The organism is Streptomyces sp. NPDC048255 (assembly GCF_040652415.1).
Lineage (GTDB): Bacteria > Actinomycetota > Actinomycetes > Streptomycetales > Streptomycetaceae > Streptomyces.
The window spans coordinates 113,521-164,899 of record NZ_JBEZMA010000005.1; the positions used below are offsets into that span (position 1 = coordinate 113,521).

Genomic DNA, 51,379 nt, shown 5'->3' on the forward strand with positions numbered 1-51,379 from the left:
ACATCCGCAACTGGCCGGACATGGACCCGATCAACCTTCAGGGCTCCCAGTACGTAGGCGTCGCTTCCATGGCCGCCGAAGGACGCCCCGGCTTCGTCCGCGTCCGCACCCCCTACCTCGACCCCGCCGACGCGGCGGCCGTCGCCCAGGCAACCGCCCACCTCACCCAGGACCCGACGGAACTCCTCGCCAACCTGACCCGGCCCAACCTGCGCAAGGACGACCCCGGACAGGACGACATCCCCGCAGCGGCCTGACTCCCCAACCCCACGCCCGCATCCAACTCTCCAGGAAGGGAGGTGAATTACTTTGACGGAAGACCGGACTACGCAGCGCACCATCACCATAGTGATGATCTTGATCGCGGCCCTGGCGTTCGTGTTCTCGTTCGGGAACGTCTGGGCCCTGGCCCTGCGCCTCGGAGTCCCGGCCTCGATCGCTCCGCTGATCGCGCCCATGGTGGACCTGTCGGTGGTCGGGCTCCTGGTCGCGCTGCGCTCCCTGTCCCTGCGCGGAGTCCCCGCCTGTGACCTGCGCTCGGCGACTCGGCTCATGCACCTGTCCGGCCTGCTGACCCTCGCCCTCAACACCGCGCACCCGCTCCTGGCCGGACACTACGGACGGGCCGCCCTCGACAGCGTGGCCCCGCTCCTCCTGCTCGGCTGGGGCTCGGTGGGCCCCGCCCTGCTCCGGCACTTCCACACCACCAACGCCGCTCCCGTGCCGCTCCCGGTATCCGAACCGGTCGCGGCGTCCGAACCGGCACCGGCACCTGACCCGGACCAAGAACCGGCCCCGGCCGTGATGGCACCTGTCGCCGAATCCGCGGTTAACCTCGCCGATGCGCCGCCGATCGCCACTGCTGCACCGGCCCCGGTGGTGAGCACATCCCCGGCTCGGGCCCTTGTGGTACCGGAACCGCTGATGGGCGCGGCCCGCACCATCGCCGCTTCCCACCTGGCCGCGCATGGTGAACCCATCACTGCGATGCAGCTCAAGGCCCGCCTCGGCATCGCCCTGCCGCTGGCCACCGCCGCGCACGCCGCGCTGACGGCCTGACCCTCCCGCCGGCCTTCCGGCAACCCTCCACCCCCGCTGCCCCCTGGGCCCGGTCAGTCATGCCCTCGGGCAGCACTTCGCCTTCTGCGTGTGCTGCCCGGGGCCCCCACCCTCGTACGGAAGGAATCCCGCCGATGACCCGCGAACTCGACCTGCGGCACGTGATCAGCCCCGCCGTACGGGACCTGATCGAACTGGCCAACCTCCAAGACTTCGACCGTGTCCGCGAGCAGGTCACCCGCCTCGGCGGCTGCTCCGCGCCGGTCAACCTCGTCGGCTGGACCGAGACCCGCGACACCAAGACCAACACGGTCGTCCGGGCCTATGCGACCGCCGACGAACCCACCGGACGGCTCCTGACCGCATGCGGAAACCGCCGTGCCTCGCGCTGTGCGTCATGCTCCCGCGTCTACGCCGCCGACACCTACCACCTCGTGCGCGCCGGGCTCTCCGGCGGTAAGAACGTCGCCGAAACCGTCCGTACGCACCCCCGCCTCTTCGTCACCCTCACCCCGCCTTCCTTCGGCCCGGTCCACAACCGGCCCACGGGCGGTGGCAAGCCGCGCCCCTGCCGCTGCGGCGAACAGCATGACGAGGACGCCCCCGAACTCGGCACGCCCCTGAACCCCCGCACGTACGACTACGCGGGCGCGGTCCTGTGGAATGCCCACGCAGGGGCCCTGTGGGCCCGCTTCACGCTCTATCTCCGGCGTGAGCTGGCTCAGTACCTGGGCATGACCCAGAAGGCGCTGAACGCCGCTGTGCGGGTTTCCTTCGCCAAGGTCGCCGAGTACCAGAAGCGGGGCCTGGTCCACTTCCACGCCGTCATCCGCCTCGACGGCCCCGACGGCCACACCAGTACTCCGCCGGCCTTCGCCACCGCCGAAGCGCTGACCCACGCGGTCAACGAGGCCGCGACACGCGTCGTCCTCACCCTCAACTCCGACGCCGTGGGCGACCGCGAATTCGGGTGGGGCGAACAGATCGACGTACGCGAGATCACCGCCCTGGCGGACGGCGAACTCACTGACCAGCGAGTGGCGTCCTACATCGCCAAGTACGCCACCAAAAGCGCCGAAGGCTCCGGCACCGTGGACCGCTCCTTGGTCTGCGCGCCGTGTTCCGGCCGTGGACAGGTCGGCGGACGCGTAAGGGACCTGTGCTCCCACTGCGAGGGAACCGGCCGCGCCGAACCCTTCAAAGACCTCCGCGTCCAAACGCACATCCGGACGATGATCCGTACCGCCTGGACCCTCGGCGGCATGCCCGAATTCGCGCACCTCAAGCTCACCAAGTGGGCCCACATGCTCGGCTTCCGCGGCCACTTCTCCACCAAATCCCGCGCCTACTCCACCACCCTCGGCGCGCTCCGCGACGTACGCCGCTCTTGGCGCATCGCCCAAGCAGAAGCCGCCCGTGAACGCGCCGGGCACCCGGCCCCGGCCGGTGATTCGACCCTCGTCACTGATTCGTCCTGGGCCTTCCTCGCCACCGGCTACCGCCCCGGCGAAGAACTCCTCGCCAACCAGACACGCCACGAAGTAGAGCTCGCCCGCGCAGCCAAGGAGCGTGCCAAGACCGAAGGGGAGGTGTGGGCATGAGCCGCACTGACCGTCGCCCCACGGAAGCCGAATGCTGGGATGGCTTCTGGGAAATCATCGGCAAGGCTGCTGCCCGCCGCTACCTGCGCGAGCTGGAAGACTCGAACGGTGACCACGCGGACGTGATCGACTTCCCGGCCGCTGCCTGACGCAACTGTGCCGCCCTCGACCAATCAGCCGGGGGCGGCACAGTGCAGGGTCACGCGGATCTAGGCCCCTCGTCTTCCGGCTCGGGCCGCTCCCACATGGGGATGACCTTGTACCGGCTCCTGTCGTGGAACTCGCCGCGCTCGGCTGTCACACGCCAAATGACCTTCTTGAGCGCGGCCCGCTTGGTGTCGTCATCCATGTACTCCCACTCCTGCATGAGGCCCTGGAAGACCTCCCGCTTGGGCACGGTCGGCGGCTTGCGGTTCCTGGCCCTCGTCACCTTGGCCTCGGCATCACGGATCTCCTGCGCGATCTCGTCACGCTGCTCGCTGAACTCCGCCTGGTCGATCTCGTCGGCGGCCCGCATGCGCACGAGGTTTTTCTTCTGGAGCTTCAAGCGGGCGATCTGAGCTTCCCAATCCGCGGTGGTATCCGGCTGCTCCTTCTTCGCCGCAACAGCCGCCTCTGCCATTGCGCGCGCGGTGCCGTCGCCGTTCGCCCGCTCCTGGAGCCATTCGACGATCACGCTGTCAACGACTTCGCGGCTGGCGTTGGAGTGGTTGCACTCGCCGGTGTCGATCCCACGGCATCGCCACGTCAGGTACTTCCCGCCACCCGCACCGCGTGAGCTGCCAGCGCGCATCGGGCAACCACTCCCGTCACCACAGTCGATACAGACAACCAGACCGCTGGCCGGGTACTTCGCCTTGGTCTTGTGTGAGGCGATACGCGTTCCGGCCTGGCGTCGCTCCAGGTAAGCGTTCCAGACGTCCTCGTTCTTGATCACTTGCCTATGGGCGCCGGGGAGCCATAGAAAACGATCGATCTTCAGGATGCCGATGGGCTCGACTGAAGACTCCGGCAACTCGTCTGCCCAGCTCTGCGCCGTGGGAGTGACCCGCAAGTACCCCGCACCGAACCCCGTGTCCATGACCCCCATGAGGTCCTGCGCAGACATGATCCCGCCGGAGTAGGAGCGGATACCTTCCAGCTTGATCTCATGCGCGGTCTTGGTCAGCGGCTTCCCATCCGCGTACTCCTCAAAGCCGTACGCGAGTGCCTCGCCGTAGGCGGGTCTGGGTATCTGGATGCCGGACTTGCACTTCTCGCAGGTTTGGCGCTGTTTCCGCTCCCGGCGGACCCCGTTCGGGGATCGGGGCTCCGGCATCGGACATGTGTCGCAGTACCAGTAGCCGAACCTCGGCGCCCCGTGATGTGGCAAGCCACGCCGTAGCCGGTTGGCGTGGGTGCTCATCCAGTTCTCGCCGATCTGCTCCCGTTGCAGCTCCGCGACCCCAAGCATGTTCGTCCGGGCGAAACGGCCGGCGGCGGTCTTCGTGTCGAAGTGCTCCGTCGCGGACTTCGCTACGCCGCCCATGCCCTCCAGCATTCGGATGTTGGTCAGGGACAGTTCGATGTTCCGGCCGAAGCGGTCCCACCGATAGACCAGCACGCCGTCAGCCTCGTCGTTGGAGACACGGGCGATGATGGAGCCGATCTTGCGCTTGGCGAAGTCCCCGCCAGACAGATCAAGGTCATAGACCACGTCCACGATGACGGCGCCGATATCGGCGGCATGCTTGCGGCCCGTGTGCTCTTGAAGGTCGGGGCTGATCATGTCTTCTCGGGCGGTAGACACCCGGATGTACAAGATCAGTCGAAGAACCTTGCTGGTCACAGCTCTGAGCATGGCCACAGTGTCGCTCTCCCGTACGTGTGTTCTTTAGGGAGTCTACGTAGGGACGGGCACGGGCAAGACCACCCTGCTCAGTGCCCTGTTGGGGCTGGTGGGCCCCGGTGAGCGGATCGTGCTGGCCGAGGATTCGGCCGAGCTGCGCCCCGACCATCCGCATGTGGTGCGGCTGGAGACCCGGCCGGCCAACCAGGAGGGGGCGGGGCTGGTCACCCTGGCGGATCTCGTCCGGCAGGCGCTGCGGATGCGGCCCGACCGGCTGGTGGTCGGCGAGGTCCGCGGCGCCGAGGTCGCAGACCTGCTGGCCGCTCTGAACACGGGCCACGAAGGAGGCTGTGGGACGGTCCATGCCAATGCCGCAGCCCACGTCCCGGCCCGGCTGGAGGCCCTCGGGACGGCCGCGGGGCTCGACCGGGCCGCCCTGCACAGCCAGTTGGCGGCCGCGCTGACCCTGGTGATCCACCTGGTCCGGGACCGGGAGGGGCGGCGCCGGCTGGCCGAGGTGCACGTGCTGGAGCGGGACGCCGCCGGGCTGGTGGTGACCGTACCGGCGCTGCGCTGGGCCGCGCGGGGCTTCGTACGGGAGCGGGGCTGGGAGCGGCTGCGGCCGCTGTTGCGAGGTGCTCGGTGAGCGGCGGGGCGGCCCTGCCCCTGCCCCTGCCCGTGTTCGCCGGGGTGCTGTGTGCCGGGGCGGCGGCCTGGACGGTGGCCGGGGGAGACCGGGTGTCACGGCGGGCCCGGGTGGTGCTGGCCGGGGGTGCGCCGGCGCTTCCCGGCGGGCCGGTGCGCTGGGAGCGGCTGGTGATCGCCGTACGGGTGCGGGCCGCGCGGTGGCGGGAGTGGGCTCCGCTCGGGGCCGGGCTGGTGCTCGCGCTGCTGGGCGGGTCGGTGATCCCGCTGGCCGCCGGTGCGGCGGCGGTGCCACTGGTCAGGAGGTGGCTGCGCGTACGGGAGCGGGAGCGGGCCCGGGTGGCGCGGGCCGCGGAGGTGGTGGCCCTGTGCGGGGCTGCGGTGGGCGAGCTGCGGGCCGGGGCGCAGCCCGGGCAGGCACTGACCGCGGCGATGCGCCGGACGGTCTCAGGACCGGGCGGGCCGGGAGCGGCCGAGGCGGGTGTCCTGGCCGCCGCGGCGTTCGGCGGGGACGTGTCGGGGGCGCTGCGCCAGGCGGCGCGGGAGCGCGGAGCGGAGGGGCTGGCCGGGATGGCCGCCTGCTGGCGGGTGTCGGTGGACGGCGGTGCGGGCCTGGCCGCCGGTCTGGACCGGCTGGAGGGGGCCCTGCGGGCCGAGCGGGACCGGGAGGAGTCGCTGCGGGCCCAGCTGGCGGGAGCCAGGTCCACGGCGGTGGTGCTCGCCCTGTTGCCCTTCGTGGGCCTGCTGATCGGTACCGGGCTGGGGGCGGATCCGCTGCGGGTGCTGCTGCACACCCCGATGGGGTGGGGGTGCCTGCTGGCGGGGGTGCTGCTCGAGGCGCTGGGCCTGCTGTGGTGCAGGCGGATCATCCGGGTGGGGGAGCGGTGATGGGCGGCTTCGTGGTCCACAGGCTGGGGACGGCGCTGTGCCTCGCGGTGGCGGTGCTGGCGGTGGCGTCGGTGGTCGCGGCCCGGGTCCGGAGTCGGGCCGCCTGGCGCCGGGTGCAGGCAGTGCTGCACGCGACGGAGCCACTCGGCGGCGGGCCCGGGTTCGGCTCCCGGATACGGGGCGCGGTGTCCGCGTGGGCAGGGCCGGCCGGGGCACTGCTGGCGGGCTGGGTGCTGATCGGCGGGGTGAGCGGGGCCGCGGTCGGGTGCGCGGCGGCGCTCGGGGTGTGGCGCTGGCAGGCCAGGGCGCGCCCGCCTGCCGGGGTCGACCTGGCGGAGGCGGAGCGTCAGCTGCCGTTCGCCGCGGATCTGCTGGCCGCGTGTCTGGCGGCCGGTGCGGGGCCGGTGGAGGCCGCGGAGGTGGTCGGCGAGTCACTGGGCGGCCCGGTGGGCGAGCGACTGGCGCTGGCCGGGGCGGAGCTCCGGCTGGGAGGCGAACCGGGAGCCGCGTGGGGGAGGTTGGCGGAGATACCGGGTGCCGGGGGGCTCGCCGGATGCCTGGAGCGGGCGGCCCGGACCGGTGCGCCGGCGGCGGAGCCGGTCTCCCGGCTCGCTTCGGCCCTGCGGGCCGACCGGGCCCGGCAGGCGGGCGCCCGGGCGCAGCGGGCGGCGGTGCTCGTCACCGCACCGGTGGGGCTCTGTTTCCTCCCCGCTTTTCTCGCGATCGGGGTGGCTCCGGTGGTGATCGGTATGGCTTCCGGTCTCCTCTCGAACCCCTGACGCCACATTCGCCCCGCGCATTCACTACGTACATCGACAACGGAAATCAACGGAGGCTGTCATGAGGATCATCTGGTTTCGTGTCCGGACCGCGCTGCGAGGCTGTCGTGGCGATGAGGGAATGTCCACTTCGGAATACGCCATGGGCACGATCGCCGCGTGTGCGTTCGCGGCCGTTCTGTACAAGGTGGTCACGAGTGAGGTCGTCGCCACGGCCCTTCAGTCGACCATCGGGAAGGCGCTCGATGTGCCGTTCTGAGGGAAAGTCACGGGCCTTCGGAGACCGGGGATATGTGACCGCGGAGGCGGCCCTGGTGATTCCGGCTCTGGTGCTGTTCGCCGCGCTCCTGGTGTGGGCGCTGATGGCGGCGGCCGCGCAGATCCGGTGTGTGGACGCGGCCCGGGCCGGTGCCCGGGCGGCGGCCCGGTCGGAGCCGGCGGAGGTGGCGGTGGCGGCGGCCCGGGCGGCCGCCCCGTCCGGGGCACGGGTGGAGCTGGAGCGGGAGGGCGACCTGTGGCGGGTGCGGGTGGCCGCGCCCGCGCCGGGGCCGGGCGGGTTGCCCGTACGGCTCGGCGCGCAGGCGGTGGCCCTGGCGGAGGACAGCGTGGGGCCGCCGTCATGAGCCGGGACCGGGGTTCGGCCACGGTGTGGGCGACGCTGGTGGCCACCGTGCTCGGCGCGGTGTTCGGCGGTGTGCTCCTGCTGGGGCAGGCGGTCGTGGCCCGGCACCGGGCGGCGGCGGCAGCGGATCTGGCGGCCCTGGCGGCCGCGGCGAGCTGGGCCCACGGGCCGGAGGCGGCCTGTGCCACGGCTGGGCGGGTAGCCCGGGCCCAGGGCGCCGTGCTCTCCGGATGCCGGGTGGAGGGCGAGGCCGTCGAGGTGACGGCCCGGGCCGCTGCGGGGACCTTCACCCCCTCGATCCGGGCCCGCGCGGGCCCGCCCCTGCCCCCGCCGCAGGCGCCGGGCTCAACCACGGACGCGCTCGGGCCTCAGGATCCGGGGGTGGGAACGGGCGGGGTCTCGGAGAGGAGGCGGGTCAGGAGGCGGACCGCCCCGCGCTTGTGGAGGGGCTCGTTGCCGTTGCCGCATTTGGGCGACTGGATGCAGGAGGGGCAGCCGGCCTCGCACTCGCAGGCGGCGATCGCGTCGCGGGTCGCCGTCAGCCAGGCGCGGGCCGTGTGGAAGGCCCGCTCGGCGAAACCGGCGCCGCCGGGGTGGCCGTCGTAGACGAAGACCGTGGGCAGGAGGGTGTCGGGATGCAGCGGCACGGAGACGCCGCCGATGTCCCAGCGGTCGCAGGTGGCGAACAGCGGGAGCAGGCCGATGGAGGCGTGCTCGGCGGCGTGCAGGGCTCCGCCGAGGATCTCCGGATTGATCCGGGCCTCGTCGAGCTGGTCCTCGGTGACCGTCCACCACACGGCCCGGGTGCGCAGGGTGCGGGGCGGCAGGTCCAGCTTGGCCTCGCCCAGCACCTCGCCGGTGATCAGCTTGCGGCGCAGATAGGAGACGACCTGGTTGGTGACCTCGACGGAGCCGTAGCAGAGCCGGGCCGAGCCCCACGGGATCTCGGTCTCGGTCTCCAGGACGGAGATGGAGGTGGTGTCCCGTGCGGTGGTGGAGAAGGGCGGATCCGCCTGCTCGACCAGCGCCACCGCGTCCTCCAGGTCCAGCTGTTTCACCAGATAGGTGCGGCCCTGGTGGAGGTGGACCGCCCCGTCGTGGACGGCGGTGTGGGCCGCCGATTCCTCCACCGTGCCCAGCAGCCGGCCGGTCGCGGCCTCGACGATCTGCACCGGGCGGCCGCCGCCGCCCCGGATGTCGGTCAGGTCCGAGGCCCGCTCCCGCCTGGTCCAGTGCCAGCCCGTGGCCCGGCGGCGCAGCAGCCTGGCCGCCTCCAGCTGAGGGATCAGCTCGTCGGCGGAGGGGCCGAAAAGAGCCAGATCCGTTTCGGTCAGCGGCAGCTCCGCCGCTGCCGCGCACAGGTGGGGGGCGAGGACGTACGGGTTGTCCGGGTCCAGGACGGTGGCCTCGACGGGCTGCTCGAACAGCGCTTCGGGGTGGTGGACAAGGTAGGTGTCCAGCGGGTCGTCCCGGGCGATCAGCACGGCCAGGGCGCCCTGCCGCGAGCGCCCCGCGCGGCCCGCCTGCTGCCACAGGGAGGCCCGGGTGCCCGGGTACCCGGCGATCAGTACGGCGTCCAGGCCCGAGACGTCCACGCCCAGCTCCAGGGCGGTCGTAGCGGCCAGTCCCAGCAGCTCGCCGGAGTGCAGGGCCCGCTCCAGGGCCCGGCGCTCCTCGGGCAGGTAGCCGCCCCGGTAGGCGGCGACCCGCCGGACCAGCGAGCGGTCCACCGCCGCGAGCCGTTCCTGGGCGATCACGGAGATCAGCTCGGCGCCGCGCCGGGAGCGGACGAAGGCCACCGTACGGACCCCCTGCACGACCAGGTCCGTCAGCAGGTCGGCGGTCTCCGCGGTGGCCGTACGGCGTACGGGAGCGCCCTTCTCGCCCCGCAGCTCGGTGAGCAGAGGGGGCTCCCACAGGGCGAAGACCACCTCGCCCCGCGGCGAGGCGTCGTCGGTGATCTCCGTCACCGGCACCCCGGTCAGCCGGGAGGCGGCCGCCGCCGGGGCGCTCGCGGTGGCGGAGGCCAGCAGGAAGACGGGTTCGGAGCCGTAGTGGGCGCACAGCCGCCGCAGCCGGCGAAGCACCTGGGCCACGTGGGAGCCGAATACTCCGCGGTAGGTGTGGCATTCGTCGATCACGACGTAGCGCAGGGCCCGCAGGAAGGAGGACCAGCGCGGGTGGGCCGGGAGGATCCCGCGGTGCAGCATGTCGGGGTTGGTCAGGACGTAGTTGGCGTACTGGCGCACCCATTCGCGTTCTTCTACCGGCGTGCCGCCGTCGTAGACCGCCGGGCGGACGGCGTTGCCGAGCGGGGCCGCCAGCTCCCGTACGGCGCGCCGCTGGTCGGCGGCCAGGGCCTTGGTGGGGGCCAGGTACAGGGCGGTGGCGCCGCGCCCGTTCGGCGCCTCTGCGCCGTCAGCGAGGGCGGAGAGCAGCGGTGCGAGGTAGGCCAGCGACTTGCCCGAGGCGGTGCCGGTGGCGACGACCACGGACTCGCCGTCCAGGGCGTGCTCGGCGGCCGCGGCCTGGTGTTCCCACGGATGGTCGATCCCGGCGGCCTGAATCGCGGCTACGACATCCGTTCGGATGCGGTCGGGCCAGACTGCATGACGACCCTCCCGAGGGGGCAAGTGCTCCGTATGGGTGATGCGCGCAGCCCGGGAAGACCCCCGTGACAACCGGTCCAGGACCGTGCCGGGGGTGGGTCTGGCGTCCGCGGGTGCCGTGGGCCGACCGGGACGGTGAGTATTGGCCATTGGAACCGAGTGTGTCACTGGCGTGCGGGACAATGGTCCCAAGGCGTCGTGCGCGCCTGCCGGTAAGTGATTGAATGCCATCGCGGCAGCCAATCCCTCGCCTACCTTCGGGTGGGGAGGCCCCTGGGGGGCGCCGCTCGATAGCAAGGTGCTGGAGGATCCGTGGACCTGTCCCTGTCGACTCGCACTGTCGGCGACCGTATGGTCGTAGAGGTCGGTGGCGAGATTGATGTGTATACCGCGCCCAAGCTGCGCGAGCAGTTGGTCGAGTTGGTGAACGACGGCAGCTACCACCTGGTTGTCGACATGGAGCGAGTGGACTTCCTCGACTCCACCGGACTCGGTGTGCTCGTGGGAGGCCTCAAGCGCGTCCGCGCGCACGAGGGTTCGCTGCGACTGGTCTGCAACCAGGAGCGCATCCTGAAGATCTTCCGCATCACCGGTCTGACCAAGGTGTTCCCGATCCACACCAGCGTGGAAGACGCCGTCAACGCCACCGACTGACGGCTCCAGGCGGCAAGGAGCCGGCAAGCAGAGCGGGGGTACCGGGCCACGGGTGGCCCGGGCCCCTGTCAAGGCACGCCCGTAGTCCGAGGGGGACGCGCATGGCCACCGTTGAACTGCGCTTCAGCGCCCAGCCCGAACACGTCCGGACGGCCCGCCTGGTCGCGGCCGCCGTGGCGCGGCGGGCGGGCGTGGAGGAAGCGGTCCTCGACGAGGTTCGCCTCGCCGTGGGCGAGGCCTGTTCGCGTGCCGTCGGACTCCATCGCAGCAACGGGCTGACCGCGCCCGTCCGGGTCGTGCTGACCGAGGAGGAGAAGGTGTTCTCCATCGAGGTCGGCGACGAGGTTCCCGGACCGGCCGGCGGCCCGGTCGACACCGTGTCCGGCATCGAGGCCGTCCTGGACCCCGACATCGAGGGCGAGGACGAGATGGGCCTCGCCGTCATCAGCGGGCTCGTCGACGACGTCGAGGTGACCGCCGGGGAATCGGGCGGAACCATCCGGATGAGCTGGCCGGTCTCCGGGGCCTCGGATCTTCCGTAGATCCACGGCCCCGGCATTCCGCCGTATCTTCCGATCTTAATCAAGGCCCTGCTGAGCAGGGCCTTTTTCATTTCCTAGATCATTTGATCAGGCGTCAATGCCTTTGCCCCATTACTTCTTTCGGGGGTAATGGAGTGACGCGATCTATTGCTGAGGAGCAAGAGCAGGCCAATTCCGTTTCCTGTGCACTGTTTTGATCAGGATGCGCTCCCTACAATCCGTCCACATCTTGAGCTCATCACGTCAAGGAGGACGAATGACGGGGCTCTTCACCCCTCTCGCGCCGGATCGCACCACGGATCTGGCAGCCGCAGTACTCACCGATGACAATCGGCTCATCGTGATCGTCATTGCGGCAGTGGCACTTGCCGCACTCGTCGTCGCGCAGATCCTGGTCCGCCAGGTCCTCGCCGCCGACGAGGGAACCGACAGCATGAAGAAGATCGCCGCAGCCGTCCAGGAAGGCGCCAACGCCTACCTCGGCCGGCAGCTGCGGACCCTCGGCGTCTTCGCCGTCGTGGTCTTCTTCCTGCTCTTCCTGCTCCCCGCCGACGACTGGACGCAGCGGGCGGGACGTTCCGCCTTCTTCCTCGTGGGCGCCCTCTTCTCAGCTGCCACCGGCTACATCGGCATGCGCCTCGCGGTCCGCGCCAACGTGCGCGTCGCCGCCGCCGCGCGCGAGGCGACCCCCGCCGAGGGGGAGCCCGCCAAGGACCTGACCGAGGTCTCCCACAAGGCGATGAAGATCGCCTTCCGTACGGGCGGCGTGGTCGGCATGTTCACCGTCGGCCTCGGCCTCCTCGGCGCCTCCTGCGTCGTGCTGGTCTACGCCGCCGACGCCCCCAAGGTCCTGGAGGGCTTCGGCCTCGGCGCCGCGCTGATCGCGATGTTCATGCGTGTCGGAGGCGGCATCTTCACCAAGGCCGCCGACGTCGGCGCCGACCTGGTCGGCAAGGTCGAGCAAGGCATTCCGGAGGACGACCCGCGCAATGCCGCGACCATCGCCGACAACGTGGGCGACAACGTCGGCGACTGCGCCGGAATGGCGGCCGACCTCTTCGAGTCCTACGCCGTCACCCTGGTGGCCGCGCTCATCCTCGGCAAGGCCGCCTTCGGCGACCTCGGCCTGGCCTTCCCGCTGATCGTCCCCGCCATCGGGGTCGTCACCGCCATGATCGGCATCTTCGCGGTCTCCCCGCGCCGCAGCGACCGCAGCGGAATGACCGCCATCAACCGCGGTTTCTTCATCTCCGCCGTGATCTCCCTGGTGCTGGTCGGGATCGCCGTCTACGCCTACCTGCCGGGCACCTACAAGGAGCTCGTCGGCGTCGAGGACGCCGCGATCGCCAACCACCCCGGCGACCCGCGCGTGCTGGCCGTCGTCGCCGTCGCCATCGGCATCGTGCTCGCGGCCCTGATCCAGCAGCTGACCGGCTACTTCACCGAGACCAACCGCCGCCCCGTCCGCGACATCGGCAAGTCCTCCCTGACCGGAGCCGCCACCGTCGTCCTGGCCGGCATCTCCGTCGGCCTGGAGTCCGCCGTCTACACGGCGCTGCTCATCGGCCTCGGCGTCTACGGGGCGTTCCTGCTCGGCGGCACGTCGATCATGCTCGCCCTGTTCGCGGTGGCCCTGGCCGGCACCGGTCTGCTCACCACCGTCGGCGTCATCGTCGCCATGGACACCTTCGGGCCCGTCTCCGACAACGCCCAGGGCATCGCCGAGATGTCCGGCGACGTCGAGGGCGCCGGGGCCCAGGTCCTGACCGACCTGGACGCCGTCGGCAACACCACCAAGGCCATCACGAAGGGCATCGCCATCGCCACGGCCGTGCTCGCCGCGGCCGCGCTCTTCGGCTCGTACAACGACGCCATCGCGACCGCGGTCAGGGAAGTCGGCGCCAAGGCCGGGGAGATGAACCTCAGCCTGGACATCGCGCAGCCCAACAACCTGGTCGGGCTGATCCTGGGCGCGGCCGTCGTGTTCCTGTTCTCCGGCCTCGCCATCAACGCGGTCTCCCGCTCCGCGGGCGCCGTGGTCTACGAGGTGCGCCGCCAGTTCCGCGAGCACCCCGGGATCATGGACTACAGCGAGAAGCCCGAGTACGGGCGCGTCGTCGACATCTGCACCAAGGACGCGCTGCGCGAGCTCGCCACGCCAGGCCTGCTCGCCGTCCTCACCCCGATCGCGGTGGGCTTCTCCCTCGGCGTCGGCGCCCTCGGCTCCTTCCTGGCCGGCGCCATCGGCACGGGCACCCTGATGGCGGTCTTCCTCGCCAACTCCGGTGGTGCGTGGGACAACGCGAAGAAGCTCGTCGAGGACGGCCACCACGGCGGCAAGGGCAGCGAGGCCCACGCCGCGGTCGTCATCGGGGACACGGTCGGCGACCCGTTCAAGGACACCGCCGGTCCGGCGATCAACCCGCTGCTGAAGGTCATGAACCTGGTGGCACTGCTGATCGCCCCGGCCGTCGTGCAGTTCAGCTACGGCGACGACGCCAACCCGGCCGTACGGGCGGTCGTCGCGGTCCTCGCGATCACCGTCATCGTCGGCTCGGTGTACGTGTCCAAGCGCCGCGGCATCGCGGTCGGGGACGAGAGCGAAGGCGGAGCCGCCGAGCGGGTGGCCCAGCCGGCCGACCCCGCGACGGTCTCCTGACCCCGGTCCGACCGGGGTGCGGGCGGGGCCGGGCAGGGCCGGTCGTACGCCCGAACGGCGGACGGGCGGCGCGTACTGACGCGCCGTCCGTCCGCCTTTGTACGTCGCCGGAGGGCAGGCGTGTATCTTCCGGGCCGAGAGCCTTCGAAGGGACCAATCCGGTGAACAAGAAGCTTGCGGCCGCGTTGTCGGGCGGTGCGGTACTGATGCTCGTCCTGTCCGGCTGCGGCGGGGACGACAGCGACGAGAAGGCCAACGCCTGGGCCAAGAAGGTCTGCGACCAGTGGCAGCCCGAACTCACGAAGATCGAGACGGCCAACGCGGAGATCAAGCGCGTGGCGTCGGAGAGCAGCAAGCCCGAGGAGGTCCAGCAGGCCGATTCGGCGGCGTTCGGCACCATGTCCGAGTCGTACAAGACCATGGGGACGGCCCTGCAGAGCGCGGGAGTTCCCCCGGTGAAGAACGGCGAGGCGACCCAGGCCGAGGCGGTCAAGGGCTTCGAGGCGGCCTCCAAGAGCTACGCCGACCTGAAGACGAAGGTGGACGCTCTCGACCCCAAGGACCAGACCAAGTTCGCCGAGGGGCTCAAGGAAGTGGCGAGCGGCCTCGAAGCGGCGTCGGCGGGTGGCAAGGAGGCCTTCTCGCAGCTCAAGGCGGGTGGTCTGCAGCAGGCGATGAACAGCCAGAAGGGCTGCCAGGTGACGGCTCCGTCGCCGACGCCCAAGTAGTGCCGCGGTGAGTCGCTGAGGGCGTGCCGGACAGGGCGGCCGGGGTCCCGGAAAGGGGCCGCGGCCGCCCTGCCGCACACCCGGGAGCGGGCGTGCGCGCCGAGGCGGTGCAGCGCCGCGGCGGGCCGAAGCCGTACAGCGCCGCGCCGCAGCCGTGCCGGGCCGACGGCGCGCCGAAAGCCGTGACGGGCCGACGGCGCGCTGAAGCCGTGACGGGCCGACGGCGTTGTCGGCAGCGGGCGCCGTCGGACGGTGCCCGGCCTGCGCCTGGGCCGGAGGTCGGCCTGTGCCCGCACCGGTGTTCGCAGCAGCGCCGCGCCGGTCTCCGCGGCCGCGCCCGCGACCGTCCCCACGCCGACGCCCGCGCGGCGCACGGATTGTCGGCCCCAGCGGACACAATGGACCGGTGAGTACCACCAGCCTTCCCTCGCCCGAACACGCCGCCGAACTCCGCGAAGCCCTGCTCGCCGCAGGCTTCACCGCCGACGGGCTGCTCGACCTGCTCGGCGCCCCCGCCTACGCCGCGCTGGCCCGCAGCGAGACCGTGCCCGCCCTGCGCGCCACGCGCGGAGACGGCCCGCTCGCGGCCCTGGTCCGGCTGTTCCTGCTCCAGCAGCCCGTGCCGTACGTGCACGCCCGGGCCGCGCTGCCCGTCGAGCAGGCGCTCGCCGACGGCTGGCTGCGGCGCGAGGGCGACGAGGTGCACGCCACCGTCGACGTGCGCCCGTACGGCGGTCCCGACGGCGAGGACTGGTTCATCGTCTCGGACCTCGGCTGCGCCGTCGGCGGGGCCGGCGGGATCGGCAGCCGCGAGGAGGGCGTGGTCCTCGGGGTCGGCGGGGCGTCCACCACCCTGGCGGGGATCACCGTGCGCACCCCGGTGGGCTCCGCCCTCGACGTCGGTACGGGCTCGGGAATCCAGGCGCTGCACGCCGCCCAGCACGCCACCCGGGTCACCGCCACCGACGTCAACCCCCGGGCCCTGGAGTTCACCCGGTTGACGCTGGCGCTGTCCGGGGCGCCGGAGGCCGAGCTGCTCGTCGGGTCGCTCTTCGAGCCGGTCGGCGAGGCGACGTACGACCTGATCGTGTCGAACCCGCCGTTCGTGATCTCCCCGGGCGCCCGACTCACGTACCGGGACGGCGGCATGGGCGGCGACGACCTGTGCCGGAGCCTGGTCCAGGAGGCCGGCGCGCGGCTCAACCCGGGCGGGTACGCGCAGTTCCTCGGCAACTGGCAGCACGTGGAGGGCGAGGACTGGCGCGACCGGCTCCGCTCCTGGGTGCCGCGCGGCTGCGACGCCTGGATCGTGCAGCGTGACGTGCAGGACGTGACGCAGTACGCGGAGCTGTGGCTGCGGGACGCGGGCGACCACCGCTCCGACCCCGCCGAGTACGCCCAGCGGTACGAGGACTGGCTGGACGAGTTCGAGGCCCGCAAGACCAAGTCCGTCGGCTTCGGCTGGATCACCCTGCGCCGGACGGACGCGGCCGAGCCCTCGATCGTGATCGAGGAATGGCCGCACTCGGTGGAGCAGCCGCTCGGCGAGACCGTACTGGCCCACTTCGCCCGCCAGGACTACCTGCGGGAGCACGATGACGCCGCCCTGCTGGAGGGGTACTTCCTGCTCAGTGCGGAAGTGGTCCAGGAGCAGGTCGGCGCGCCCGGCGCGGAGGATCCGGAACACGTCGTCCTGCGGCAGCACCGCGGGATGCGGCGCGCCACCAAGGTCGACACGGTCGGCGCGGGCTTCGCCGGAGTGTGTGACGGCTCACTCAGCGCGGGCCGGATCCTGGACGCGATCGCCCAGCTGGTGCAGGAGGATCCGGTCGTCCTGCGCGACCGGACGCCGGAGGCCATCCGGATGCTGGTCGAGCAGGGCTTCCTGGAGCCCGTCCGGCCCGTTCCGGAATCCGGGCAGGACACCGGCCAGGGCGGGTGACCGGGCTCCGGAAGCCGGCCGAATCCATGATGTAACCCTGGGTTCGGCTCCCGTATCCCTAGGGCTGACAGGCTCCTCGCCAGCTGGATCCGGGGGGATCCGGGGAGCGGCCCAGGGGAAAAGGGGAACGGCATGGAATCCGGTCCGGCGATCTTCGCGGCGACCGTGTTCCTGCTGTTCGGAGCCGCTCTGCTGGCCTGGACGGGGGCGCGCGCTCTGCACCGTGCGCCGGTGGCAGAAGGTGTGCGCCCCGTCTTGGCCGTACCGCTGGCGCTCCTCGCCGGCGGGGGCTCGCTGGCCCTCGGCGTGTGGTGCCTCGGCAGGCTCTGACACGGCGGCCCGGACCGGCGTAGGACCGGCTTACATCTGGCCGGGAACCGCACGTGGGAGCGGGTGCGCGGAGGCCGGTGAGGGCGGGGCCAGACGGCCCCCCGGCCACCCTGCCCGGTGATCGGGAACGGTCCGGCGCGGCATCCGGGCGGCAGAAACGGCACTTGTCGGGTTACCGTTCGAGTGGCCGTTGCGGGCTTGTGCCGTTTGACACGGGGGCGGGTTGTACCGTCACACTCCGCAGCGTCGCCGTATCGCGACCGAGTGCCGACCGGAGAGAAGAGCCAAGTTGTCCCCGACTAGCGAGACCGCAAAGGGCGGCCGCCGACTCGTCATCGTCGAGTCCCCTGCCAAGGCGAAGACGATCAAGGGCTACCTCGGCCCGGGATACGTCGTCGAGGCGAGCGTCGGGCACATCCGCGACCTCCCGAACGGCGCGGCCGAGGTTCCCGACAAGTACACCGGCGAGGTCCGCCGTCTCGGCGTGGACGTCGAGCACGACTTCCAGCCGATCTACGTCGTCAACGCCGATAAGAAGGCCCAGGTCAGGAAGCTCAAGGAGCTCCTGGCCGAGTCCGACGAACTCTTCCTCGCCACCGATGAGGACCGCGAGGGCGAAGCCATCGCGTGGCACCTGCAGGAAGTCCTCAAGCCCAAGGTCCCCGTCCACCGGATGGTCTTCCACGAGATCACCAAGGACGCGATCCGCGACGCCGTCGCCAACCCGCGCGAGCTGAACCAGCGCATGGTCGACGCGCAGGAGACCCGCCGCATCCTCGACCGCCTGTACGGCTACGAGGTCTCGCCGGTCCTGTGGAAGAAGGTCATGCCGCGGCTGTCGGCCGGGCGCGTCCAGTCGGTGGCCACCCGCCTCGTCGTCGAGCGGGAGCGCGAGCGCATCGCCTTCCGTTCCGCCGAGTACTGGGACCTGACCGGAACCTTCTCCACCGGCCGCGCCGGTGACGCCTCCGACCCGTCCACGCTGGTCGCCCGCCTGAACACGGTGGACGGCAAGCGCGTCGCCCAGGGCCGCGACTTCGGCTCGAACGGGCAGCTCAAGAGCGAGGTGCTGCACCTCGACGAGGCGAACGCCCGGGCCCTGGCTGCCGCCCTCCAGGGCGCGTCCTTCGCCGTCCGGTCGGTCGAGTCCAAGCCGTACCGCCGCTCCCCGTATGCCCCGTTCCGTACGACGACGCTCCAGCAGGAGGCCTCGCGCAAGCTGGGCTTCGGTGCGAAGGCGACCATGCAGGTGGCGCAGAAGCTGTACGAGAACGGCTTCATCACCTACATGCGTACGGACTCCACGACCCTGTCCGACACCGCTGTGTCGGCGGCCCGGGCGCAGGTCACGCAGCTGTACGGCGCCGACTACCTGCCGGAGAAGCCGCGCGTCTACGCGGCCAAGGTCAAGAACGCCCAGGAGGCGCACGAGGCGATCCGTCCCTCGGGTGATCGTTTCCGCACCCCGGCCGAGACGGGTCTGACCGGCGACCAGTTCCGCCTCTACGAGCTGATCTGGAAGCGGACCGTCGCCTCCCAGATGAAGGACGCGGTCGGCAACTCCGTCACCGTGAAGATCGGCGGACGCGCCTCGGACGGCCGGGACGCGGAATTCACCGCCTCCGGCAAGACGATCACCTTCCACGGCTTCATGAAGGCCTACGTCGAGGGCGCGGACGACCCGAACGCGGAGCTCGACGACCGCGAGAAGCGCCTGCCGCAGGTCGCGGAGGGCGACGCGCTCGCCGCCGAGGAGATCACGGCGGACGGGCACTCGACGAAGCCGCCGGCCCGGTACACCGAGGCCTCGCTGGTCAAGGAGCTCGAAGAGCGCGAGATCGGCCGCCCGTCGACGTACGCGTCGATCATCGGCACGATCCTGGACCGCGGGTACGTCTTCAAGAAGGGCACGGCCCTGGTGCCGTCCTTCCTGTCGTTCGCCGTGGTGAACCTGCTGGAGACGCACTTCGGCCGGCTCGTCGACTACGACTTCACCGCGAAGATGGAGGACGACCTCGACCGCATCGCGCGGGGCGAGGCCCAGTCCGTGCCGTGGCTGAAGCGGTTCTACTTCGGCGCGGAGGATGCCTCGGAGGTCGTACCGGCCGACGGTGACGCGCTCGGCGGCCTGAAGGAGCTGGTCACGGACCTGGGCGCGATCGACGCCCGGGAGATCTCCTCCTTCCCGGTCGGCGAGGGCATCGTCCTGCGCGTCGGCCGCTACGGGCCGTACGTGGAGCGCGGCGAGAAGGAGGCGGAGGGCCACCAGCGGGCCGACGTACCGGACGACATGGCTCCGGACGAGCTGACGGTCGAGTACGCGGAGGAGCTGTTCGCGAAGCCGAGCGGCGAGTTCGAGCTCGGCAAGGACCCGGTCAGCGGGAACGAGATCGTCGCCAAGGACGGCCGCTACGGCCCGTACGTGACGGAGATCCTCCCCGAGGGCACGCCGAAGACGGGCAAGAACGCGGTCAAGCCGCGGACGGCCTCGCTCTTCAAGTCGATGACCCTGGACACGGTCACCCTCGACGACGCGCTCAAGCTGATGTCGCTGCCCCGCGTGGTCGGCGCGGACGCGGAGGGCGTGGAGATCACGGCCCAGAACGGCCGCTACGGCCCGTACCTGAAGAAGGGCACGGACTCGCGGTCCCTGGAGACCGAGGACCAGCTCTTCTCGATCACGCTGGACGAGGCCCTGGCGATCTACGCGCAGCCCAAGCAGCGCGGCCGGGCCGCGGCCAAGCCGCCGCTGAAGGAACTGGGCACCGACCCGGTGAGCGAGAAGCCGGTGGTGGTCAAGGACGGCCGCTTCGGGCCGTACGTGACGGACGGCGAGACGAACGCGACGCTGCGGCGGGACGACGACGTCGAGACGATCACGCCCGAGCGGGGCTACGAGCTGCTCGCGGAGAAGCGGGCGAAGGGCCCGGCCAAGAAGACGGCGAAGAAGGCCCCCGCCAAGAAGGCCCCGGCGAAGAAGGCGACGGCGGCGAAGACCGCTGCCGCGAAGAAGACGACGGCGGCCAAGAAGACCGCCACGGCCGCGAAGAAGACCACGGCCAAGAAGACGGCGGCGAAGAAGACGGCTGCCGCCCCGGCGGACGAGTAGCCTCCGGCAGGTCTTGGCCAGGGCCCGTGCGCTTCGCACGGGCCCTGGCCTGTTCAGCCCCGGCGGCGCCTGAGGCGCGGGGGCTCGGGGCAGAGCCCCCGCAACGGCGCCGCACCGGGGCCGCGGGGCCGGGCCCCGGAAAGTTGGGTCCGGGGTCACACCCGGGGTTGTCCACAGGCCTCCGCACCCGCCAAGCGCAGCGGATAGGCTGGGCGGATGACGCGAGCCGAGCAGCCAACGGTCGTGACCGCCCCCGCGAACCCCACCTACGACGAAGCCCTAGCCGCGGATTCCCGCGAGCGAGCGGTGCGTGCTCTGCTGCGCACCCCCGGGCTGCGCCGGCTGTGGAGCGCCCAGCTGGTGAGCGGCATCGGTGATGCCCTGGCCCTGCTGGTGCTGGCGCTGCTGGCCTACCAGGCGGCCGTCTCCGAGGCGGCCTTCGGCGGCGGGTACCGCGGCGCCGCCCTCGCCGTCTCCGTCGTCTTCGGGGTCCGCATCCTCGCCACCCTGCTCTTCGGCGCGGTCCTCCTCGGCCCGCTGTCGGCGCTCGTCGCCCCCGGCGGCAAGCTGGACCGGCGCTGGACGATGATCGGCGCCGACGGCATCCGCCTCGGACTCTTCGTCGTCGCCCCGCTCTGGCTCGACTGGATCCCGGCCCACGCACTGACCGCCCTGCTGGCCACCGTATTCGTCTCCGGTGCCGCCGAACGGCTGTGGAGCCTGGCCAAGGACAGCGCCGCTCCCGCCCTGCTGCCCACGCCGCCGCCGGAAGGGGCGACCGTACGGCCGCTGCCCGACCACCTCGACGCGCTGCGCCGCCTGACCCTGCGCACCTCCTTCGCCGCGCTGCCCGTCGCGGCGGCAGCCCTGCTCGCCGCGACCCTGGTGGGCAAGGCCCTCGGCCTCGGCGTCGACTGGTTCGCCGACAACGAGGCCGCGCTCGGCTCGTACGTCGCCTCCGGCCTCTTCGCGGCCTCGGTCTCGCTGCTGCTCCCGCTGGTGCTGCCGGGTACGAAGACCCCGCGCCCGCGTTCCCCGCTGGAGGGCCTGCGGGCACCCAAGGCGGGCGACCGGCCCGACAAGGGCCGTACGGGCGTCATCCCGCTCCTCGTCCTGGCCTGCGCGGCGGTCGCCGGAGCGGTCTCCTCGGCCGCCGCCGTGGCCGTGATGCACGCCTTCGACCTGGGGGGCGGCCCGGCCTCCTTCGCGCTGATGGTCCTGGCGCTGCTCGGCGGCACCGCCGCCGGCATCCGCGCCACCCAGGCCGGCAAGGTGCTGCCCGCGCTGTCGCGGCGCCGCCTGCTGGCCCTCGCCATAGCGGTGACGGGCCTCGCCCTGCTCCTGACCGGCCTGGTCCCGGACACCGCGACCGTGCTGTTCCTGGCGCTGCTCGCCGGCACCGCCGCGGGCGTCGCGGCCAACACCGGCCACACGCTGCTGGACCTGGAGACCGAGGAGTTCCGCCGGACCCGGGTCACCGAACACCTCCAGGCAGTCGTGCGGGTGGCCGTGGCCGTGGGGGCCGTCGTCGCGCCGACCGTGGCCGCGCTGATCGGCCCGCACCAGCTGACCGGAGCCGAGGCCGTCTTCTCGCACGGCGGCGCCGCCTTCACGCTGATGCTGGTCGGCGCCCTGCTGCTGCCGGTCGCCGTGGTGGTGCTCGCCAAGGCCGACGACCGCGGCGGCGTACCCCTGCGGCGCGACCTGCGCGAGGCCCTGCGGGGCGGGGAACCGCTCCAGGCACCGTCCACCACCGGCTTCTTCATCGCCATGGAGGGCGGCGACGGAGCCGGCAAGTCCACCCAGGTGGAGGCGCTGGCCGACTGGATACGGGGCAAGGGCCACGAGGTCGTCGTGACGCGCGAGCCCGGGGCGACCCCGGTGGGCAAGCGGCTGCGCTCGATCCTGCTCGACGTCTCCTCGGCCGGGCTGTCGAACCGCGCCGAGGCACTGCTGTACGCCGCCGACCGGGCGGAACACGTGGACACGGTCGTCCGCCCCGCCCTGGAGCGCGGCGCCGTGGTCATCTCGGACCGGTACATCGACTCCTCGGTGGCCTACCAGGGCGCCGGGCGCGACCTCTCCCCGACCGAGATCGCCCGGATCTCGCGCTGGGCCACCGACGGGCTCGTCCCGAACCTGACCGTGCTGCTCGACGTATCGCCGGAGGCGGCGCGGGAGCGGTTCACGGAGGCGCCGGACCGGCTGGAGTCGGAGCCGGCGGAGTTCCACCAGCGGGTGCGGGCCGGTTTCCTGACGCTGGCCGCGTCCGACCCCGGCCGCTACCTCGTCGTCGACGCCGGGCAGGACCCGGAGTCGGTGACCACCGTCGTACGCCACCGCCTGGACCGGATGCTTCCGCTCTCCGAGGCCGAGGTCGCCGCGCAGATCGAGGCCCGGCGGCTCGCCGAGGAGGAGGCCCGGCGGCGCGCCGAGGCCGAGGCGGCGCGCAAGGCGGAGGAGGAGCGGCTGCGGGCCGAGGAGGAAGCCCGGCTGGCGCGCGAGGCCGAGGAAGCCCGGATCAAGGCAGAGGCGGAGGCCGCTCGCAAGGCCGCCGAGGAACGCCAGCGGGCCGAGGAGGAGGCCCGTGCACGGGCCGAGGCCGAGCGGCTGCGCGCCGAGGCCGAGGAGCGGGCCCGGGCGGCGGAAGCCGAGCGGCTGCGCCGGCAGGCCGAGGAGGAAGCCCGGCTGCGGGCCGAGGCCGAGGAACGCCGGCTGGAGAAGCAGCGGCGTGCGGAGGAGGCCCTGCTGAAGGCCGAGGAGGCGCGGCGGCTGGCGGAGGCCGCGGCGGCCGAGGTGGCGGCGAAGACGGCCGCGGCTGCTGCCGCTGCTGCGGCGGCGTCGGCGGCTCCCGCGGTGCCCCCGGCTGCTGCTCAGGCTCAGGCTCCGGGCGCTGCTCAGGCTCCGCGCGGGTCCGAGGTCCGCATGCGCAAGGACCCGCACCCGGACGAGGCCGTCACGGTCGAGACCCCGATGGCCAAGCGGACCGTCCGGCCGGACGACGTCACCCAGACGGTTCCGGTGCCGAAGCTTCCTCCGGCCTCCACCGAGGAGACCACGGTGCTGCCGCCGGTCCGGGACGCCGACGAGACGGCCGTACTGCCGCCCGTACGGCCGTCCGGTGCGCCCGCCCCGTCCGACAGTCGGGGACCGGCCTCCGCGACGCGGCCCACGGCGCGGCGCTCCGAGGAGAACCCTGCCGACCGGGTCCCGCCCGGCATCTTCCGGGACGCCGACAACGACCGGACCCGCGAGCTCCCGGCCCTCGGTGAGGACGGCAGGCCGCGCCGGTCGCGCTCCGACTGGGCCGAGGAGACCCCGCTGGACGATCTGCCGACACTGGCCGACGAACTGCTGGGCCGCCGTCACCGGGACGACGAGGACCCCGAGGGCGAGGGCGGCGGACCGCGCCGCCGCTGACGGGCTCGGCGGGCCGGGCGCGGATCGGCGGGCCCGGCGCGGATTGCCCGGCCCGGCGCGGATTGTCAGTGGCGCGCGCCACACTGTGAACAGGGCGCGGACAGGGAACAGGGACAGGGAAAGGCGGTGGGCCGCATGCCCGTATGGGACGACCTGGTGGGCCAGGAGCGGGTCCAGACCCAGCTGGCCGCCGCCGCCCGTGACGCCGACGCCCTGGTCACGGCCGTCACGGACCGGACCCCGCCGCCCGCCGCGAGCAAGATGACCCATGCCTGGCTGTTCACCGGTCCGCCCGGCTCCGGGCGGTCCACCGCCGCCCGCGCCTTCGCGGCAGCCCTCCAGTGCACCAGTCCCGACCGCGCCCTCGGGGGCGAGCCGGGCTGCGGATTCTGCGACGGCTGCCACACCACCCTGATCGGCACCCACGCCGACGTGGAGATCGTCCGCACCGATCTGCTGTCCATCGGCGTGAAGGAGACGCGCGATCTGGTCCGCCGGGCGCAGCTCTCCCCGGCGGTCGGCCGCTGGCAGGTCATCGTCCTGGAGGACGCCGACCGGCTGACCGAAGGAGCCGGCAACGTGCTCCTCAAGGCCGTGGAGGAGCCCGCTCCGCGCACGGTGTGGCTGCTGTGCGCGCCCTCCCTGGAGGACGTGCTCCCGACGATCCGGTCCCGCTGCCGGCACCTGACCCTGCGCACCCCGCCCGTCGAGGCCGTCGCCGACGTACTGGTCCGGCGCGACGGCATCGAGCCCGCCGTCGCCGCGGCCGCCGCCCGGGCCACGCAGGGGCACATCGGCCGGGCCCGGCGGCTCGCCACCGACGAGGCCGCCCGTTCCCGCCGGGCCTCCGTGCTGAAGCTGCCGCTGCGCGTCGACGACGTGGGCGGCTGCCTCAAGGCCGCGCAGGAGCTTGTCGACGCCGCCGCCGAGGACGCCAAGCAGGTCGCGGAGGAGGTCGACACCAAGGAGACCGAGGAGCTGAGGGCCGCGCTCGGCGCCGCGGCGGGCACCGGCGGCCGGATGCCGCGCGGTACGGCGGGCGTGATGAAGGAGCTGGAGGACCGGCAGAAGCGCCGTCGCACCCGCACCCAGCGCGACAGCCTCGACCTGGCCCTGACCGACCTCACCGGCTTCTACCGGGACGTGCTGGCCCTCCAGCTCGGTTCGTCGGTGGCCATCGCGAACGAGGAGATACGGCCGGACCTGGACCGGATCGCCCGGGCCTCGGGTCCCGAGCGGACCCTGCGGCGCATCGAGGCGATCATCGCCTGCCGGGACGCCCTCGACCGGAACGTGGCCCCCCTCCTCGCGGTCGAGGCCATGACGATGTCGCTGCGCGCGGGCTGACCTCGGGGTCCGCCGCGCCCGCGCTGCGGACCGTAGGAGGCGGACTGTCCCTCCCGTGTCCACACCAGGTTGACCGGATCACCCGTACGGGCGGACCGGCCGCCGGGGCGGGGAGGGGCCCGGCCCGTGCCCCGTCCGGCGGGACCGCCGGCGGTGTGCGCCCGTCCGGCTCCACGGCTGCCCCCGGGGTCGTCCGGGCAGGCCGTAGGCTCGAGGGATGGACACCAGTCGCGTGCTGCGTACCACCGGGACCGTGATCGCAGCCGCAGGGCTGCTGCTCTCCGGGTGCAGCTCGGGCGGGTCCGGGGGACTCACGGCCGTCGCGTCCTCCAGCGGCCGCGCGGGCGTGTCCCCGGCCGACCCGGCCGCCGTAACCGCTGCGCTCCGCCCGTACTACGAGCAGAAGCTGAGCTGGCGCGACTGCGGTGTCCCCGGGTTCCAGTGCGCCACGATGAAGGCCCCGCTGGACTACGCGAACCCCGGATCGGGCCAGGACGTGGACATCGCGGTGTCCCGCCGCCCCGCCACCGGCCCCGGCAAGCGGCTCGGCTCGCTGCTGGTCAACCCCGGCGGCCCGGGCGGCTCGGGCATCGGGTACCTCCAGGGGTACGCGGGCATCGGCTACCCCGCGCCCGTCCGCGCCCGGTACGACATGGTCTCCTTCGACCCGCGCGGCGTGGCCCGCAGCAGCCCCGTCGAATGCCTGACCGGCCGGGCGATGGACCGGTACACGCAGGTGGACCAGACGCCGGACGACGCGGCCGAGCGGGCGCTGCTGGTGGCCGCGTTCAAGGAGTTCGCGGCGGCCTGCCAGGCGCGCTCCTCACGGATCCTGCCGCACCTGTCCACCGTCGACGCGGCCCGGGACATGGACGTGCTGCGCGCGGTGCTGGGCGACGGGAAGCTCTCCTACGTCGGGGCCTCGTACGGCACCTTCCTCGGGGCGACCTACGCGGAACTCTTCCCCCGCCGGGTCGGCCGGCTCGTCCTGGACGGCGCCATGGACCCGTCCCGCCCGGCCATCGACCTCAACCGGGACCAGACGGCGGGCTTCGAGACGGCCTTCACCTCCTTCGCCAAGGACTGCGCGGAGCAGCCCGACTGCCCGTTCGGCAAGGGGGACCCGAAGGAGGTGGCCGCGCGGCTCAAGGAGTTCTTCCGCAAGGTCGACGCCCAGCCCGTACCGACCGGTGATCCGGACCGCCCGTTGGGCGAGTCCCTGGCGACGACCGGGGTGATCGCGGCGCTGTACGACGAGAGCGCCTGGCCGCAGCTGCGCGAGGCGCTCACCTCGGCGATGGACGGCGACGGGGCCGGCATGCTGAGCCTCGCCGACAGCTACTACGAGCGCGAACCGGACGGCAAGTACGCCAACCTCATGTACGCGAACGCCGCCGTCAACTGCGTCGACCAGCCCCCGGCCTTCAGCGGCCCGGACGAGGTCCAGACCGCCCTGCCGTCCTTCGAGAAGGCCTCCCCGGTCTTCGGCGCGGGCCTGGCCTGGGCCTCGCTGAACTGCACGTACTGGCCGGTCAAGGCCACGGGCACGGCGAAGCCGCTGAAGGCGAAGGGCGCCTCGCCGATCGTGGTGGTGGGCACCACCCGCGACCCGGCGACCCCGTACAAGTGGGCGCAGGCCCTCGCCGGCCAGCTCGACTCCGGGATCCTGCTCACTTACGACGGCGACGGCCACACGGCGTACGGCCGCGGCAGCGACTGCATCGACACCTCGATCAACCACTACCTGCTGGAGGGCAAGCCTCCGCAGGACGGCAAGAAGTGCTGAGGACCGGGGCGGGCCGGTAGCCCCCGACCCCAGGAGCCGGGGACGCAGCAGAGCGGACGACTCGAATCCGCCCGATCCACCCCGGTATGTGACCTGCCTCTCCCCACCCCGAAACCCGGTTCGGGGCACCCCCTCTCACCCTGTAGACTTGGCGCCGCTGCTGATGAGCGCCCCTCTCCGAGGGAATACTTGTCTGACCAGCGGTGCCGCCTTAGCTCAGTTGGCCAGAGCAACGCACTCGTAATGCGTAGGTCTCGGGTTCGAATCCCGAAGGCGGCTCGGATCAGCCCCAGGACTCACTCGCCGTGACCTGGGGCTTTTTCATGCCCTTCGCCCGTGCGGGCATGCGGCGTCTGTCCTGCTCGGCCTTGCGCTGGCCCGGGCCGCCTCCCCTGAAGGCCTCTTCTCCCGTTGCAGGAGTCGTCTCCTCCTGGCTACTTGAGGCTGGGGTGCTTCCGGGCGAGTCGCTTGAGCCAGAGCCATCGGGCGAGTCCGCCGACGGCGAGGGAGGCGATGATGGCGCCCCAGTCGATGACGTGGGGGAGGCCGGGGAAGAAGGCGAAGGACGCGGCGGTGCCGGTCAGGAAGGCGGCAATGCCGGAGCGGCGGCGGCCGGCTTCCCGGGCGAGGTCCTCGGGGGTGGGCGGGGTCGTCATGCACGGCTCACTTCGTGATGTGGTGGCACTGGCCGGCCCGGCGAACACCGTTGACGTGGATGTACGCACACGCTTTTCCGTAGCGGGGGAGTTTCTGGGGTGCGTTGTCGCGCATGACGATTCGGGCGGGTCAGTGCTTGCCCGTCTGCGTTCCCTTCTGTCGGAGTGCATGTGCAGATCGGAACTGTCGGCGGCGGCTCGGGGTGCCTGGTCCGAGGGCGGTCCACTACGAAGAGTGATGAGTGGATTGGTGTGCTGACCACCCGTGACCGGCGTCCTCGGGTGGTTGTGCCGTCCCCGTCCTCGGCCAGGGTCAGGGCCAGGACCAGGGTCGGGATCTTGGGCCTGTGTGGTGCGGCTGACGTGGTGTTTTGGGGTGGTGGGCTCCTGTGGGCTGCGGTCGCTGGGGGAGGGGGGCGGGGATACGTTGGAGGGGGTTACGGCAGTGCGCCATCTGGCAGGAGGCCGGTCATGACGACACGGTTGCGCAGAGCGGCAGTTGGACGGGGCCGTGCGGAAGGTCATGGCCGACGCGAAGGTGCCCGGGGTGATGGTGTCGCTGTCGGCGCCCGGCAAGGGTGAGTACGTGCGCAGCTTCGGGGTCGCCGACAAGGCGACGGGCGCCGCCATGGAGCCCGGCCTGTACATGCGGATCGGCAGCGAGACGAAGACCTTCACCGTGAGCGCGGTGCTGGAGCTGGTCGACGCGGGCAAGGTGGGCCTGGACGACCCGATAGGGAAGTACGTCGCCGGGGTCCCCAACGGTGACCGGATCACCCTGCGCGAGCTCGCCGGGATGCGGAGCGGGCTGTTCAACTACTCCCAGGACGAAGGCTTCTTCAAGGCGCTGACCAGCGATCCCCGTCGCCAGTTCACCCCGCAGGAGCTGCTCGCGTACTCCTTCGAGCACCCGGTGAACTTCGCGCCCGGCGCGCAGTTCGAGTACTGCAACACCAACCTGATCCTGCTCGGCCTGGTGGTGGAGAAGGCGAGCGGCCTCCCCCTCGCCGAGTACATCGGCCGGGAGGTCGTCACACCGGCCGGGCTGCGGCACACCGTCTTCCCCGTCGGCGCGGAGTTCCCCAGTCCGCACGCCCACGGCTACACGAACCAGACCGCCTCCGGGAAGACCGAGGACGCCACCGACTGGAACCCCTCCTGGGGCTGGGCCGCCGGTGCGATGATCTCCGACCTCGCCGACCTGCGGACCTGGGCGAAGGTCCTCGCCACCGGCGAGCTGCTGACCCCCGCCACCCAGGCCCAGCGGCTGAAGACCACCCCGGCCGGCGATCTGCCGGACACCGGCTACGGCCTCGGCATCTTCGACGTCGACGGCTGGATCGGGCACAACGGCTCGCTGCCCGGCTACCAGTCGCTGACCGTGTACCTGCCCGGGCCGCAGGCCACGATGGTGGTGCTGCTCAACACCGACATCGCCTACGAGGGCTCCGAGCCCAGCTCGCTGTTCGGTGAGGCGATCACCAGGATCGTGACCCCGGACAACGTCTTCAGGCTGCCCGCCCAGCCCGTGACCGGAAGCCACTGAGCCCCTCTCCCGGCCGCCCTTCCGCCTCCGCGCACAATGGTGCCGGCGCGCGGGAGACCCAAGCAGACACAAGCAGCCACGAGGAGAGACGTATGAACGGTCAGGCGGCACAGCAGGACGCGGACATCTCGGAGCCCGCCGGCTCCGGGGTCGTGGTGCGCGTCGCCGGGGAGGCGGACCTCCCGACGGCGGCCGCGCTGTTCCGCGGGTATCTCGACTTCTACGAGGTGGCCCCCACCCCGGACCCGGACCGTCCGCGCGCCTTCCTGGCGGAGCGGATCGCGAAGGACGAGTCGCTGGTCCTGCTGGCCGACGTCCCGGGGGTCGGCACGGTCGGCTTCGCGCAGGTCTACCGCACCTTCTCCTCCCTCTCCATGCGGCCCGTCTGGGTCCTGGGCGACCTGTACGTGGACCCGTCGGGCCGCCGCACCGGCGCGGGCCGGGCGCTGCTGCGCGAGGTGCTGGGCCGGGCCCGGGAGGCCGGGGTGGCCGGCGTACAGCTGGAGACCGCGTACGACAACCACCTCGCGCAGGGGCTGTACGAGGCGGAGGGCTTCGTCCGCGAGGGGTTCCACGTGTACTTCCACGAGTTGGGCTGACCGGATTCCGGTACCGCTGAAACATTCCGGCAGCGCCGTCGCGTCAATGGGGTGAGACGGACGCGAGGGGGAGTAGATGCGGCAGGGTCGCAGAGATGGGTTCCGGGAGTTCGCCGCGGGCCGATCGGGTCATCTGTACCGGTCGGCCTGCCTGTTGGCGAGCGGGGACACCCACCTCGCGGAGGATCTGGTGCAGGAGACCCTGGGGCGGATGTACCTGCTCTGGGGGCGGATCTCTCGTATCGACAATCCGGCGGCGTACGCGCAGACGGTGCTGGTCCGGGTCTTCCTCACGCACCAGCGCCGCCGGTCGGCGGGGGAGCACCCGGTCGGGGAGTTGCCCGATTCGCGTGCTGCGGCGGCCGGCGGCGCGGATCCGGTGCTGCGGCTGACGCTGCTGGAGGCGCTGGGGCGACTGGCGCCGAAGGACCGTGCGGTGCTCGTGCTGCGCTACTGGGAGGACCGCAGCGTCGAGGAGACCGCCGACGCGATGAACGTCAGCTCGGCGGCGGTCCGTACCCGTACCTCGCGGGCGCTCGCCCGGCTGCGGGAGCAACTGGGCGGCAGCCTCGCCGCGTTCGCGGAGATCTGAGCCTCTCCCCTCCGCTTCCGCTTGTTCCGCCTTGCCAGGTGGCTGCTCTCCCACCCCCATGAACGGAAGGTCTGGTTCCCCATGCCCTTTGAAGATGAACTCGGCGAAGCCCTCCGGCGTGCGGGGGACGGTTTCACGGCCGACCGGCACGCCCTCGTGGACGCGGGCGAACGGCGCGGGCGGCGCCTGGTGGCACGCCGCCGGGCCTCCGTGATCGGCGGATCGGTACTGGCCCTGGCCGTGATCGGCTCGGCCGGCGCCTGGACGACCGGCCTGCTCGGCGGCTCCGGCCCGTCCAACGTGGCCACGCCGTCCGGACTGCCCACCGGGCTGCCCGGGCAGAGCGGCGGCGGCGCTGTGTCCCGGGCCGGCACCGGGGCCGTCAGCGGCGAGCAGCTGATCGCGATCCTCAAGGAGCTGACGCCGGGCGGGCAGCTGACGGACACCGAGGCGCGCGGCACCGACAGCGAAATGGGCCCGCACGTCCGCGGGGTGTTCGACGACGGCAAGGGCAAGGCGGCCATCGGCGTCAGCCTGACCCGGATCGACCCCACCGGGCAGATGGCCACCGACATGACGAAGTGCCCCGACGCCAAGCAGGTGGACTACGACAGCTGCAAGGACGAAGTGCTCGCGGACGGGTCCCGGCTGCTGCTCATCCAGGGCTACGAGTACCCCGACCGCCGGGAGCCCACCAAGTCCTGGCGCGCCACCCTTGCCACCCCGCAGGGCTTCCTCGTCGACGCGTCCGAGTGGAACGCGCCGGCCGAGAAGGGCGCGAAGGTCAGCCGGCCCAACCCGCCGCTGACCACGGCCCAGATGAAGACGCTCGTCACCTCCGACAAGTGGCGCCCGGCCCTGAACGACCTGCCGCCCGCCCCGACGGAGAACCAGCCCGGCACTTCGGCGCCCGGCTTCGACGCCAAGGCCGGGCTGGAGATCCTGGTGCGCAAGTACGACGTCCCGACCACGGACTCGGGCGGAGCGGGCGGCGACGGGTACGTCGTCCTCGACGACGGCAACGGTGGGTCCCGGATCGAGCTGAGGATCCAGCAGTACGGCCCGAACGAACCCCCCAGCAGCGACTTCGCTTCAGGGACCACCTCCGAGCCGAACGGCATCCAGGCGAAGGTGACCCAGGGGCCCGCCGACGCCAAGGGCGTGGTCGCGTGGCGCGCGGACGCCCTGCGGGCCAACGGTGTACGCGTCACGGTGACGGCCTACAACGCACAGGAGCGGGGCGGCCCGGCGACGCGTACGGCGCCGGTCCTGACCGTGGCGCAGCTGAAGGAGATCGCGGTGAGCCCGAAGTGGAAGGACAGGTGGGGCCGCTGACACGGGCTCATGCGGTACGGGCCCAGGTGGTACGGGCCCAGGTGGTGGGGGCCCGGGTGGTGCGGGCTCATGCGGTACGGGATCACGTGGTGCGGGTCCAGGTGGTACGGGCCCACGTGGCGCCGGCCCACGCCGTACGGGCTCACTTGGCGTCCGCGTAGCACCTCACGACCGCCGTGGTGAACGGGAACCGGACCGGGGTGTCGCCGAAGGCGATCCGGCCGGCCCGGTCACCGGCGGCGCGGATCGCCTCGGCGACGGCCTCGGCCTCCTCGGCCGGGCAGTGCACGATCACCTCGTCGTGCTGGAAGAAGACCAGCTCGGCCCGCATCCCGGCGGTGGCCTGCCGCAGGGCCGCGAGCATCAGCAGCGCCCAGTCGGCGGCGCTGCCCTGGACCACGAAGTTACGGGTGAACCGGCCGCGGGCCCGGGTGTCGGTCGAGGCGTAGCTCGGGGTCCAGCCCTCGTCCCGGTCCTGCGGGATCCCGGCCTCGCCCGCGTCCTCGTCGGCGCTGCCGGGGCGGACCGGCGGCGGGCAGGTGCGGCCCAGCCAGGTCCGCACGAGCCGGCCCTCCTCCCCGGCCCTGGCCGCCTCGTCCACGTACGCCACGGCGCGGGGGAAACGGCGGCGCAGCGCGGCCAGGTTCTTCAGGCCGTCGCCGGAGGTCTGCCCGTAGACGGCGCCGAGAACGGCGATCTTGGCCTTGTCCCGGTCGCCGGAGAAGCCCTGGCGGGAGACGGCGGTGTAGAGGTCCTCCGGCCGCCCGGCCACCTCCATGAACGCCGGGTCGCGGGAGATGGCGGCGAGTACGCGCGGCTCCATCTGGTCGGCGTCGGCGACGACGAGCCGCCAGCCCGGGTCGGCGACGACGGCCCGGCGGATCACCTTGGGGATCTGCAGGGCCCCGCCGCCGTTGGTGACCCAGCGGCCGGTGAGGGTGCCGCCGGGGATGAACTCCGGGCGGAAACGGCCGTCGTGGACCCAGTCGGCGAGCCAGGCCCAGCCGTGCGCGGTGTAGATCCGGTACAGCTTCTTGTACTCGATCAGCGGTTCCACGGCGGGGTGGTCGAGCTCCTGGATCTCCCAGCGACGGGTCGACTTGAGCTTGATCCCGGCCCCGGCGAAGGCCTTGACGACATCGGCGGGCAGGTCGGGCCGCACCCGCCGCCCGAAGGCGGCCGAGACCCGGTCGGCGAGCTCGGCCAGCCGGCGGGGCTCCCCGCCCCCGGCGTACCGCTCGCCGAGCAGCTCGGTCAGCAGGGCCCGGTGCGCGTCGGCCCGCCAGGGCAGGCCCGCGCGGTTCATCTCGGCGGCGACCAGGAACGCCGCGGACTCGGCGGCGGTCAGCAGGCGCATCCGGTCGGGGTGGGCGGTGGCCTCGATCCGGCGCAGCTGGTCGGCGTGGACCGCGAGCAGGGCGTCCAGGGGGAGCGGGGCGGGCTGGGGGTCGAAGAGCGAGGACTGGGTGCCGGGCGAGGCGGCCCGCGGCGGCGGATCGGCCGGTACGGGGGCCCCGGTGAGCCGCGCCCACGCGGCGGCGGCGGACCGGGGCTCACCGAAGCGGCCCTCGTGGGCGAGGAGGAGGAGCTCGGCGTCCTCCACGTCGTGGCACCGCTCGATCCGGACCCCGGCGGCCAGCAGCCGCGGGTACACGGCGGCGGTGGACCGCCAGACCCACCGGGCGCCGGCGGGGGCGGCGCGCACCGCCTCGGCCGGGTCGCGGGCGGTCGTCCGGACCCCGTCCGCCGGGTTCGCCGGCGCGGCGTGCCAGTGGCCGTCGGCGTCCTCGGCGAGGGCCCAGTGGGGGGTGCGGTCGGTCATGGGTGCGAGTGTCCCACCGGGGTCTGACAGGACGCCGGCGCTGGGCCGTGGCGTCGGGCCGGGCTGGTGGCTGCCGGGCTGCCGGGCTGGTGGGTGGCTTGTGCGGCGCCGTTGCCGGGGCTCTGCCCCGGGCCCCGCGCCTCAATCGCCGGCGGGGCTGGAGATGGCGGGGCTTGGAGTGCGGGTGCTGTGCCGTGGCGGGTGGCCTGTGCGGCGCCGTTGCCGGGGCTCTGCCCCGGACCCCGCGCCTCAATCGCCGGCGGGGCTGGAGATGGCGGGGCTCGGGGTGGGGCCTGATGTTGCCTTCATGGGGGTGGGGTCAGGTGGAAAGGGCGGACTTGTAGGCGGTCAGGGCGGGGCGGGGGGTGTGGGGGAGGAGGTGGCGGAGGGTGCCGGTGTCGGGGGTGGCGAGGAAGTCCGCCGCGATCGTCGAGTACGTGGCGACCAGCATCGGGACCTGGTAGGCGGGCGAACCCGGTCCGGAGAGCGCGGCGCGGGCCTCGGCCAGGGTGCCCGGGGCGTACCGGGCACCCGTCGCCGCGGCCAGCTCCGCCCCGCCCAGCGGCTGGTCGCCCACCAGCTCGTAGACCTGCCCCGCGTGCTCGTGCGGCGCGAGGGCGACCCGTACCGCCACGTCCGCAAGGTCCTCCCGGGCCACCGCGGCGAGCCGGCCCTCACCCAGCGGGGCGGTGATCAGCCCGTCCGGCCCGGGCGGGGCCAGCGCCGCCAGCAGCTCCGCGTACAGGCCGTTGCGCAGGACGGTCCAGGTCAGGGAGGACTCGCGCAGGCGGCGCTCGGTCCAGCGGTGCGGCAGCGCGTACGGGAGGTGGTCGCCCGCCCCCGCGAGGCTGGTGTAGACGACGTGGCCGACCCCGGCCTGTTCGGCCGCCGTGATCGCCGCCCCGTGCCGGGCGATGACCTGGTCGTCCTCCCCGTAGCCGGCGGAGATGAGCAGCAGGGTGTCCACCCCGCTGAAGTCGAGGGACTCCGGATCGTCGAAGTCCACCCGGACCTGCCCCGGCCCGTCCGGCTCGCGCGTGCCGAGGAGTACGTCCGGCCGGTCCGCGAGCTGCCGGGCGATCAGCGAGCCGAGAGCGCCCGAGGTGCCGGTGATCAGGAGCATGGGAAGTCCTCCGTGTGGTGGCTGGTTGGCTGTACCGACATCGTGGGCGACGGGCGCGCGGTGCATAAGGAGGCACTTCCATGTCAGTAGGGCACACCGGGGTAACCGCCCCGCCCGCCCCCGCGGCCCCAGTGGCCCCGGTGGTGAGCTGCGACGACGACTGCGGCATCCGTGACGTCCTCGACCGGCTCGGCGACAAGTGGTCGGTCCTCGTGGTCGTGCAGCTCGCCTCCGGAACGCACCGCTTCAAGGAGCTCCAGCGCGCCGTCGCCGGGATCTCCCAGCGGATGCTCACCCTCACCGTCCGCCGCCTGGAGCGCGACGGGCTGATCACCCGGACCGTGTACCCGACCGTGCCCCCGCAGGTCGAGTACGAGCTGACCGAGCTCGGCCACAGCCTGACCTGCCTCGTCAAAGCCCTCGCGGACTGGTCCCTCGTCCACCGTCCGGAGATCGAGGCCGCCCGCGCGGAATGGGACGCGAAGGCGGACATGCCAAGCTGAGGGGTGTGAGAGACCTTGCCGAAACCGTCGACCGAGCCTTCGCCGCCGCCCTCTACGCCCAGGACGACACCGGGCTGGACACCGGGGCCTCGCTGCTCGTCGCCGAGCCCGGGCAGTGGCCCGGCGTGGGGCAGGAGCTGCTGGCGCGCGGGGAGGGGTACGTACGGCAGAGCTGGGAGCGGGGCTGGCAGCCGGCCGACCTGCTCCGGATGGTCCGCCGGGACCTGGGCGGCGCCTCCGCGGCCGGGGGCGCCGGGGCCGAGCGGCACCTGCGGATCACCGGGGACCTGATCGCGGCCGAGGGGCGCCGCTACGCCCGGCTCCCGGAGCGGTGGACCGACGCCGAGGTCTGGTGGGGCGCGGACACCGCGTACGCCGACCAGCTCGCGCAGCGGGAGCGGACGGACCGGTTCACCCTGGCCACCGCCTTCCTGGAGGTGTTCCGGCTGCTGATCCGGCTGCCCTCGATCGAACCGGTGGGCCCGCTTCCGGGCGACCCCGCCGACACCCTGGAGCACGCCCACATCGAGCCGCGCATGCTGGGCCGGATCCGCGCCCTGCTCGCGAAGGCCGAGGCGACCACCTTCCCGGAGGAGGCGGAGGCGCTCAGCGCCAAGGCTCAGGAGCTGATGGCCCGGCACACCGTGGACGAGGCCCTGCTGGCGGCCGGCGGCAAGGGCCCGGCCCAGGTGCCCGGCGCCTGCCGGATCGGTGTCGAGCCCCCGTACGAGGAGGCGAAGGCGGTGCTGCTCGACGCGGTGGCCACCGCCAACCGCTGCCGGGCGGTATGGAACAGCGGCTTCGAGTTCTCCACGGTGGTCGGCTTCGAGAGCGACCTGGAGGCGGTCGAGCTGCTGTTCACCTCGCTGCTCGTCCAGGGCACGGCGGCGATGACCCGCGCGGAGGCCGCCCAGCGCTCGGGCGGGCGCAAGCGGACCAAGACCTTCAGGCAGTCCTTCCTGCTGGCCTACGCCAGCCGCCTGGGGAACCGGCTCGCCGAGACCGCCGAACACACGGCCACGCAGGCCCCGGACAACCTGCCCGCGCTGGTGGCCCGCGACGTGGCGGTCACCTCCCGGGCGGAGGAGATGTTCCCCCGGACCACGACCACCCGGCTGCGCGGCGCCACCGACCACGCGGGCTGGGAGGACGGCACGGCCGCCGCCGACCGTGCCCAGATGGGCGGAAGGCGCAACTCCCTGCCCCGGTAGGGCACTTTCCTGCGCACCCCCTAGCTCCCCTCGCGGGGCTCCTCCCCGCGCAGGGCCCGTGTCTCCGACTTCAGGATGCGCATCGACCTGCCCAGCGAGCGGGCCATGTCCGGCAGCTTCTTCGAACCGAAGACCAGCAGGCAGACGACCAGCAGGACGATCAGGTGCCAGGGCTGGACGGCGTTGCGGAGCATGGGCGTTCCACCTTTCGGATGATGATCCGCCTTATGGAACAGCCGCGGCCGGGTGCAGGACAAATCTGAAGAAGTCCTGAAAACAGCTACGCTCGGCGCCATGAGCTGGCTCCGGGCGCTGAAGGACACCGCCCGCTCGGGCGTGACGGTCGAGCGGACCCGCCTGGAGCCCCTCGTCGCGCTGCGCGCCACGGCCGGTCTCGCACTCTCCCTCTTCGCCGGTCTCGCCCTCCTGGGGCCCGGATCGGCGGCCAGTTGTGCCTTCGGCGCCTACATGGCCGCCATCGCCACCTTCCAGCAGAGCTGGCGCCCGCGCCCCGTCCTCGCCCTCGCCTCCGGCCTGACCCTGGCCGTCTCCACCTTCGTCGGCTACCTCGTAGGCTCCTCGCACACCGCGCTGTTCCTGGCCCTGCTCGCCGTGTGGACCTTCGCCACGGGCCTGCTGTGGGCGGCCGGACCCACCGCGGGGATCATCGCCTCCAGCAACGTCGCGATCATGCTGGTCACCGTCACCCTGCCCACCTCCGTCGCCCAGGCCGCCGGGCACGCCGCGCTGATCGCCGCCGGCGGGGTGGTCCAGGCGCTGCTCGTCGTGCTCTTCCCCGTCCGCCGCTGGGGAGCCCAGCGCGACGCGCTCGCCGATGCCCTCGCCGCCGAGGCCGACTACGCCCGCCGGCTGCGCCACGACCACTCCGCCCTCTTCGACCCGCAGCCCCTGATGAAGGCCCGGGCCGCCGCCACCGTCACCCCGCGCCAGGCCCGGCGGCGCCCCGCCGAGCTGCACGGGGCGCGGGGGCTGGCCGAGCGGATCCGGCCGGTGCTGGCCTCGCTCGCCGACCCGGCCGTGGGGGCGCCCGCCGAGGGGCCCGGCCGGGACCGGGTACGGGAACTGCTCGCGGCCGCGGCCTCGGTGCTGGACGCCGCCGCGCGGGCGATCCGGCACGGGGAACCCGTACGCCTCCCCGCGCCGGAGCTGGCGGTGCTCAAGTCCCCCGACACGGCCGACCTCCTCAGCGGTGCGCCGCTGCGGGCCGCGCGCCGGCTCGCCGCGCTGCTGGACGACGTACTGGAGACGGCCGAGCCCCGGTCGGGGCGTACCGCCGACCCCGGCGAATCGATGCTCCGGCCCACCCTGCCGGGGCTGGTGCCGCTGGTCCTGAGGTCCGTACGGGCCGAACTGCACCACGGATCCCCGGTCCTGCGGCACGCCCTGCGGGTCACCGCCGTGGTCTGCGCGGGCTACGTGATCGGCCACGCGCTGCCGCTCGGGCACGCCTACTGGGCCCCGATGGCCTCGGTCATGGTGATGCGCCCGGACTTCTCCCAGACGTACTCGCGCGCGGTCGCCCGCTTCGCCGGCACCCTCGTCGGGGTCGCCCTCGCCACCGCCGTCGTGCAGCTCGTCCAGCCGGGCACGTACCTGTCGGGCTTCCTGGCGGTGGCCGCCGCGGGCCTGATGTACGTGCTGATGCGCACCGGGTACGCCGTCGTGCAGGCCTTCGTCTCCGCCTACGTGGTCTTCCTGCTCGGCATGGGCGGGGTCCGCTGGGACCAGAGCGTGCCCGACCGGGTCGCCCTCACCCTGGTCGGCGGACTGCTCGCGATGGCCGCGTACGCCCTCTACCCGGCCTGGGAGACCCCGCGGCTGCGCGGCCGCCTGGCCGACTGGATCGCCGCCGACGGGCGGTACGCGGCCGCCGTGCTCGGCCAGTACGCGGACCCGGCCGGGGCCCGGCGGGCCGACGTACGGGAGGCCCTGCTGGCCGCCCGCGACGCCCGGATCGCCTGGCAGGAGGCGCTCGACCGGGCCGCCGGGGAACCGGTGCGCCACCGGGGCCTGTCCCACGCGGCCGCGGACCACGCGGGTGACGCGGTGGGCGCACTGGCCCGGGCCGCCATGCTCCTGGAGGCCCACCTCCCGGACCGCGCCCACGACCCGGTCCCGGGCGCGGCCGAGCTGGCACGGGCGCTGCGTACCGCCACCGAGGAGGGCGCGAAGGCGGTATGGGAGCGCCGGGTGCCCCAGTGGGACGAGGTCAGGGCCCTGCTGGCCGCCTGGGACGCCCCCGGGCCGGGCGTGCTGCGGGGGGCCGCGGACCAGCTGCTGCACGCGCTGGACGAGGTCTCCGAGGCCCTCCGCCCCTGAGCGTGATCAGAGGGACACCCCGCGTGCACGTGCATCTGCCCATGCAGGCGCTTAGGAACAGAGCTATGATCCGGTGCAGTTGACATCTGCACTATCGGGGGCTTCCTGTGGACCACGCGTACAACGGGATGGCAGCTGCAGAACTCGCTTCCTTGTATGGGCTGACCTGGCAGAAGAGCAGACACAGCAACTCGCAAGGTTCGTGCGTGGAGTTCGCCAAACTGCCGGGGGGCGATGTCGCCGTGCGCAACTCGCGCCACCCGGACGGTCCGGCGCTCGTCTACACGCCGGCCGAGATAGAGGCGCTGCTGCTGGGCGTCAAGGACGGCGAGTTCGACCACCTGATCGCCTGACCGGACCATCCGGCCGCGTACCTGACGGCCTGACGGAACAGCGCATCGGATCAAGCCATGCACGTGCACCGGCCGGGATCGATCGAAAGGATCAATCCCGGCCGGTGCAGCCGTTTCCGGTCGTGGTGGGCTGTCAGTCCTGGAGCAGGAACAGCGCCCAGACCACCTTGCCGGTCAGCCGCCCCGCGAGCGGGTGCCAGCCCCAGCTGTCGCTGTAGGAGTCGACCAGGAACAGCCCGCGCCCGGACTCCAGGTCGAAGTTCTCCTCCGTGCGCTCCGGTGAGAAGGCCCCGCCGGGCCGGTCCTCGCTGGGGTCGCGCACCGCGCACACCAGCCGGGTGCTCCACCGCATCAGATGCAGCCGTACGGGCGGCTCCGCCTCGCCGCCCGCACCCCGCGCGTCCTCCGGCAGGGCATGGCGCAGCGCGTTGGTGACCAGTTCGGAGACGACCAGGGACACATCGTCGAAGCGGTCGTCGAGGCCCCACTGCGTCAGCGTCGACCGGCAGAAAGAGCGGGCGCCCCGCACCGCCTCGAAGCGGGCGGGCAGAGCGCAGGAGGCGGACCCGGAGACAGCCGTGGGGTCGACCGGGGGAAGCCCCTGCCGTAACGGCTCGAGCATGGTCGATCCATTCGTCCCCATGCGAGGCACTCCCGGGATTCGCGGACGAAGCGGCGGCTCCGGCCAAAGAGAACTGCGGGGTGGGTCCCGCGCCGGCGCGAAGAGCACGCAGGTGCGCGGCACCATCGTTCCGAATGGCGGAGCCGGATGCAAGGGCAGATGCACGTGCACGCGCCGGACGTGTCCACTCCCGTGACGGTTCTTGCTCATTTCTTCCTACGCATGCATACGGACTTCTTTTCCCGGAGGCAGGATTCCGTTACAGAACGAGTACGGGCCGATGCGTTTTGGTGGCAGACTGCGGCCTCTGGGGTACGGGGGCCCCGCGACGCGCACACCAATGCGATGGGGAGGGCAGTACTAGTGACCGCAGAAGCCAGCGGTTCTGTGGTGCGCCGCATCCTCCTGGGCTCTCAGCTCAGGCGACTCCGAGAATCCCGCGGCATCACCCGTGAGGCGGCCGGCTACTCGATCCGCGCATCCGAATCGAAGATCAGCCGCTTGGAGTTGGGAAGGGTGAGCTTCAAGGCCAGGGACGTCGAGGACCTCCTCACGCTCTACGGGGTCACGGACACCTCCGAGCGCGAGTCCCTGCTGGGGCTGGTGCGCGAGGCCAACGCGACCGGCTGGTGGCACAGTTACGGAGACGTGCTGCCCGGATGGTTCCAGACGTACATCGGTCTGGAGGGTGCCGCCTCGCTCATCCGGATCTACGAAGTCCAGTTCGTCCACGGCCTGTTGCAGACCGAGGCCTACGCCCACGCCGTCGTCCGCCGCGGCATGCCCGGCGCCACCGCCGCCGAGATCGACCGCCGGGTCGCGCTGCGCCTGGAGCGCCAGAAGGTCCTCGTCTCCGAGAGCGCCCCGGTCTTCCACGCGGTCCTCGACGAGGCCGCGCTGCGCCGCCCGTACGGCGACCGCGACGTGATGCGCGGCCAGCTGGAGCACCTCATCGAGGTCTCGCAACGGCCCAACGTGCAGCTCCAGGTGATGCCCTTCTCCTTCGGCGGACACGCGGGCGAGAGCGGAGCCTTCACCCTGCTGCGCTTCCCCGAGTCGGACCTCCAGGACATCGTCTATCTGGAACAGCTCACCAGCGCCCTCTACCTGGACAAGGACGAGGAAGTGGGGCAGTACAGCCGGGCGATGGAGCGGCTCCAGGCGGACTGCCCCGACCCCGACCGGACCAGGGATCTTCTGCGGGGACTCCTCCAACTGTCTTGATTCGCACGTAGTATGACGTCTGATCAGTGCATGACGACCGATCGGTCTCCGGTGCAGCGCACGGGTGCGCGCTCGCAGTAAGGGATGGCATGTCCATATTCACCGACCTGGCTCACCAGTACATCGACGGCGAATGGCTGGCCGGCACCGGTTCGTGGGACATCATCGACGTCAACCCCTACAACGGGGAGAAGCTCGCGGCCATCACGGTGGCCACCGTCGAGCAGGTGGACCAGGCCTACCGCGGCGCCGAGCGCGCGCAGCGCGAATGGGCCGCCACCAGCCCGTACGCGAGACGGGCGGTCCTGGAGCGGGCCCTGCGCATCACCGAGGAGCGCGAGAAGGAAATCGTCGAGGCGATGATCGACGAGCTCGGCGGGACCCGTCCCAAGGCCGAGTACGAGGTCTACCTCGCCAAGGAGTTCCTCCGCGAGGCGATGCAGCTGGCGGTCCGCCCCGAGGGCCGGATCCTGGCCTCGCCGGTGGAGGGCAAGGAGAACCGGGTCCAGCGCCTGCCCGTCGGCGTGGTCACCGTGATCAGCCCCTTCAACTTCCCCTTCCTGGTCACCCTCAAGTCGGTCGCCCCCGCCCTGGCACTGGGCAACGCCGTCGTGATCAAGCCGAACCAGAACGCCCCGGTCGTCGGCGGCGGGGTCATAGCCAAGGTCTTCGAGGACGCGGGACTGCCCGCCGGACTGCTGAACGTCCTGGTCACCGACATAGCCGAGATCGGCGACGCGCTCCTCACCCACCCCGTCCCCAAGGTCATCTCCTTCGCCGGCTCGGACCGGGTCGGCCGCCACGTGGGCGCGGTCGCCGCCCGCCACTTCAAGCGGACCGTCCTCGAACTCAGCGGCAACAGCGCGCTGGTCGTCCTCGACGACGCCGACCTCGACTACGCGGTGGACGCGGCCGTCTTCAGCCGCTTCGTCTACCAGGGCCAGGTCTGCATGGCCGCCAACCGGATCCTGGTCGACGCCTCGGTCGCGGAGGAGTTCACCGCCAAGTTCACCGCCCGCGTCCGGGCCCTGAAGACCGGCGACCCGCACGACGCGGGCACCCACATCGGCCCGCTGATCAACTCCTTCCAGGCCGACGCGCTGACCGCGCTCGTGGACCGGGCCGTGGAGGAGGGCGCGCAGGCGCTCGTACGGGGATCTACGCGCGGCAACCTCGTCGAGCCGACCGTCCTGGCCGGACTCCCGGAGGACTCCCCGCTGCTCGGCCAGGAGATCTTCGGCCCGGTGGCCCTGCTGGTGGTCTTCGACGGCGAGGACGAGGCCGTACGGCTGACCAACGCCACCCCCTACGGGCTCAGCGGAGCCGTGCACACCCGGGACGTGGAGCGCGGCGTCCGCTTCGCCCAGCGGATCGAGACGGGGATGATCCACGTCAACGACTCCACGATCGGGGACGAGCCGCTCGCGGCCTTCGGTGGCGAGAAGGCATCCGGCCTCGGCCGCCTGAACGGCGAGGCCACGGTGGAGGCCTTCACCACCCAGAAGTGGATCTCCGTACAGCACGGCCGGACGCGTTTCCCCTTCTAGCCGGACTCGTTTCCCCTTCCAGGGGGCCTTCCAGGGCGCGGGCCCTTCTCCGGACGCGGGCCGTTCTAGACTCGGGCGGGCGTACGTCGCAGCCGCCCGGGGGAGAGCAAGTTGAGCAACATACCGGAGACCGGCCGGACCCCTCGGGTCCAGAACCGGCTCGTCGTCATCCAGATCGTCGTCTTCTCGCTGCTGCTCACCCTCGGCGGCCGGCTCTGGTACCTCCAGATCCGCAATGGCCAGGAGTACACGGACGAGGCCAAGAACAACCACGTCCAGCAGGTGGTCCAGCCCGCGGTGCGCGGCTCGATCCTGGACGCGCGCGGGGTCCCGCTCGCCGACAACGCCACCCACCTCGTCGTCTCCGCGAGCCGCACCGAGCTGCTCACGATGAAGGACAAGGGCAAGTCTGTCCTCGTCCGCCTCGCCGGGGTCCTGGGCATGGACCCCCAGGAGGTCGTCGACAAGGTCCGGCTCTGCGACTCCAAGACCCCGCAGCCCTGCTGGAACGGCTCCCCGTACCAGCCCATCCCCGTCAGCGACGAGGCCACCACCGAGCAGGCCCTGCACATCCGCGAGCACCCCGCCGACTTCCCGGGCATCACCGCCGAGCCGACCGCCCTGCGGCGCTACGCGGCGCCCGACGCCGCCAACACCTCCCAGGTGCTGGGCTACCTCTCGCCGGTCACCGACGAGGAGATCGCCAAGGCGAAGAAGTCCGACTCCCCCTACCTGCGCTCCGACCAGGTGGGCCGCTCCGGCCTGGAGCGGACGTACGACAAGGAACTGCGCGGCAAGGCGGGCGTCACCCGCTACGAGGTGGACAACCTCGGACGCGTCACCGGACAGGCCCAGAGCGACCCCGCGCAGCCCGGCTCGAACATCGTCACCTCGATCGACTCGCGCGTGCAGGCGGTCGCGGAGCGCGAGCTGAACAACGCGATGATCGAGGCCCGCAAGACGTTCGACAAGAACAACACCCACAGGAACTACGAGGCGGACTCGGGCGCCGTCGTGGTCATGGAGGCCAAGACGGGCCGCATCGTGGCGATGGCCTCGAACCCGACCTACGACCCGAACGCCTGGGTCGGCGGCATCTCCGCCAAGGACTACGCCTCCCTCACCGACAAGGCGTCGAACTACCCGCTCCTGAACCGGGCGATCCAGGGCCAGGCGGCGCCGGGCTCCGTCTTCAAGGTCGTCTCCTCGACCGCCGCGGTCAACGCCGGTTACCCCTTCGACCGCCGCTACCCCTGCCCCAGCGCCTACTCCGTCGGCAACCAGACCTTCACCAACTTCGAGTCCCAGGGCTACGGCGACATCACCATCGGCCGGGCGCTGGAGGTCTCCTGCGACACCGTCTACTACGCCATCGCCGACCAGGAGTGGAAGAAGGACGGCGGCATCAACCCCAAGAAGAACCCGAACGACTGGTTCCTCAAGACCGCCCACGAGTTCGGCCTGGGCAAGCCGACCGGCGTGGACCTGCCGAACGAGGTCCCCGGCCGGGTCCCCGACCGGCAGTGGAAGCAGGACTTCTTCGATGCGAACAAGGCCGCCTGGTGCCGTGACGGCAAGAAGAACGGCAGCTTCGCCGAGAAGATCGCCTACGAGAACTGCCGGCAGGGCAACCAGCTGCGCGAGGGCGACGCCATCAACTACTCGATCGGGCAGGGCGACACGCTCGTCACGCCGATCCAGATGGCCTCCGTCTACGCGGCCATCGCCAACGGCGGCACCCTCCACCGGCCCAGCATCGGCAAGGCGATCGTCAGCGCCGACGGCAACTCCGTCCAGGAGATCGCGCCGAAGGAGCAGGGCAAGCTGCCGATGGACGCCGAGCTGCGCGACGACATCGACGGGGCCCTGGCCTCGGTCGCCACCACGGGCAGCGCCGCCTGGCGCTTCGGCGGCTGGCCGCAGAAGCAGATCCCCATGCACGCCAAGACCGGCACCGCCGAGGTCCAGGGCAAGCAGACCACCTCGTGGTTCGCCTCCTACACCGAGGACTACGCGATCGTCATGACGATCTCCCAGGGCGGCACCGGCTCCGGCGCGTCGGGACCGGCGGTGCGCAAGATCTACGAGGCCATGTACGGGCTCGACCCGACGGGCAAGCAGGACCTCAACAAGGCCCTGCTGCCCAAGCCCGCCACCGCGCTGCCGGCGCTGCGCCCGGACGAGGAGAACACCGCCCGCTGAACCGGCCCTCTAGGACAAGAACTGACCGCAATGCTCCGTAGCGTGGTCCTTGTCAGCACGAGACGACTCAACGGCAAACGAAGAAGGCGGTCGGTCATGGCTCAGGTTTCCACAGAGGTCCCCGGTGACGAGCGCGGCACGCTCCTGTCCTTCGTCGAGTCGCAGCGCGCCGCGCTGCGCGAGGCGGCGCAAGGCCTGACCGAGGAGCAGGCGGCGAGCCGCCCCAGCGCCAGCGAGCTCTCCCTGTCCGGGCTGCTCAAGCACGCGGCGGAGTGCGAGCTGACCTGGCTGCGGATGGCCCAGCAGCGGCCCAACGAGCGCCAGCGCACCGAGGAGACCTGGGGCGAGGCCTTCCGCCTGCTCGAGGACGAGTCCGTCCCGGACGTGCTGGCCTTCTGGGACGGGGTGGCGAAGGAGACGGAGGCCTTCATCGCGGCCGTCCCCAGCCTCGACGACAGCTTCCCGCTGCCCCCGGCCCCCTGGTTCCCCCAGGACGCCGAGGTCTCGATGCGCTGGATGCTCCTGCACCTGGTGGAGGAGTTCGCCCGGCACGCCGGCCACGCGGACATCGTCCGCGAGTCCATCGACGGCACCCGGGCCATGGGGTAGGCGGGACCCGGCGGTTAGCCTGGCCGCATGTCAGCGATCAGGCTTCTCGTCCTCGGCGCGGTCCGCCAGCACGGGCGGGCACACGGGTACCAGGTGCGCAACGACCTGGAGTACTGGGGCGCCCACGAGTGGTCCAACACCAAGCCCGGCTCGATCTACCACGCGCTCAAGCAGATGGCGAAGCAGGGCGTCCTGCACGCCCACGAGGTGGCGCCGAGCGCGGCGGGCGGACCGCCGCGCACCGAGTACGAGGTGACGGACGCCGGCCGCGAGGAGTACTTCAGGCTGCTGCGCGAGGCCCTGGCCGCGTACGACCAGAAGACGGACCTGCTGTCGACCGCGATCGGCTTCATGGTCGACCTGCCGCGGGCCGAGGTGCTGGCGCTGCTGCGGGAGCGGCTGTCGAAGCTGGCGGCCTGGCGGTCGTCGGTGACGGACTACTACACGCCGGAGGCCGGTCCGGAGCAGCTGGGCCACATCGGCGAGATCATGCACCGCTGGGTCCATTCCGCGGACGCGGAGGCGGAGTGGACCCGGGGGCTGATCGCCCGGATCGAGGGCGGCGCCTACTCCTTCGCGGGTGAGGGCGGCGAGCCCTTCGTGGGGATCCTGGCGGACGGCCAGGAGAATCCCTTCGCGTAATCAAGTTTGACTAGCCCGGTTCCCGGGCACTACCTTGGCGCAGCCTGCTACTCAAGTTTGACTAATGAGCTGAAGGGGTTTCGCGTTGGCGATCTTCGCCGAAGGTGTCCACAAGCGGTACGCGGACAAGCACGCCCTGGCCGGGCTCGACCTGGAGGTCGCCCGGGGCACGGTCCAGGCCGTGCTCGGCCCCAACGGGGCCGGCAAGACCACGGCCGTCCGGATCATGAGCACCCTGCTGCGGCCCGACGCGGGCGTGGTCCGGGTCGCGGGCCACGACGCCCGCAAGGACCCGGCGGCCGTCCGCGCCCGGATCGGGCTGCTGGGCCAGCACGCGGCGCTCGATGAGCAGCTGGGCGGACGGCAGAACCTGGAGATGTTCGGCCGCCTCCACCACCTGGGGGCCCGGCGGGCCGGACGGCGGGCCGACGAGCTGCTGGCGCGGTTCGGCCTCGCCGACACCGGCGCCAAGCCCGTGAAGCAGTACAGCGGCGGCATGCGCCGCCGGCTCGACCTCGCGGCGTCGCTGATCACCGAACCCGAGGTGCTCTTCCTGGACGAGCCGACCACCGGACTCGACCCGCGCGGCCGCACCGAGGTGTGGAGCGCGGTCCGCTCCCTCGTCGGCGGCGGCACGACCGTCCTGCTGACCACCCAATACCTGGAGGAGGCCGACCAGCTGGCCGACCGGATCGCGCTGATCGACGCCGGACGGGTGGCGCGGGAGGGCACCGCGGACGAGCTGAAGGCGCTGGTCGGCGCGGACCGGATCGTCGTGGTCCTGCGCGACACGGCCCGCCTGGCCGAGGCGGCGGAGCTGCTGCCGGACCCCTCGGTGGACCCGGTCAGGGCCACCCTGAGCTTCCCCGTGGAGGACCGGATGGCGGGCCTGGCCCTGACCCTGCGGGCGCTGGAGGGCGCCGGCATCGAGGCCGCCGACCTCTCGGTCCGGCGGCCCACGCTGGACGAGGTCTTCCTGCACCTCACCGGCCGGACCGACGCCGACACCGACGCCGCGGAGGTGGCCGTATGAGCACCGCATGGATGGTCTCCGACTCCTGGACCATGACCCGGCGGGAGCTGGCGCACTGGGCGCGGCAGCCGGTGCAGGTGGTCGTCGGGCTGGTCTTCCCGGTGATGCTGCTGCTGATGTTCGGCTTCCTGGTCGGCGGCGGACGGGGCATCGACGGGGAGTACGTCGAGTTCCTGGTGCCCGGGATGCTCGCGCTGACCATGGCCTTCGGGCTGGAGGCGACCATGACGGCGGTCACCCAGGACCTTGAGAAGGGGGTGATCGACCGCTTCCGGTCCATGCCCATGTGCTCGTCCGCGGTCCTGGTCGGCCGCAGCGTGGCGGACATGCTCCAGTCCGCGCTGGGCCTCCTGGTCCTCGCGGGGGTCGGGCTGCTGCTCGGCTGGCGCTGGCACGGCTCGGCGGCCGCCACCCTGGCCGCCTTCGGGCTGCTCCTGCTGCTGCGCTTCGCGATGCTGTGGATAGGGATCCACCTGGGGATGGTGGCGGGACGCCCGGAGCTGGTCCAGGCCGTGCAGATCCTGGTGTGGCCGGTGGGCTTCCTCTCCAACGCCTTCGCGACGCCGGAGTCGATGCCCGGCTGGCTGGGGACCGTGGTCGAATGGAACCCGATGTCGGCGACGGCGACGGCCGTCCGCGACCTCTTCGGCAACCCGTCGGCGGCGCCCTCCTCCTGGGCCTCCGACCACGCCGCACTGCTGGCCGTGGGCTGGCCGCTCCTGCTGCTGGCGGTCTTCGTCCCGCTGGCCGTGGGCCGCTTCCGCGGCCTCAGCAAATGACGCGGCGGAGCGGGCTTGCACCTCACGCCACGTGAGGGACCACAGTGAAGGGCGTACCCAACCAGAGGAGCGGAAGCCATGAGCTACTCCGTGGGACAGGTCGCCGGATTCGCCGGAATCACGGTGCGCACCCTGCACCACTACGACGAGATCGGTCTGCTCTCCCCGAGCGGCCGCAGCCACGCGGGACACCGGCGGTACGACGACGCCGACCTCGACCGGCTGCAGCGGATCCTGTTCTACCGGGAGCTCGGCTTCCCCCTCGAAGAGGTCGCGGTCCTGCTGGACGACCCGGAATCGGATCCGCGGGAGCACCTGCGCCGGCAGCATGCCCTGCTGTCCGACCGGATCGCCCGGCTCCAGCAGATGGCCAAGGCCGTTGAGCACGCCATGGAGGCGAACAAGATGGGCATCAACCTCACGCCCGAGGAACGGTTCGAGGTCTTCGGGGACCACGACCCGGAGCAGTACGCGCAGGAGGCCGAAGAGCGCTGGGGCGACACGGACGCGTATGCCGAGTCCCAGCGCCGGGCCGCCTCCTACACGAAGGACGACTGGAAGCGGATGCAGGACCAGACCGCCGACTGGGGCAGCCGGTACGTGGCGCTCATGGAGGCGGGCGAGCCCGCCGACGGCGAGCGCGCCATGGACCTGGCCGAGGAGCACCGGCTCCACATCAGCCAGTGGTTCTACGACTGCCCGTACGAGCTGCACACCTGCCTCGGCGACATGTACGTCGCGGACGAGCGGTTCACCGCCTTCTACGACGCGATGAAGCCCGGCTTCGCCGAGCACCTGAGGGACGCGATCACGGCCAACGCCGTGCGCAAGGTGTAGCCGGGACGTCACGCACCCGACCCCTGCCGGTACCTGGAACCGGGCGGGGGTCGTGTGCGTTGATAATTGAGACCGCACGCCCGCCCGCACCCGCCTGCTCCCGCCGGCACGCCCCCCGATCCAGGAGAGTCCGGAACCCGTGTACACGTTTGCGCTCGGCCCTGAGTGGCTGTCCCCGGACTATCTGATCTCGCACTTCGGACTGATCGGCATCCTGGTCATCGTCTTCGCGGAATCAGGCCTCTTCGCCTTCCTTCCCGGAGACTCGCTGCTGTTCACGGCAGGTCTGCTGGTCGCGGACGGCCAGTACATCAAGCAGCCGCTGTGGCTGGTCTGCACGCTGATCGTGGCCGCCGCGATCATCGGCGACCAGGTCGGCTACATGATCGGCAAGTTCTTCGGACCGAAGATCTTCAACCGCCCGAAGTCCAAGCTCTTCAAGCGGGAGAACCTCGACAAGGCCCACGAGTTCATGGACCGGCACGGTCCGAAGGCCATCGTGCTCGCCCGTTTCGTGCCGATCATCCGCACCTTCGCCCCGATGGTGGCCGGCGCCGGCTCGATGAAGTACCGCACCTTCCTGACGTACAACATCATCGGCGGCATCGGCTGGGGCGCGGGCGTCACGGTGGCCGGCTACTGGCTCGGCCAGATCGAGTTCATCAAGACCAACGTCGAGCCGATCCTGGTGGGCATCGTCCTGGTCTCGGTGATCCCGGTGGTCTTCGAGGTGCTGAAGGCCCGCAAGGAGAACAAGGCCAAGGCCGCCGAGGAGCCGGCCGTCGCGGTCGAGGGCTCCGGCCCGCAGGCCCCGGGCCAGCGCGGCCGCCACGCCAAGCGCTAGCCGCACTCGTACCACCTGTACCCCGAGCACCACACGTACGCCCCGGAAGCCGCCAGAGGCCCCGGGGCGTACGTGTGTCCCGTACCGGCTCTAGTGCTGTGACCGGAAAGGTTCACCGGGTCGCGCCGCCCGGCACGGCACCTCGCCGCGTTGTCGGACCGCGCCGGTACGTCCAGTACGAGCCGCGGCCCTCCGCCTTGCGATGCACCGCACCGGACGACGCGACCCGGCAAACCTTTCCGGCCACAGCACTAGAAGCCGCGGGTGCGCTTGGCGGCCCGGCGCTTGGCGGCGCTCGTCGCCCCCGGGATCCGCATGAACAGCCGCGAGGCCTCCGAGCCGAGGTTGACCCCGATGGCGATCGCCAGGGCGATGGCCGCGGCGGTCGTCAGCGAGCCCAGGCCCTCGTTCAGCCGGTTCTCCGCGATCAGCAGCAGCCCGTAGTACGTCGCCGAGCCGGGCAGCAGCGGGCCGATGGCGGCCGTCACGTACGGCAGGGCGGAGGCGAAGCGGTAGCGGGAGAAGAGCTGCCCGAACAGGCCCACCAGCCCGGCCGCGATGGCCGTGGACGGCACGGCGGGGATGCCGCCCGCGTAGTGCAGGGCCCCGTAGGTCACCCAGGCGACCCCGCCGTTCAGCGTCACGATCCACACGGTGGAACGTTCCTGCTGGAGCAGGATCGCGAAGGTGAACACCAGCACCATCGAGGCGGCGATCTGGACCAGAGGCCGCTGCTGGATCTGGAGGACCTCCTCCGGCCGCGGCGAGGCGTCGAACTGGAGCCCGACGTAGAGCACGACCAGCACGCCCATGATGATGCCGATGAACAGGTACATCACCTCCAGCAGCCGGGCGGAGGCGGTGATGTAGTAGCCGGTCAGGCCGTCCTGCACGGCCGCGACCAGGGCCCGTCCCGGCAGCAGCGCGAACAGCCCGCCGGTGATCACGGCGGAGGCCTTGACGTCGATCCCCGTCATGTTCAGTGCCACCCCGATGGCGGCGGGAGGCATCGCGGCGACCACGAACTGGTAGAACTCGGGCAGCCCGCGCCCGGCGCACAGCCACGCCAGACGGTCGCCCAGGACCGCGCCGATCGCTGCCGCGAAGAAGACGAGCACCCCGCCACCGACGAGCGTGGAGGCGGCTCCGGCGAGCAGCCCGGCGGAGGCGGTGAGCATCCAGCCGGGGTACGGGTGGCGGTTGCGGCGGATCTCGGCGAGGCGCCGGTAGGCCTCCTCCAGCGAGACGTCGACCTCGTGGGCGCTGATGTCGTCCACGAGGCGGAACACGGCCGCGAGGCGGTTGTAGTCGGTGCCGCGGCGGCGCACGGTCCGGTTCGCCGAGACCGGATCGCCCACCAGGCTCGGCTGGTGGGTGACCGACAGCATGGTGAAGGTGACGGTGGGCTCGCAGCGGTCCAGCCCGTAGGAGCGGGCCACCGCGAACATCGCGGCCTCCACGTCCTCGGCGCCCTCACCGCCGGCGAGCAGCAGCTCGCCGATGCGCAGGGTCAGGTCGAGTACGCGGCCCACCGCGGGGCCGGTCTCGCTCTGCTTCTGCACGAGCTCCGGGACGGGCCGCACGTCGACCGGCATGCGCAGCATCGTGCGCATGCGGTCCTGCCAGGGCGATTCCTTCATGCGGGCCACGGGGAAGCCGTGGCCGGGCGTGTAGGCGGACGGGGCGTGCTGGGCGCTGTAGGTCGCGGGGGTGGCGAAGGCGGAGCCCTCGGGGGCGGGCGGCGGCGGCTCGGCACCCGCCGGACGGGCGAACTCCGAGGTGGGCTGGTCCTCCTCGATGCCCTCCGGCTCGACCCCGGGCGGCGGCGTGAAGGCGCTGTGCGCCTCGTCGGACGTGGGCTTCCTGTCCTCTGCCCCGTCGGCTTCCGCCACGCGTCCTCCAGTCCGTGATCACCCGCGGTACCAGTATGCGGAACCGTTTCATCCACGGCGAAACGGTTCCCCCTGCGGGCGGCTAGGCGGCGCGGTTCGGCTGCGCCCGGGCCCCTGGGGCTCCGCCCCGGACCCCGCGCCTCAATCGCCGGCGGGGCTGGATTCGGCCGTGTGCCCTGCGGGCGGCTTGGCGGTGCGGTTCGGCTGCGCCCGGGCCCTGGGGCTCCGCCCCGGACCCCGCGCCTCAATCGCCGGCGGGGCTGGATTTGCCTCCCTTTCCCCTGCGGGGCGGCTCGGTGGGGGTTGGCTCGTTCCGGCGGAGCCTGGTCGGTGGGGTCGGTCCGCGGTGCCCCTCCGGGCTGTCTCCTCGGCTCGCGCACTGAGCCCATGCTGCGAAAACGCTGCCCAGGTTGCGCGCTCGTCCTGCGGGGACACCCCTGCGCGGCACCACTCCCCTCCACCACGAGGCCCCAATAACCGCCAGGCCTGGCTTCCGGAGCCTGGGCGTGGGGTGGGGACG

At 72.2% G+C, this 51,379-nt stretch carries 40 protein-coding genes, 1 tRNA gene and 5 pseudogenes (1 of these 46 cut by a window edge); 38 read left to right on the forward strand and 8 right to left on the reverse strand.

Going from position 1 to position 51,379, the window contains the following annotated elements:
- The 4 genes from AB0D94_RS07080 to AB0D94_RS07095 form a co-directional block, all read left to right on the forward strand.
- A protein-coding gene (locus AB0D94_RS07080) for a cell division protein FtsK (protein WP_362046767.1) crosses the window boundary here: on the forward strand, window positions 1–257 show its final stretch. Its footprint begins 1,150 nt before the window's first position; the window shows 257 of its 1,407 coding nt (coding positions 1,151–1,407); the start codon falls outside the window, past its left edge; its stop codon occupies window positions 255–257.
- Between the two features lie 52 nt (window positions 258–309).
- Complete coding sequence (locus AB0D94_RS07085) at window positions 310–1,059, forward strand: DUF2637 domain-containing protein (RefSeq protein WP_362046770.1); 750 nt, start codon at window positions 310–312, stop codon at window positions 1,057–1,059.
- Window positions 1,060–1,193: 134 nt separating this feature from the next.
- Window positions 1,194–2,660 (forward strand): replication initiator, encoded by a 1,467-nt coding sequence (locus AB0D94_RS07090; protein WP_362046773.1) that lies wholly within the window; start codon window positions 1,194–1,196, stop codon window positions 2,658–2,660.
- On the forward strand, window positions 2,657–2,809 hold the full coding sequence (locus AB0D94_RS07095; protein WP_362046776.1) for a hypothetical protein: 153 nt from the start codon (window positions 2,657–2,659) through the stop codon (window positions 2,807–2,809). Before AB0D94_RS07090 ends, AB0D94_RS07095 begins: the two co-directional genes overlap by 4 nt.
- A 50-nt stretch (window positions 2,810–2,859) precedes the next feature.
- On the opposite strand, the gene AB0D94_RS07100 is transcribed toward AB0D94_RS07095, so the two are convergent.
- Window positions 2,860–4,488, reverse strand: a complete 1,629-nt coding sequence (locus AB0D94_RS07100; RefSeq protein WP_362046779.1) for a recombinase family protein — start codon at window positions 4,486–4,488, stop codon at window positions 2,860–2,862.
- 61 nt (window positions 4,489–4,549) lie between these two features.
- Here AB0D94_RS07100 and AB0D94_RS07105 point away from each other — a divergent pair.
- The 6 genes and pseudogenes from AB0D94_RS07105 to AB0D94_RS07130 all read left to right on the forward strand — a co-directional run.
- Window positions 4,550–5,134 (forward strand): annotated as a pseudogene (locus tag AB0D94_RS07105) (ATPase, T2SS/T4P/T4SS family); the annotation flags it as partial.
- Window positions 5,131–6,021: a type II secretion system F family protein gene (locus AB0D94_RS07110; RefSeq protein ID WP_362046782.1), complete on the forward strand. Its 891-nt coding sequence runs from the start codon at window positions 5,131–5,133 to the stop codon at window positions 6,019–6,021. The pseudogene AB0D94_RS07105 and the gene AB0D94_RS07110, both read left to right, overlap by 4 nt.
- Entirely contained in the window at window positions 6,021–6,800 is a 780-nt protein-coding gene (locus AB0D94_RS07115) for a type II secretion system F family protein (RefSeq protein ID WP_362046786.1), read from the forward strand. Before AB0D94_RS07110 ends, AB0D94_RS07115 begins: the two co-directional genes overlap by 1 nt.
- 61 nt (window positions 6,801–6,861) lie before the next feature.
- Window positions 6,862–7,059 (forward strand): DUF4244 domain-containing protein, encoded by a 198-nt coding sequence (locus tag AB0D94_RS07120; protein WP_362046789.1) that lies wholly within the window; start codon window positions 6,862–6,864, stop codon window positions 7,057–7,059.
- Window positions 7,046–7,423, forward strand: coding sequence for a TadE family type IV pilus minor pilin (locus AB0D94_RS07125; protein ID WP_362046792.1), 378 nt, complete (start codon window positions 7,046–7,048; stop codon window positions 7,421–7,423). Before AB0D94_RS07120 ends, AB0D94_RS07125 begins: the two co-directional genes overlap by 14 nt.
- Window positions 7,420–7,728 (forward strand): annotated as a pseudogene (locus AB0D94_RS07130) (Rv3654c family TadE-like protein); the annotation flags it as partial. The gene AB0D94_RS07125 and the pseudogene AB0D94_RS07130, both read left to right, overlap by 4 nt.
- A gap of 62 nt (window positions 7,729–7,790) precedes the next feature.
- Here AB0D94_RS07130 and AB0D94_RS07135 read toward each other — a convergent pair.
- A complete protein-coding gene (locus AB0D94_RS07135; protein WP_362046794.1) occupies window positions 7,791–10,262 on the reverse strand; it encodes a DEAD/DEAH box helicase in 2,472 nt (823 codons plus the stop codon).
- Window positions 10,263–10,343: 81 nt separating this feature from the next.
- On the opposite strand from AB0D94_RS07135, the gene bldG reads away from it, so the two are divergent.
- The 11 genes from bldG (at window position 10,344) to AB0D94_RS07190 (ending at window position 26,827) form a co-directional block, all read left to right on the forward strand.
- Window positions 10,344–10,685: an anti-sigma factor antagonist BldG gene (gene bldG, locus AB0D94_RS07140; RefSeq protein ID WP_362046797.1), complete on the forward strand. Its 342-nt coding sequence runs from the start codon at window positions 10,344–10,346 to the stop codon at window positions 10,683–10,685.
- Between the two features lie 101 nt (window positions 10,686–10,786).
- Window positions 10,787–11,227, forward strand: a complete 441-nt coding sequence (locus AB0D94_RS07145) for an ATP-binding protein (RefSeq protein WP_362046800.1) — start codon at window positions 10,787–10,789, stop codon at window positions 11,225–11,227.
- A gap of 256 nt (window positions 11,228–11,483) precedes the next feature.
- Window positions 11,484–13,886 carry a sodium-translocating pyrophosphatase gene (locus AB0D94_RS07150; RefSeq protein WP_362046803.1) on the forward strand — a complete coding sequence of 801 codons (2,403 nt, stop codon included), beginning with the start codon at window positions 11,484–11,486 and terminating at the stop codon, window positions 13,884–13,886.
- Between the two features lie 161 nt (window positions 13,887–14,047).
- Window positions 14,048–14,614 (forward strand): small secreted protein, encoded by a 567-nt coding sequence (locus AB0D94_RS07155; RefSeq protein WP_362046806.1) that lies wholly within the window; start codon window positions 14,048–14,050, stop codon window positions 14,612–14,614.
- A gap of 406 nt (window positions 14,615–15,020) precedes the next feature.
- Window positions 15,021–16,556, forward strand: coding sequence for a methyltransferase (locus AB0D94_RS07160; RefSeq protein ID WP_362046809.1), 1,536 nt, complete (start codon window positions 15,021–15,023; stop codon window positions 16,554–16,556).
- A 132-nt stretch (window positions 16,557–16,688) separates the two neighbouring features.
- Complete coding sequence (locus AB0D94_RS07165) at window positions 16,689–16,886, forward strand: hypothetical protein (protein WP_362046812.1); 198 nt, start codon at window positions 16,689–16,691, stop codon at window positions 16,884–16,886.
- Between the two features lie 289 nt (window positions 16,887–17,175).
- The gene (topA, locus tag AB0D94_RS07170; protein WP_362046815.1) at window positions 17,176–19,995 is read left to right on the forward strand and encodes a type I DNA topoisomerase; all 2,820 of its coding nucleotides are present in this window, start codon (window positions 17,176–17,178) and stop codon (window positions 19,993–19,995) included.
- 216 nt (window positions 19,996–20,211) lie between these two features.
- Entirely contained in the window at window positions 20,212–23,415 is a 3,204-nt protein-coding gene (tmk, locus tag AB0D94_RS07175) for a dTMP kinase (protein WP_362046818.1), read from the forward strand.
- A 135-nt stretch (window positions 23,416–23,550) separates the two neighbouring features.
- Window positions 23,551–24,762 (forward strand): DNA polymerase III subunit delta', encoded by a 1,212-nt coding sequence (locus AB0D94_RS07180; protein WP_362046821.1) that lies wholly within the window; start codon window positions 23,551–23,553, stop codon window positions 24,760–24,762.
- Between the two features lie 217 nt (window positions 24,763–24,979).
- Complete coding sequence (locus AB0D94_RS07185) at window positions 24,980–26,548, forward strand: alpha/beta hydrolase (protein ID WP_362046825.1); 1,569 nt, start codon at window positions 24,980–24,982, stop codon at window positions 26,546–26,548.
- Between the two features lie 205 nt (window positions 26,549–26,753).
- Window positions 26,754–26,827: transfer RNA gene (locus tag AB0D94_RS07190), tRNA-Thr, on the forward strand.
- Between the two features lie 155 nt (window positions 26,828–26,982).
- Here AB0D94_RS07190 and AB0D94_RS07195 read toward each other — a convergent pair.
- Complete coding sequence (locus AB0D94_RS07195; RefSeq protein WP_362046828.1) at window positions 26,983–27,204, reverse strand: hypothetical protein; 222 nt, start codon at window positions 27,202–27,204, stop codon at window positions 26,983–26,985.
- Between the two features lie 493 nt (window positions 27,205–27,697).
- Here AB0D94_RS07195 and AB0D94_RS07200 point away from each other — a divergent pair.
- The 4 genes and pseudogenes from AB0D94_RS07200 to AB0D94_RS07215 form a co-directional block, all read left to right on the forward strand.
- Window positions 27,698–28,750, forward strand: a pseudogene (locus AB0D94_RS07200) (serine hydrolase domain-containing protein); the annotation flags it as partial.
- Window positions 28,751–28,842: 92 nt separating this feature from the next.
- The gene (locus AB0D94_RS07205; protein WP_362046831.1) at window positions 28,843–29,349 is read left to right on the forward strand and encodes a GNAT family N-acetyltransferase; all 507 of its coding nucleotides are present in this window, start codon (window positions 28,843–28,845) and stop codon (window positions 29,347–29,349) included.
- A 76-nt stretch (window positions 29,350–29,425) separates the two neighbouring features.
- Window positions 29,426–29,941 (forward strand): SigE family RNA polymerase sigma factor, encoded by a 516-nt coding sequence (locus AB0D94_RS07210; RefSeq protein ID WP_362046834.1) that lies wholly within the window; start codon window positions 29,426–29,428, stop codon window positions 29,939–29,941.
- Between the two features lie 81 nt (window positions 29,942–30,022).
- Complete coding sequence (locus AB0D94_RS07215; RefSeq protein WP_362046837.1) at window positions 30,023–31,276, forward strand: hypothetical protein; 1,254 nt, start codon at window positions 30,023–30,025, stop codon at window positions 31,274–31,276.
- Between the two features lie 142 nt (window positions 31,277–31,418).
- Here the strand turns inward: AB0D94_RS07215 and AB0D94_RS07220 are convergent, their stop codons facing one another.
- Together AB0D94_RS07220 and AB0D94_RS07225 are read right to left on the reverse strand one after the other, a co-directional pair.
- Window positions 31,419–33,098, reverse strand: coding sequence for a bifunctional 3'-5' exonuclease/DNA polymerase (locus AB0D94_RS07220; RefSeq protein ID WP_362046840.1), 1,680 nt, complete (start codon window positions 33,096–33,098; stop codon window positions 31,419–31,421).
- Between the two features lie 319 nt (window positions 33,099–33,417).
- The gene (locus AB0D94_RS07225) at window positions 33,418–34,221 is read right to left on the reverse strand and encodes an NAD(P)H-binding protein (protein ID WP_362046843.1); all 804 of its coding nucleotides are present in this window, start codon (window positions 34,219–34,221) and stop codon (window positions 33,418–33,420) included.
- Between the two features lie 80 nt (window positions 34,222–34,301).
- Between AB0D94_RS07225 and AB0D94_RS07230 the strand changes: the two genes are divergently transcribed.
- Together AB0D94_RS07230 and AB0D94_RS07235 are read left to right on the forward strand one after the other, a co-directional pair.
- Window positions 34,302–34,724 carry a helix-turn-helix domain-containing protein gene (locus AB0D94_RS07230; protein WP_362046846.1) on the forward strand — a complete coding sequence of 141 codons (423 nt, stop codon included), beginning with the start codon at window positions 34,302–34,304 and terminating at the stop codon, window positions 34,722–34,724.
- Between the two features lie 5 nt (window positions 34,725–34,729).
- Entirely contained in the window at window positions 34,730–35,935 is a 1,206-nt protein-coding gene (locus AB0D94_RS07235) for a DUF2786 domain-containing protein (protein ID WP_362046849.1), read from the forward strand.
- 20 nt (window positions 35,936–35,955) lie between these two features.
- Here AB0D94_RS07235 and tatA read toward each other — a convergent pair whose 3' ends face one another.
- Entirely contained in the window at window positions 35,956–36,129 is a 174-nt protein-coding gene (tatA, locus tag AB0D94_RS07240; protein WP_362046852.1) for a Sec-independent protein translocase subunit TatA, read from the reverse strand.
- 100 nt (window positions 36,130–36,229) lie between these two features.
- On the opposite strand from tatA, the gene AB0D94_RS07245 reads away from it, so the two are divergent.
- Together AB0D94_RS07245 and AB0D94_RS07250 are read left to right on the forward strand one after the other, a co-directional pair.
- Window positions 36,230–38,275, forward strand: a complete 2,046-nt coding sequence (locus AB0D94_RS07245) for an FUSC family protein (protein WP_362046855.1) — start codon at window positions 36,230–36,232, stop codon at window positions 38,273–38,275.
- Between the two features lie 107 nt (window positions 38,276–38,382).
- A complete protein-coding gene (locus AB0D94_RS07250; protein WP_125640303.1) occupies window positions 38,383–38,628 on the forward strand; it encodes a DUF397 domain-containing protein in 246 nt (81 codons plus the stop codon).
- 133 nt (window positions 38,629–38,761) lie between these two features.
- On the opposite strand, the gene AB0D94_RS07255 is transcribed toward AB0D94_RS07250, so the two are convergent.
- The gene (locus AB0D94_RS07255) at window positions 38,762–39,271 is read right to left on the reverse strand and encodes an ATP-binding protein (RefSeq protein ID WP_362046860.1); all 510 of its coding nucleotides are present in this window, start codon (window positions 39,269–39,271) and stop codon (window positions 38,762–38,764) included.
- Window positions 39,272–39,595: 324 nt separating this feature from the next.
- Between AB0D94_RS07255 and AB0D94_RS07260 the strand changes: the two genes are divergently transcribed.
- From AB0D94_RS07260 to AB0D94_RS07300, 9 genes and pseudogenes are all read left to right on the forward strand, one after another.
- The gene (locus tag AB0D94_RS07260; protein ID WP_362046863.1) at window positions 39,596–40,474 is read left to right on the forward strand and encodes a helix-turn-helix transcriptional regulator; all 879 of its coding nucleotides are present in this window, start codon (window positions 39,596–39,598) and stop codon (window positions 40,472–40,474) included.
- Between the two features lie 89 nt (window positions 40,475–40,563).
- Entirely contained in the window at window positions 40,564–42,021 is a 1,458-nt protein-coding gene (locus AB0D94_RS07265) for an aldehyde dehydrogenase family protein (RefSeq protein WP_362046866.1), read from the forward strand.
- Between the two features lie 111 nt (window positions 42,022–42,132).
- Window positions 42,133–44,193 (forward strand): annotated as a pseudogene (mrdA, locus tag AB0D94_RS07270) (penicillin-binding protein 2); the annotation flags it as partial.
- Between the two features lie 126 nt (window positions 44,194–44,319).
- Window positions 44,320–44,832 carry a DinB family protein gene (locus AB0D94_RS07275; RefSeq protein WP_362046869.1) on the forward strand — a complete coding sequence of 171 codons (513 nt, stop codon included), beginning with the start codon at window positions 44,320–44,322 and terminating at the stop codon, window positions 44,830–44,832.
- Window positions 44,833–44,859: 27 nt separating this feature from the next.
- Window positions 44,860–45,474 carry a PadR family transcriptional regulator gene (locus AB0D94_RS07280; RefSeq protein WP_362046872.1) on the forward strand — a complete coding sequence of 205 codons (615 nt, stop codon included), beginning with the start codon at window positions 44,860–44,862 and terminating at the stop codon, window positions 45,472–45,474.
- An 85-nt stretch (window positions 45,475–45,559) separates the two neighbouring features.
- Window positions 45,560–46,507, forward strand: coding sequence for an ATP-binding cassette domain-containing protein (locus tag AB0D94_RS07285; RefSeq protein WP_362046875.1), 948 nt, complete (start codon window positions 45,560–45,562; stop codon window positions 46,505–46,507).
- Complete coding sequence (locus tag AB0D94_RS07290; RefSeq protein ID WP_362046878.1) at window positions 46,504–47,286, forward strand: ABC transporter permease; 783 nt, start codon at window positions 46,504–46,506, stop codon at window positions 47,284–47,286. The genes AB0D94_RS07285 and AB0D94_RS07290 overlap by 4 nt, the downstream gene beginning before the upstream one ends.
- A 78-nt stretch (window positions 47,287–47,364) precedes the next feature.
- Window positions 47,365–48,123, forward strand: coding sequence for a MerR family transcriptional regulator (locus AB0D94_RS07295; protein WP_362046881.1), 759 nt, complete (start codon window positions 47,365–47,367; stop codon window positions 48,121–48,123).
- Window positions 48,124–48,262: 139 nt separating this feature from the next.
- Window positions 48,263–48,901, forward strand: a pseudogene (locus AB0D94_RS07300) (VTT domain-containing protein); the annotation flags it as partial.
- Between the two features lie 317 nt (window positions 48,902–49,218).
- Here the strand turns inward: AB0D94_RS07300 and AB0D94_RS07305 are convergent.
- A complete protein-coding gene (locus tag AB0D94_RS07305; protein WP_362046884.1) occupies window positions 49,219–50,859 on the reverse strand; it encodes a threonine/serine exporter family protein in 1,641 nt (546 codons plus the stop codon).
- Window positions 50,860–51,379 lie beyond the last annotated feature (520 nt).

Coding starts and splice junctions, on each gene's coding strand:
- AB0D94_RS07090 (WP_362046773.1), top strand. CDS start 1,194: ATGACCCGCGAACTCGACCTGCGGCACGTGATCAGCCCCGCCGTACGG.
- AB0D94_RS07095 (WP_362046776.1), top strand. CDS start 2,657: ATGAGCCGCACTGACCGTCGCCCCACGGAAGCCGAATGCTGGGATGGC.
- AB0D94_RS07115 (WP_362046786.1), top strand. CDS start 6,021: ATGGGCGGCTTCGTGGTCCACAGGCTGGGGACGGCGCTGTGCCTCGCG.
- AB0D94_RS07120 (WP_362046789.1), top strand. CDS start 6,862: ATGAGGATCATCTGGTTTCGTGTCCGGACCGCGCTGCGAGGCTGTCGT.
- AB0D94_RS07125 (WP_362046792.1), top strand. CDS start 7,046: ATGTGCCGTTCTGAGGGAAAGTCACGGGCCTTCGGAGACCGGGGATAT.
- AB0D94_RS07135 (WP_362046794.1), bottom strand. CDS start 10,262: ATGGCATTCAATCACTTACCGGCAGGCGCGCACGACGCCTTGGGACCA.
- AB0D94_RS07145 (WP_362046800.1), top strand. CDS start 10,787: ATGGCCACCGTTGAACTGCGCTTCAGCGCCCAGCCCGAACACGTCCGG.
- AB0D94_RS07150 (WP_362046803.1), top strand. CDS start 11,484: ATGACGGGGCTCTTCACCCCTCTCGCGCCGGATCGCACCACGGATCTG.
- AB0D94_RS07165 (WP_362046812.1), top strand. CDS start 16,689: ATGGAATCCGGTCCGGCGATCTTCGCGGCGACCGTGTTCCTGCTGTTC.
- tmk (WP_362046818.1), top strand. CDS start 20,212: ATGACGCGAGCCGAGCAGCCAACGGTCGTGACCGCCCCCGCGAACCCC.
- AB0D94_RS07180 (WP_362046821.1), top strand. CDS start 23,551: ATGCCCGTATGGGACGACCTGGTGGGCCAGGAGCGGGTCCAGACCCAG.
- AB0D94_RS07185 (WP_362046825.1), top strand. CDS start 24,980: ATGGACACCAGTCGCGTGCTGCGTACCACCGGGACCGTGATCGCAGCC.
- AB0D94_RS07195 (WP_362046828.1), bottom strand. CDS start 27,204: ATGACGACCCCGCCCACCCCCGAGGACCTCGCCCGGGAAGCCGGCCGC.
- AB0D94_RS07205 (WP_362046831.1), top strand. CDS start 28,843: ATGAACGGTCAGGCGGCACAGCAGGACGCGGACATCTCGGAGCCCGCC.
- AB0D94_RS07210 (WP_362046834.1), top strand. CDS start 29,426: ATGCGGCAGGGTCGCAGAGATGGGTTCCGGGAGTTCGCCGCGGGCCGA.
- AB0D94_RS07215 (WP_362046837.1), top strand. CDS start 30,023: ATGCCCTTTGAAGATGAACTCGGCGAAGCCCTCCGGCGTGCGGGGGAC.
- AB0D94_RS07220 (WP_362046840.1), bottom strand. CDS start 33,098: ATGACCGACCGCACCCCCCACTGGGCCCTCGCCGAGGACGCCGACGGC.
- AB0D94_RS07225 (WP_362046843.1), bottom strand. CDS start 34,221: ATGCTCCTGATCACCGGCACCTCGGGCGCTCTCGGCTCGCTGATCGCC.
- AB0D94_RS07230 (WP_362046846.1), top strand. CDS start 34,302: ATGTCAGTAGGGCACACCGGGGTAACCGCCCCGCCCGCCCCCGCGGCC.
- tatA (WP_362046852.1), bottom strand. CDS start 36,129: ATGCTCCGCAACGCCGTCCAGCCCTGGCACCTGATCGTCCTGCTGGTC.
- AB0D94_RS07245 (WP_362046855.1), top strand. CDS start 36,230: ATGAGCTGGCTCCGGGCGCTGAAGGACACCGCCCGCTCGGGCGTGACG.
- AB0D94_RS07255 (WP_362046860.1), bottom strand. CDS start 39,271: ATGGGGACGAATGGATCGACCATGCTCGAGCCGTTACGGCAGGGGCTT.
- AB0D94_RS07260 (WP_362046863.1), top strand. CDS start 39,596: ATGGGGAGGGCAGTACTAGTGACCGCAGAAGCCAGCGGTTCTGTGGTG.
- AB0D94_RS07265 (WP_362046866.1), top strand. CDS start 40,564: ATGTCCATATTCACCGACCTGGCTCACCAGTACATCGACGGCGAATGG.
- AB0D94_RS07275 (WP_362046869.1), top strand. CDS start 44,320: ATGGCTCAGGTTTCCACAGAGGTCCCCGGTGACGAGCGCGGCACGCTC.
- AB0D94_RS07280 (WP_362046872.1), top strand. CDS start 44,860: ATGTCAGCGATCAGGCTTCTCGTCCTCGGCGCGGTCCGCCAGCACGGG.
- AB0D94_RS07290 (WP_362046878.1), top strand. CDS start 46,504: ATGAGCACCGCATGGATGGTCTCCGACTCCTGGACCATGACCCGGCGG.
- AB0D94_RS07295 (WP_362046881.1), top strand. CDS start 47,365: ATGAGCTACTCCGTGGGACAGGTCGCCGGATTCGCCGGAATCACGGTG.